This window comes from Pseudomonas sp. LAP_36 (genome assembly GCF_019456785.1).
GTDB classification, from domain to species: Bacteria; Pseudomonadota; Gammaproteobacteria; order Pseudomonadales; family Pseudomonadaceae; genus Aquipseudomonas; species Aquipseudomonas tritici.
Genome location: NZ_JAHZMS010000007.1, coordinates 1 through 57,671, shown reverse-complemented (window position 1 = coordinate 57,671; position 57,671 = coordinate 1). Strand labels below are relative to the sequence as shown.

The 57,671-nt window shown below is 61.0% G+C and carries 48 protein-coding genes (1 of these 48 running past the window's edge); 17 read left to right on the top strand and 31 right to left on the bottom strand.

Features of this window, described 5'->3' with window-relative positions:
- The 12 genes from JBO08_RS21125 to JBO08_RS21070 form a co-directional block, all read right to left on the bottom strand.
- Positions 1-384, bottom strand: the 5' portion of a protein-coding gene (locus tag JBO08_RS21125) for a hypothetical protein (protein ID WP_065876337.1). It extends 15 nt beyond the left edge of the window; only the first 384 of its 399 coding nucleotides appear in the window; the start codon lies at positions 382-384; its stop codon lies beyond the left edge, outside the window.
- A gap of 80 nt (positions 385-464) precedes the next feature.
- On the bottom strand, positions 465-722 hold the full coding sequence (locus JBO08_RS21120) for a DUF2790 domain-containing protein (RefSeq protein ID WP_065876336.1): 258 nt from the start codon (positions 720-722) through the stop codon (positions 465-467).
- A gap of 194 nt (positions 723-916) precedes the next feature.
- Positions 917-1,186 carry a DUF2790 domain-containing protein gene (locus JBO08_RS21115; protein ID WP_065876335.1) on the bottom strand — a complete coding sequence of 90 codons (270 nt, stop codon included), beginning with the start codon at positions 1,184-1,186 and terminating at the stop codon, positions 917-919.
- Positions 1,187-1,273: 87 nt separating this feature from the next.
- Positions 1,274-2,209, bottom strand: coding sequence for a carbohydrate kinase (locus tag JBO08_RS21110; protein ID WP_065876334.1), 936 nt, complete (start codon positions 2,207-2,209; stop codon positions 1,274-1,276).
- Between the two features lie 12 nt (positions 2,210-2,221).
- On the bottom strand, positions 2,222-3,703 hold the full coding sequence (gene xylB / locus JBO08_RS21105) for a xylulokinase (RefSeq protein WP_065881534.1): 1,482 nt from the start codon (positions 3,701-3,703) through the stop codon (positions 2,222-2,224).
- A 139-nt stretch (positions 3,704-3,842) separates the two neighbouring features.
- Positions 3,843-5,324 carry a mannitol dehydrogenase family protein gene (locus tag JBO08_RS21100; protein WP_065889735.1) on the bottom strand — a complete coding sequence of 494 codons (1,482 nt, stop codon included), beginning with the start codon at positions 5,322-5,324 and terminating at the stop codon, positions 3,843-3,845.
- Positions 5,325-5,342: 18 nt separating this feature from the next.
- Positions 5,343-6,446 carry an ABC transporter ATP-binding protein gene (locus JBO08_RS21095; RefSeq protein WP_065876331.1) on the bottom strand — a complete coding sequence of 368 codons (1,104 nt, stop codon included), beginning with the start codon at positions 6,444-6,446 and terminating at the stop codon, positions 5,343-5,345.
- A gap of 38 nt (positions 6,447-6,484) precedes the next feature.
- Entirely contained in the window at positions 6,485-7,315 is an 831-nt protein-coding gene (locus JBO08_RS21090; protein WP_064053806.1) for a carbohydrate ABC transporter permease, read from the bottom strand.
- A gap of 10 nt (positions 7,316-7,325) precedes the next feature.
- On the bottom strand, positions 7,326-8,216 hold the full coding sequence (locus tag JBO08_RS21085; protein ID WP_065946404.1) for a carbohydrate ABC transporter permease: 891 nt from the start codon (positions 8,214-8,216) through the stop codon (positions 7,326-7,328).
- A 181-nt stretch (positions 8,217-8,397) separates the two neighbouring features.
- Positions 8,398-9,669, bottom strand: a complete 1,272-nt coding sequence (locus JBO08_RS21080; protein ID WP_405045940.1) for an ABC transporter substrate-binding protein — start codon at positions 9,667-9,669, stop codon at positions 8,398-8,400.
- A gap of 218 nt (positions 9,670-9,887) precedes the next feature.
- Positions 9,888-10,793 carry an AraC family transcriptional regulator gene (locus JBO08_RS21075; RefSeq protein ID WP_065876328.1) on the bottom strand — a complete coding sequence of 302 codons (906 nt, stop codon included), beginning with the start codon at positions 10,791-10,793 and terminating at the stop codon, positions 9,888-9,890.
- 72 nt (positions 10,794-10,865) lie between these two features.
- The gene (locus JBO08_RS21070; protein WP_220074914.1) at positions 10,866-12,155 is read right to left on the bottom strand and encodes a glycosyltransferase; all 1,290 of its coding nucleotides are present in this window, start codon (positions 12,153-12,155) and stop codon (positions 10,866-10,868) included.
- 158 nt (positions 12,156-12,313) lie between these two features.
- Between JBO08_RS21070 and tpx the strand changes: the two genes are divergently transcribed.
- The 7 genes from tpx to JBO08_RS21035 all read left to right on the top strand — a co-directional run bounded on the left by tpx (position 12,314) and on the right by JBO08_RS21035 (position 25,346).
- The gene (gene tpx, locus JBO08_RS21065; RefSeq protein WP_220074913.1) at positions 12,314-12,814 is read left to right on the top strand and encodes a thiol peroxidase; all 501 of its coding nucleotides are present in this window, start codon (positions 12,314-12,316) and stop codon (positions 12,812-12,814) included.
- Between the two features lie 231 nt (positions 12,815-13,045).
- On the top strand, positions 13,046-14,344 hold the full coding sequence (locus JBO08_RS21060; protein ID WP_065881531.1) for an MdtA/MuxA family multidrug efflux RND transporter periplasmic adaptor subunit: 1,299 nt from the start codon (positions 13,046-13,048) through the stop codon (positions 14,342-14,344).
- The gene (locus tag JBO08_RS21055; protein ID WP_065876324.1) at positions 14,341-17,442 is read left to right on the top strand and encodes an MdtB/MuxB family multidrug efflux RND transporter permease subunit; all 3,102 of its coding nucleotides are present in this window, start codon (positions 14,341-14,343) and stop codon (positions 17,440-17,442) included. The genes JBO08_RS21060 and JBO08_RS21055 overlap by 4 nt, the downstream gene beginning before the upstream one ends.
- Positions 17,439-20,546 (top strand): efflux RND transporter permease subunit, encoded by a 3,108-nt coding sequence (locus tag JBO08_RS21050; RefSeq protein WP_220074912.1) that lies wholly within the window; start codon positions 17,439-17,441, stop codon positions 20,544-20,546. The genes JBO08_RS21055 and JBO08_RS21050 overlap by 4 nt, the downstream gene beginning before the upstream one ends.
- On the top strand, positions 20,543-22,012 hold the full coding sequence (locus JBO08_RS21045) for an efflux transporter outer membrane subunit (RefSeq protein WP_220074911.1): 1,470 nt from the start codon (positions 20,543-20,545) through the stop codon (positions 22,010-22,012). The genes JBO08_RS21050 and JBO08_RS21045 overlap by 4 nt, the downstream gene beginning before the upstream one ends.
- A 436-nt stretch (positions 22,013-22,448) precedes the next feature.
- On the top strand, positions 22,449-24,545 hold the full coding sequence (locus JBO08_RS21040; protein ID WP_065946399.1) for a bifunctional diguanylate cyclase/phosphodiesterase: 2,097 nt from the start codon (positions 22,449-22,451) through the stop codon (positions 24,543-24,545).
- A gap of 54 nt (positions 24,546-24,599) precedes the next feature.
- Positions 24,600-25,346 (top strand): SDR family oxidoreductase, encoded by a 747-nt coding sequence (locus JBO08_RS21035; RefSeq protein WP_065876320.1) that lies wholly within the window; start codon positions 24,600-24,602, stop codon positions 25,344-25,346.
- Positions 25,347-25,428: 82 nt separating this feature from the next.
- Here the strand turns inward: JBO08_RS21035 and mapR are convergent, their stop codons facing one another.
- From mapR to JBO08_RS21020, 3 genes are all read right to left on the bottom strand, one after another.
- On the bottom strand, positions 25,429-26,838 hold the full coding sequence (mapR, locus tag JBO08_RS21030; RefSeq protein WP_049708586.1) for a GntR family transcriptional regulator MpaR: 1,410 nt from the start codon (positions 26,836-26,838) through the stop codon (positions 25,429-25,431).
- 90 nt (positions 26,839-26,928) lie between these two features.
- Positions 26,929-28,338, bottom strand: coding sequence for a cytochrome c oxidase accessory protein CcoG (gene ccoG, locus JBO08_RS21025; RefSeq protein WP_220074910.1), 1,410 nt, complete (start codon positions 28,336-28,338; stop codon positions 26,929-26,931).
- A gap of 184 nt (positions 28,339-28,522) precedes the next feature.
- Positions 28,523-28,762 (bottom strand): DUF3203 family protein, encoded by a 240-nt coding sequence (locus JBO08_RS21020; RefSeq protein WP_065889745.1) that lies wholly within the window; start codon positions 28,760-28,762, stop codon positions 28,523-28,525.
- Positions 28,763-28,883: 121 nt separating this feature from the next.
- Here JBO08_RS21020 and JBO08_RS21015 point away from each other — a divergent pair, with 121 nt between their 5' ends.
- On the top strand, positions 28,884-29,375 hold the full coding sequence (locus tag JBO08_RS21015) for an MgtC/SapB family protein (protein ID WP_065876317.1): 492 nt from the start codon (positions 28,884-28,886) through the stop codon (positions 29,373-29,375).
- On the opposite strand, the gene JBO08_RS21010 is transcribed toward JBO08_RS21015, so the two are convergent.
- Positions 29,353-29,529: a hypothetical protein gene (locus JBO08_RS21010; RefSeq protein ID WP_175403076.1), complete on the bottom strand. Its 177-nt coding sequence runs from the start codon at positions 29,527-29,529 to the stop codon at positions 29,353-29,355. The two genes, JBO08_RS21015 and JBO08_RS21010, sit on opposite strands and share 23 nt — an antisense overlap.
- A gap of 204 nt (positions 29,530-29,733) precedes the next feature.
- Between JBO08_RS21010 and JBO08_RS21005 the strand changes: the two genes are divergently transcribed.
- The 4 genes from JBO08_RS21005 (at position 29,734) to JBO08_RS20990 (ending at position 38,678) form a co-directional block, all read left to right on the top strand.
- A complete protein-coding gene (locus JBO08_RS21005) occupies positions 29,734-31,722 on the top strand; it encodes an alpha-1,4-glucan--maltose-1-phosphate maltosyltransferase (protein ID WP_065876316.1) in 1,989 nt (662 codons plus the stop codon).
- A 156-nt stretch (positions 31,723-31,878) separates the two neighbouring features.
- On the top strand, positions 31,879-35,226 hold the full coding sequence (gene treS / locus JBO08_RS21000; RefSeq protein WP_220074909.1) for a maltose alpha-D-glucosyltransferase: 3,348 nt from the start codon (positions 31,879-31,881) through the stop codon (positions 35,224-35,226).
- The gene (gene glgB / locus JBO08_RS20995) at positions 35,223-37,460 is read left to right on the top strand and encodes a 1,4-alpha-glucan branching protein GlgB (RefSeq protein ID WP_220074908.1); all 2,238 of its coding nucleotides are present in this window, start codon (positions 35,223-35,225) and stop codon (positions 37,458-37,460) included. Before treS ends, glgB begins: the two co-directional genes overlap by 4 nt.
- Before the next feature lie 90 nt (positions 37,461-37,550).
- Positions 37,551-38,678: a diguanylate cyclase gene (locus JBO08_RS20990; RefSeq protein WP_083207214.1), complete on the top strand. Its 1,128-nt coding sequence runs from the start codon at positions 37,551-37,553 to the stop codon at positions 38,676-38,678.
- 73 nt (positions 38,679-38,751) lie between these two features.
- Here the strand turns inward: JBO08_RS20990 and JBO08_RS20985 are convergent, their stop codons facing one another.
- The 6 genes from JBO08_RS20985 to JBO08_RS20960 all read right to left on the bottom strand — a co-directional run bounded on the left by JBO08_RS20985 (position 38,752) and on the right by JBO08_RS20960 (position 46,652).
- Positions 38,752-40,932 (bottom strand): ATP-binding protein, encoded by a 2,181-nt coding sequence (locus tag JBO08_RS20985; RefSeq protein ID WP_065876312.1) that lies wholly within the window; start codon positions 40,930-40,932, stop codon positions 38,752-38,754.
- Between the two features lie 151 nt (positions 40,933-41,083).
- Entirely contained in the window at positions 41,084-41,935 is an 852-nt protein-coding gene (locus tag JBO08_RS20980; RefSeq protein WP_065876311.1) for a CAP domain-containing protein, read from the bottom strand.
- Between the two features lie 81 nt (positions 41,936-42,016).
- Positions 42,017-43,342 carry an MFS transporter gene (locus JBO08_RS20975; RefSeq protein ID WP_065881514.1) on the bottom strand — a complete coding sequence of 442 codons (1,326 nt, stop codon included), beginning with the start codon at positions 43,340-43,342 and terminating at the stop codon, positions 42,017-42,019.
- Positions 43,343-43,400: 58 nt separating this feature from the next.
- Positions 43,401-44,594, bottom strand: a complete 1,194-nt coding sequence (lhgO, locus tag JBO08_RS20970; protein WP_065876309.1) for an L-2-hydroxyglutarate oxidase — start codon at positions 44,592-44,594, stop codon at positions 43,401-43,403.
- 111 nt (positions 44,595-44,705) lie between these two features.
- On the bottom strand, positions 44,706-45,416 hold the full coding sequence (locus JBO08_RS20965; protein ID WP_065876308.1) for a FadR/GntR family transcriptional regulator: 711 nt from the start codon (positions 45,414-45,416) through the stop codon (positions 44,706-44,708).
- A gap of 54 nt (positions 45,417-45,470) precedes the next feature.
- Positions 45,471-46,652 (bottom strand): MFS transporter, encoded by a 1,182-nt coding sequence (locus tag JBO08_RS20960; protein ID WP_220074907.1) that lies wholly within the window; start codon positions 46,650-46,652, stop codon positions 45,471-45,473.
- A gap of 112 nt (positions 46,653-46,764) precedes the next feature.
- On the opposite strand from JBO08_RS20960, the gene JBO08_RS20955 reads away from it, so the two are divergent.
- Together JBO08_RS20955 and JBO08_RS20950 are read left to right on the top strand one after the other, a co-directional pair.
- Entirely contained in the window at positions 46,765-47,673 is a 909-nt protein-coding gene (locus JBO08_RS20955) for a LysR family transcriptional regulator (RefSeq protein ID WP_220074906.1), read from the top strand.
- Positions 47,674-47,693: 20 nt separating this feature from the next.
- Positions 47,694-48,368 carry a GNAT family N-acetyltransferase gene (locus tag JBO08_RS20950; protein ID WP_065889756.1) on the top strand — a complete coding sequence of 225 codons (675 nt, stop codon included), beginning with the start codon at positions 47,694-47,696 and terminating at the stop codon, positions 48,366-48,368.
- 328 nt (positions 48,369-48,696) lie between these two features.
- Here the strand turns inward: JBO08_RS20950 and JBO08_RS20945 are convergent, their stop codons facing one another.
- Positions 48,697-49,290: a TetR/AcrR family transcriptional regulator gene (locus JBO08_RS20945; RefSeq protein ID WP_065876304.1), complete on the bottom strand. Its 594-nt coding sequence runs from the start codon at positions 49,288-49,290 to the stop codon at positions 48,697-48,699.
- 69 nt (positions 49,291-49,359) lie between these two features.
- Here JBO08_RS20945 and JBO08_RS20940 point away from each other — a divergent pair, with 69 nt between their 5' ends.
- The gene (locus JBO08_RS20940; RefSeq protein ID WP_065889758.1) at positions 49,360-49,959 is read left to right on the top strand and encodes an NAD(P)H-dependent oxidoreductase; all 600 of its coding nucleotides are present in this window, start codon (positions 49,360-49,362) and stop codon (positions 49,957-49,959) included.
- Between the two features lies 1 nt (position 49,960).
- On the opposite strand, the gene JBO08_RS20935 is transcribed toward JBO08_RS20940, so the two are convergent.
- From JBO08_RS20935 to JBO08_RS20925, 3 genes are all read right to left on the bottom strand, one after another.
- Complete coding sequence (locus JBO08_RS20935) at positions 49,961-50,350, bottom strand: hypothetical protein (RefSeq protein ID WP_065876302.1); 390 nt, start codon at positions 50,348-50,350, stop codon at positions 49,961-49,963.
- Between the two features lie 32 nt (positions 50,351-50,382).
- Entirely contained in the window at positions 50,383-51,639 is a 1,257-nt protein-coding gene (locus tag JBO08_RS20930; protein WP_065881505.1) for a 3-phosphoshikimate 1-carboxyvinyltransferase, read from the bottom strand.
- Positions 51,640-51,784: 145 nt separating this feature from the next.
- Positions 51,785-52,339 (bottom strand): UPF0149 family protein, encoded by a 555-nt coding sequence (locus tag JBO08_RS20925; RefSeq protein ID WP_220074905.1) that lies wholly within the window; start codon positions 52,337-52,339, stop codon positions 51,785-51,787.
- Positions 52,340-52,524: 185 nt separating this feature from the next.
- Here JBO08_RS20925 and JBO08_RS20920 point away from each other — a divergent pair, with 185 nt between their 5' ends.
- Together JBO08_RS20920 and nudC are read left to right on the top strand one after the other, a co-directional pair.
- Positions 52,525-53,337, top strand: a complete 813-nt coding sequence (locus tag JBO08_RS20920; RefSeq protein WP_065876299.1) for a crotonase/enoyl-CoA hydratase family protein — start codon at positions 52,525-52,527, stop codon at positions 53,335-53,337.
- Between the two features lie 5 nt (positions 53,338-53,342).
- Complete coding sequence (gene nudC, locus JBO08_RS20915; protein WP_065876298.1) at positions 53,343-54,176, top strand: NAD(+) diphosphatase; 834 nt, start codon at positions 53,343-53,345, stop codon at positions 54,174-54,176.
- On the opposite strand, the gene JBO08_RS20910 is transcribed toward nudC, so the two are convergent.
- From JBO08_RS20910 to JBO08_RS28205, 5 genes are all read right to left on the bottom strand, one after another.
- The gene (locus JBO08_RS20910; RefSeq protein WP_049708563.1) at positions 54,144-54,923 is read right to left on the bottom strand and encodes a TSUP family transporter; all 780 of its coding nucleotides are present in this window, start codon (positions 54,921-54,923) and stop codon (positions 54,144-54,146) included. The genes nudC and JBO08_RS20910 overlap by 33 nt on opposite strands.
- A gap of 193 nt (positions 54,924-55,116) precedes the next feature.
- Positions 55,117-55,833 (bottom strand): phosphatidylcholine synthase, encoded by a 717-nt coding sequence (gene pcsA / locus JBO08_RS20905; RefSeq protein WP_049708562.1) that lies wholly within the window; start codon positions 55,831-55,833, stop codon positions 55,117-55,119.
- Positions 55,834-55,982: 149 nt separating this feature from the next.
- Positions 55,983-56,897: a class I SAM-dependent methyltransferase gene (locus tag JBO08_RS20900; protein WP_220074904.1), complete on the bottom strand. Its 915-nt coding sequence runs from the start codon at positions 56,895-56,897 to the stop codon at positions 55,983-55,985.
- A 50-nt stretch (positions 56,898-56,947) separates the two neighbouring features.
- Complete coding sequence (locus JBO08_RS20895; RefSeq protein ID WP_220074903.1) at positions 56,948-57,436, bottom strand: DUF1289 domain-containing protein; 489 nt, start codon at positions 57,434-57,436, stop codon at positions 56,948-56,950.
- A 153-nt stretch (positions 57,437-57,589) separates the two neighbouring features.
- A partial coding sequence (locus JBO08_RS28205; protein WP_223820096.1) for a hypothetical protein occupies positions 57,590-57,671 on the bottom strand: 82 nt, incomplete at its 5' end.

The following is a 57,671-nucleotide window of genomic DNA, read 5'->3' as shown; positions in this document are numbered from 1 at the left end:
AGGTTGGACGACCGAAGACCTGTGGGCCTGGATAAACGCCAGGCCCAATACGGTTTCCGTTGCCACCGCCAGTAGAATGCCGGGTCCGGCATTGCCGTTTATCCATTCACTGAACCCCAATGCCGCCAACACCAGGCATCCGGTGATAAAGCCGGTGGTCATGGCGCGTCGCGTATCGGAGGGCGGTGCATGGCGAGCGCGATAAAATATCACGCCGATGGCCAGGAACAGTGCTGCGTTACGCCGGGCAACCAGGCCCGTGGTGCTGGTGTATTCCACGCTCCACAGCCACAACATCCATTCGGGGCGCAGGCCCCATATTAAGGCCAGGGCGAAGCAGAGCACGGCGGTAAAGAGGGCGAGCGTGTGAAAGCGAAGTTGCATGGCGAATCCTTTCAGCCGTTTGACGAGCGCGCAAGGATATCGCGTGTTGACGCACTACGCCGCCCTTATCTGCAGCCTGTTCAGTTTTGGAACAGGCAAGCCTCGGACATTTTTTTGTAGCTCACATAGTGCAGTTCACCGGCCTTGTCCAAGAACTTGATCTGGGCGTCGATGACCTTGCAGTCATTGGTCTGGGGCTCGGTCATGGCAATCACTTTCTGAATGTCCATGGGCATGCCGTAGTGATACGGCACGGGTTTTGTTTCAGCCTGTGCCATTGCCGATAGAGTGGTGAGCGCCAAGGTGCAGCCGAGCAGGAATACGCTGTGCATGTTCATGAGGATTCTCCATCAGTGGTCCGGTTCATCAACGCGATGAAGCGGTGACCGCCCCTTCAGCCAATAGCCTCGGAAATGCGGTTGGGCTCACTGTTATCTCTCCACCTTAATCATTGATTAAATTAGGGTTTTTGAGAAAAGTCCTACATGTTCATGCGGTGAAAACCGACGGTATAGCCCGATCTTTTAACGGCTCAGTTCTGGAAATCACAGGCTTCGGACATTTTTCGATAGCTCACGTCTTCCACCTTGCCCGCCTTATCCAAAAACTTGATATCGGCCTTGATGACTTTGCATTCGTCGGTCGGGGTTTCGTTCATCGCCAGCACCTTGTCGATATTCATCGGCATGCCGTACCTGTAAGGCACGGGTTTGGCAGTGGCGGGTTGATTGTCGGCCTGGGCCAGGCCTGAGGCTGCGGCCAGCGCCAAGGCGCTGCCGAGCAGTAACGTGCGCAGTTTCATGGTGGTTCTCCGCAAGTGGGTACGACTTGACTGTCGACTTGCGGGATTAACCATCGATTAATTTCTACTTGGCTGACAAAACCTTCATCAGAGCTGCTCGCGATACGGCAGGTCGGGCCCGGTCTTGCCGCAGGTCAGGGCAGCGGCGCGGATGGCGAAACCCAGCATGGCATCAATCTGCGCGCGCGTGAGCTGTTGCAGGCCTTGCACCGAATCCAGCTGCTGTTCGGTCAGCCAGGCAATCAAGGCGGCCTGGAAGGTATCGCCGGCACCCACCGTGTCGGCCATCACCACTTTGACCGCAGGGGCAGACCAGGTGCCATGCTGACGGCTGAATACGCTGGCGCCATCGCCACCGCGCGTCAGGAACACCAACTGACAACGGTGTTGCAGCCAGCCCTGCAGCACGCTTTCAGGCGATTGGTCGGGGTAGAGCAGGTGCAGGTCTTCATCGCTGACTTTGATCAGGTCGGCATGCTTGACCAGCTCGGCCACGCGATCGCGCCACAGTTGGATGTCCGGTTGCGGGTTGAGCCGCACGTTGGGGTCGAGGCTGATCAGGCGCTTGCCGCTTTCGCGTTTGATCAACTCCAGCAGGGTGTCGCCAATCGGCTGCACCACCAGCGAAAAGGAGCCGATATGCAGGCCGCGAATGTCATCGCCCAACTCCGGCAGGTGGGCGATTTCCAACAACCGGTCGGCACAGCCTTCGCCACGGAAGTTGTACTGCGGTGAGCCATTGGCGCCCACGGCGACCATCGACAAGGTGGTCGGCGCGGCAAATTCCACCAGGAACTGCTCGCTCACGCCTTCATCCTTGAGCACCTGCAACAAGCGGCGCCCCAGGAAGTCGCTGGATAAACCGCCAAACAGCCCGGCGTCGATACCCAGGCGACGCAACCCGACCGCGACGTTGAACGGCGAACCGCCGGCAATCGCCTTGTAATTGACCTTGGAAGCCTGCCCGCTGGGATCTTCTTCGCTGAAGAAATCAAACAGCGCTTCGCCACACACCAGATACATAGTCGTTCGCTCTTAAAGGGTTGCCACAAGCTGCTGATAGCGCTCGTAAGCCTGTTGATAGGCGCTGACATTGGCCGTCACCGGTAGGGTCCGGCTGGCCGGGTCGACGCTCACGCATTTGTTGCACAGGCTGGCCAGGGGTTCGCCAGACTGGCTCCATGCCGCCTGAATCGCTGCGCCCAGGGCGGCGGCTTCGCTTTGTTCAGTGCAGATGACTTCGGTGTTCATGATATCGGCGACCATCTGCCGCCACACAGGGCTTTTCGAACCGCCGCCGATCAGGCGGATGCTGTGGCTTTGCAGGCCGGTCTGGCGCAGCAGGTCGAGGCCGTAGCGCAGGCCGAACGTGGTGCCCTCGACCACCGCGCGACACAGGTTAGCGCGGGTCAGGTTGGTCATGGTCAGGCCATGCAGGCTCCCAGTAGCGTGGGGCAGGGCGGGCACGCGTTCGCCGTTGAGGAAGGGCAGCATGCTCACGCCCTCGGCCCCAATAGGCGCGTGTTCGACCAACGCATTGAACGCGGCCAGGTCGAGGTCGAACAGCTCGCGGATCACCCCGGTGGCGTTGGTCAGGTTCATGGTGCAGATCAACGGCAACCAGCCGCCGCTGGATGAGCAGAACGTGGCGACCGACGCCTGCGGGCTCACGTTAGGCTGGTCGGCGAACGCATACACGGTGCCCGACGAACCCAGGCTCATGGTGATAACGCCTGGGGCAATGTTGCCGGTGCCGATGGCGCCCATCATATTATCGCCGCCGCCACTGGAGACGATGGCGTTGGGGTTGATGCCCAGGCGTTCGGCAATCGCCGGAAGCACGCTCCCCACGCTTTGATCCGCTTCAATCAGTTGCGGCAAGGCATGTTCCAGGCGACCGCTTGGGTCGATGTGCTTGAGCAGTGCCACATCCCATTCACGGCTGCGCACGTTGAAATAGCCCGTGCCTGACGCATCGCCGTATTCCGCGACCGCACGGCCGGTGAGCCAGTAATTGAGGTAATCGTGGGGCAGCAGGATGTGCGCGATGCGCGCGAAGATGTCCGGATGCTGCTCGCGGGTCCAGAGCAATTTGGACACGGTGTAGCCCGGCGCAATCGCCACGCCGAGGCGTTCCAGCGAACCGCTTTCACCACCAAGGTGTTGCAGCAGGCGGTCGTTCTCCGGTGCGGTTTCGGTGTCGCACCATAACTTGGCCGGGCGCAGCACCTCACCGTTCTCGTCCAGCAGCACCAGGCCATGTTGCTGGCCGGAAACACCGATGCCGAGGATGTCCTGGCCATCCACGCCGGCCTGTTGCAAAGCGCGGTGGGTAGCTTCGGTGAAAGCGTCCAGCCATTCCTGGGTGTGCTGCTCGCGACGGCCATTGGCGCCGCTGATCAACGTGTGCGCCGCCGCGCCGAGGCCCAGCACCTTACCGCTGGAGGCGTCGAGGACGATGGCTTTGGTGCCCTGGGTGCCGCAGTCGATGCCGAGAAACAGGTTTTGCTGGGTCATGAGGATTTGCTCAGCAGTATTATTGTTGGAGTGCTAATCCGATCAACTGTGGGAGCTGGCTTGCCTGCGATAGCGGTGGTCCAGTCAGCCATGAGGTGACTGATAGATCGCTATCGCAGGCAAGCCAGCTCCCACCTGTTTAATTCGGTTTCTTCAGTAGGTGCTGCAGTGTTGCGGTGACGCCGTTGTCACGCAAGCTGACAAAGCACCGCTCGAAAGCTGCCACAAACGCAGGCGAGTTGGGAATAGCCGTACCAAAAATCTCTTCCACCCCCAACAAGCGTTTGCTGATCAGCGCGTCATCACTCACCAGCTCCTGGCAAAATTCGGCACGCGGATCCGGGATTTTGTAGCTCACCCCATTCTCATCCACGCCCTTCAAATACAAGGCCCAGGCCGCCACCACCAACGCCGCACGCTCGGTCTCGCGCCCATCCGCAATCAATCGGTTAATGGTCGGCACGGTGAACTTGGGAAACTTCGACGAGCCGTCCGAGCACACGCGCTCCAACTGATCGGCAATCGCCTGATTGGAAAAGCGATCCACCAAGGTCTGCTTGTAGTCCGTCAGATCAATACCCGGTACCGGCGCCAGGTTCGGCGTGACATCAAGGTCCATATAGGCACGCATGTAGGCGACAAACACCGGATCGTTCATGGTCTCGTGCACAAACCGATAGCCCTTGAGAAAGCCCAGGTAGGTCAGTGCCAAATGACTGCCATTGAGCAGGCCGATCTTCATTTCTTCATAAGGCGTGACGTCATCGGTGAACTGCACGCCGACCTTTTCCCAGGCCGGGCGCCCGTTGACGAATTTGTCCTCCAGCACCCACTGCACGAAGGGTTCGCACACCACCGGCCAGGCATCGTCGATGCCGTGTTCGTCGTGCAGTTGCAGGCGGTGGGCGGTGCTGGTCATGGGCGTAATGCGGTCGACCATGGCATTCGGGAAACTCACATTGGCCTTGATCCAGTCGTGCAACTCGGCATTGTGCAGGGCGGCGAAGGCCAGCAGCGCTTTGCGCGTGACAGCGCCATTGTGCGGCAGGTTATCGCAGGACATCACGGTAAACGCCGGGGTGCCGGCGGCGCGACGTTTGGTCAGGGCGGCGCAGATAAAGCCAAATACGGTTTTCGGTGACGTGGGGTGCGCCAGGTCGTGCTGGATCTGCGGCAAGTGGGCCATGAACTCGCCATTGCTGTCGTCGATGCAGTAGCCGCCTTCGGTGATGGTCAGCGAGACGATGCGAATCTGCGGGCTGGCCAGTTTGTCGATCAGCGCCTGGGCGCCGTCTTCTGCCAGCAGCATCTCGCTGATCGAGCCGATGACACGCACTTCGGTGTCGTCGGTATCGCCCAGTTCGTACAGGGTGAACAGGTAGTCCTGGCCAGCCAGGTCGTCACGGGCTTTGCGGTCCTCACTGCGCAGGCCGACGCCGCAGATGCTCCAGTCCAGGCTTTCGCCCGTGTTCATCAACGCATCGGTGTAATACGCCTGATGCGCGCGGTGGAAACCGCCGACGCCGATGTGCGCAATGCCTTGGCGGGTGTCGGCGATGGCGTAGGCGGGCAGCTTCACTTCCGGCGCCAGTTGGGTGAGGTTCTGTTTATTCAGCTTCATGACGGAATACTCGCGAAATCAGGCGGCAGCGCGCAGTGGGCGGGCCACGGCAACACCGTCGGTGTCGAACAGATGGCAGTGCGCCGGGTCCAGGTGCAGGTGCAGCGTCTCGCCGTACTGGCTGGCCATATCGCCACGAATCCGCAGGGTCAGCGGCTCGCCGTTGGCGGTGATAACGTGACAGAAGGTGTCGCTCCCCAGGCGTTCGCCGACATCGGCGGTGACGGTCAAGGTGGTTTGGCCCGGCGCGGCGATTTCCAGGTGCTCAGGACGGATGCCCAGGGTCACCGCACTGCCGACGCTCAAGCTGGGACCGCTCAACGGCAGGCTGATGGTTGTGCCGGCGTCCAGCTGCACGTCGCAGCCCTGGCCCTCGACGCGGGTGACCTTGCCCTTGAGGAAGCCCATTTTCGGCGTGCCGAGGAAGCCCGCCACAAACAGGTTGGCCGGCTGGTGGTACAGCTCCAGTGGCGAACCGACTTGCTCGATACGGCCGCTGTTCAACACCACGACCTTGTCGGCCAGGGTCATGGCTTCGACCTGGTCGTGGGTCACGTAGATCATGGTCGCCTGCAACTCTTTATGCAGGCGCGCCAGCTCCAGGCGCATCTGCACGCGCAGGGCGGCGTCGAGGTTGGACAGCGGCTCATCGAACAGGAAGATCTTCGGGTTACGCACAATCGCGCGGCCGATCGCCACACGCTGGCGCTGCCCACCGGACAGCTGCTTGGGCTTACGCTCCAGCAACGGGCCCAGCTCGAGGATGCGCGCCGCTTCGCTGACCTTGCTGTCCACCAGCTTCTTGTCGACACCGGCCAGGTCGAGCGCAAACGACATGTTCTTGCGCACGCTCATGTGCGGGTACAGCGCGTAGGTCTGGAACACCATCGCCAGGTCACGCTTGGCCGGGGTCACTTCGGTGATGTCGCGACCATCCAGCTCGATGGTGCCTTCGCTGACTTCTTCAAGGCCGGCGATCAGGCGCAGCAGCGTGGATTTACCGCAGCCCGAGGGGCCGACGAATACTACGAATTCCTTGTCGTTCACTTCCAGGTCGATGCCCTTGATGATGGAAAAGCCTTCGAAGCCTTTTTGCAGATTCTTGATTTTCAGGTTGGCCATGGGATGGGCCTCCGCTTTGAATTTTTATTAAGCAGCCGTTACTTCACGGCGCCGAAGGACAACCCGCGCACCAGCTGTTTCTGGCTGATCCAGCCAAAAATCAGGATCGGTGCGCAGGCCAGGGTCGAGACGGCGGACAATTTGGCCCAGAACAACCCTTCGGGGCTGGAGTAGGAGGCGATCAATGCGGTCAACGGCGCAGCGGTGGATGAGGTCAAGTTCAGCGACCAGAACGCCTCGTTCCAGCACAGGATCAGCGACAGCAACACGGTGGACGCCAGGCCGCCCTTGGCGATCGGCAGCAGCACGCGGACCATTTCCTGCCACAGCGTGGCGCCATCCAGGCGGGCGGCTTCGAGGATGTCCTTGGGGATGTCCTTGAAGTAGGTGTAAACCATCCACACCACAATCGGCAGGTTGATCAGGGTGTAGATGATGATCAGCGCAATGCGCGTGTCCAGCAGGCCAAAGCTCTTGGCCAGCAGGTAGATCGGCATCAGCACGCCCACCGGCGGCAGCATTTTGGTGGACAGCATCCACAGCAGCGTGCCTTTGGTGCGCTTGGTTTCGTAGAACGCCATGGAGTAGGCGGCCGGTACTGAAATCAGTAGGCATAAGGCGGTGGCGCTGAAGGAAATCAGCACCGAGTTCCACGCATAACTAAAGTAATTGCTGCGCTCGTTGATGTGCAGGTAGTTCTCCAGCGTCGGCGTGAAGATGAACTGCGGCGGCGTAGCGAATGCGTCGATTTCGGTCTTGAAGCTGGTCAGCACCATCCAGAAGATCGGGAAAAAGATCAGGATCGCGATGGCCCAGGCCAACGTGCCGAGCAACAGGCTTTGCAGGCGGCGGGATTGTTGAAGCGTCATGGCGCGGCCCTCAAGGCTTGTCAGTCAGGTTTTTGCCGATCATCCGCACCAGGATGATCGCCGCGATATTGGCGATGACCACGGCAATCAAGCCGCCGGCCGAAGCCATGCCCACGTCGAATTGCACCAGCGCCTGGTTGTAGATCAGGTAGGCGAGGTTGGTCGAGGCGTAGCCGGGGCCACCGTTGGTGGTGGTGAAGATTTCGGCGAATACCGAGAGCAGAAAGATCGTTTCGATCATCACCACCACGGCAATCGGGCGCGCCAGGTGGGGCAGGGTCAGGTGCCAGAAGATCGCGATGGCGCCGGCACCGTCCAGGCGCGCGGCTTCCTTTTGTTCCTGGTCGAGGGACTGCATGGCAGTCATCAGCAGCAGGATCGCGAAGGGCAGCCATTGCCACGACACTATGATGATGATCGACAGCAACGGGTAGTGCGCCAGCCAGTCCACCGGCTCAGCGCCGAAGAACTTCCACACGGCGGCGAGAATCCCCGACACCGGGTGGAAAATCAGGTTCTTCCAGATCAGCGCACCGACCGTGGGCATGATGAAGAAGGGCGAAATCAACAACACCCGCACCAGGCCGCGACCGAAGAACTCACTGGCCTCCAGCAGGGCACTGATCAACACACCGAACACCACGCTGATCAGCAGCACGCTGCCCACCAGCAACAGGGTATTGGTGGCGCCCGGCAGGAAGCCCGAGTCGGTGATGAAGTAGGTGAAGTTCTCCAACCCGACGAATTGGTTTTCGCCGGGGTAGAGCAGGTTGTAGCGGATCAGCGAAAAGTACAGGGTCATGCCCAGGGGCACGATCATCCACAGCAGCAGCAGGGCGACCGAAGGGCTGACAAGGAACCAGCCGGGGTTGGCCAGACGGTTTTTGGGTGTTGTATTCATGGTGATCAGAACCAGTCGATTACAGGCAGAACCAGAGTCGGAGCGCGATCAAATGTGGGAGCTGGCTTGCCTGCGATGGCGGTGTGTCAGGTAACAGAATCATCAACTGACAGGCCGCCATCGCGGGCAAGCCCGGCTCCCACATAAAGCGGGTTCCCACAGTTACAGGGGGGAGTCGGGCCTATTTGGGGTAACCCGCCCGCTTCATTTCCCGCTCGGTAGTGGTTTGCGCAGCAGTCAACGCAGCATCCACCGTCTGCTGACCGGTCAACGCACCCGAGAAGAATTTACCGACCTGTGTCCCAATCGCCTGGAACTCAGGAATGGTCACCAACTGGATACCGATATACGGCACCGGCTTGAGCGTTGGTTTGGTCGGGTCCGCCACTTTCAGCGATTCCAGGGTCACCTTGGCAAACGGCGCGGCCTTCATGTATTCGTCGCTGTAGGTCGACTTGCGCGTGCCTGGCGGTACGTTGGCAACGCCATCGGTCTTGGCGACCAATGCGCCATATTCCTTGGAGGTGGCCCAACTGGTGAACACCTTGGCGGCGTCCTTGGCCTTGGAACTGGTGGGGATTGCCAGGCTCCAGGAGTACAGCCACGAGGTGCCCTTGTCGGTTTTCTCATGGGGGGCAAAGGTGAAGCCGACATGGTCAGCCACTTTGCTTTGGGTCTTGTCGGTGACGAACGAGCCGGCGACGCTGGCGTCGACCCAGATCGCGCACTTGCCGCTGTTGAACAGCGCCAGGTTTTCGTTGAAACCGTTGCTGGAGGCACCCGGCGGGCCGGATTTCTTCATGTTGTCGACGTAGAAGTTCAGCGCCTCCTTCCATTCAGGTCCATTGAATTCCGGTTGCCACTTCTCATCGAACCAGCGCGCACCGTAGCCGTTGGCCAGGGTGGTGATCAGCGCCATGTTCTCACCCCAACCGGCTTTGCCGCGCAGGCACAGGCCGTATTGCTCTTTGGTCTTGTCGGTGAGTTTGCTGGCGAATTCGCCGATCTGGGTCCAGGTCGGATGCTCGGGCATACTCAGCCCAGCGTCCTTGAACAGGTCGGTGCGGTAATAGGTGATCGAGCTTTCAGCGTAAAACGGCAGGGCGTACAGCGAGCCTTTGACAGACAAACCTTCACGTACCGAAGGAAATACGTCATCAAGGTCGTAGGAGGCCGGCAGATCCTTCATCGGCTCCAACCAGCCCTTCGCGCCCCACAGTGCAGCTTCGTACATGCCGATGGTCAGCACATCGAACTGCCCGCCCTGGGTCGCGATGTCGGTGGTCAGGCGTTGGCGCAGCACGTTTTCTTCGAGCACCACCCAATTCAGCTTGATTTCCGGATGCTCGGCCTCGAAGGTTTTCGAGAGCTTTTGCATGCGGATCATGTCGCTGTTGTTGACGGTGGCAATGGTCAGGGTTTGCGCGCCAAGGCTGACGGCGCTGAGGGTCATACAAGAAAAGGCAATTAGAGCTTTTGCTGTGAACTTCATCGCGCACTCCATTTCCGCGCCCAGGGGGCTACAGAAGGACAGTTATTGTTGTTGTGTCTTCCCACAAGGAGTCAGGAAGAGTGTGCGTTGATTACAGCCTTCTAATGGCGCTGTGACAAATCCTTGGGAGCACTGGGACTGATACTTTTTTGCACTCGATAACCCAGCAGCTGAAACCATTAAGCCAGGTTCTGCTCGGTCAAGCGCTGCACCGCCAGGCGTCGGTAGTGGGAAGGGGTCATGCCTTTAAGCTGTTGAAAACGCCGGTTGAAGTTGGAGATGTTGTTGAAGCCCGATTCAAAGCACACATCGGTCACGGCTTTATCACCATCGGCCAACAGCTCGCACGACTTGCTGATGCGCAGCCGATTGACGAATTCGATAAACGTGCGCCCGGTGGCCTGTTTGAACACCCTTGAGAAATAGGTGGGCTTCATCCCCAGGTATTCCGCAACCTCTTCAAGGGACAGCTCACGCGCGTAGTGGGCGAAGATGTAGTCCACCGCGCGGTTGGTACGGTCGATACTGTGCTCGTCGGCCAACTGCGGTGTCGTCACCCCTGAAAGCAACTGGTAGTCCTCACACGCGCTGAGTACTTCCAGCAGGATAAAGAAATGTCCCAGCCGTGCCATGCCCTGTGCGTCCTCAATGCGCTGCATCAAGGTCATCGCTTGGGCAATCGTGCGCTTGCAGCGAAACTCGATGCCGTACTGCGCCCGTTCCAGCAGCGGCGCCAGGGTCTTGAGTTCGGCGAAGATATGGCTGCCGCCTTCAAACAGCTCATCGGTGAAATTCACCAACATGTCGCGCTTGGGCACTACCTCGTCTTCCTCGACCTGGCTGATCCAGTTGTGGGGCAGGTTGGGGCCGGTGAGGAACAGGCTTTCCGGGTAGAAGTTGCCGATATAGTCGCCGATAAACACCTTGCCCGAGCTGGCGACGATCAGGTGCAGCTCGTATTCCTTGTGAAAGTGCCAGCGCACCAGCGGGCAGGGGAAACCGTGCTGGCGATAGATGATGGACAGACCGTTGTGATCGTCCATCAGCTCGTAGGAAGGGTCGGTGATTCGTGTTGCTCGGGTCATACTGCCGTCGCTTTATTGTGGTTGCTGCGTAGGATAATGCCCCCTCGCGCGCAACCTCGCCAGCGTCGCCGTTTAGACGCTGCGGTTTTTTGCCTCGATCCACTGGGACATGTATTGCGTACTTTTATGGGCGTGGTGGCGCAGCATGCTGCCGGTGAAGTTATCGCGGCGATGGGCGGCGAGATGGCTGCGGCACTGTTGCAGACATGCCACCAGCGCGGGGCCATGAATGTTCTGGTCATAGCGGCGCGCTAACAGCTGGCGACCGTTTTCCTGGGCCTGGGTCCAGCGTTCGCGGTCCTGGTAGAGCGCCACGGCGGCGGCGGCCAGTGCAGGTGCGCTGTGTTCGATCAGCCCCGGCCACGGCTGCTCATCACCCATGGCCTCGGCGCCGATGGGCGTGGTGATATTCGGCGTGCCGCAGAGCATCGCATCCGCGAGTTTGCCCTTGATGCCGGCGCCGAAGCGCAGTGGCGCCAGGCAGATACGCGCGGCCGTCATCACCTGCAAGGCATCTTCGGCCCAGTTCATCACATGAAATCCCTGCGCCGGGTTATGCAGCGCAGTGGCCTTGGGCGGCGTGTAGGCGCCATAGATATGCAACTGGGCGTTCGGCAATTGCTGGCGAATCAGCGGCCACAGGCTGTTTTTCATCCATAACACCGCGTCCCAGTTGGGCGCGTGGCGGAAGTTGCCGATGCTGAGGAAGTGCGCCCGGTCTTCAAATGGCGCGAAGGGCTCGGCGGGTGGTTCCAGCATCAGCGGGCACCAGTGGAGCAGGGCAGCCGGCACTTTGAACTGCTCGGTCAGCAGGCGGATTTCCACGTCAGAGATCATCAGGCTGATATCGCAACGGTAGATCGCCGCGATTTCGCGCTTGGCCAGGTCAGTGTCGGCCATCAGCTGGAAATCTTCGTGCAACGCCGGGGAAAACAGCGCGCTGAAGTCGTCGCTGTCGGGGTGGGCCTTGAGGTGCTCCTTGAGGCGCTGATGCCGTGCGTCGCGCAGGCTTTGCAGGTCAGAGGTTTCCAGTACGCGCAGGGCATCGGGGCAACATTTCTCGACGCGCCAACCGAACTGTTCTTCCATCATGAAGCGGTCGAACAGCACGATATCCGGAGCGAGTTCGCAAATAAAATCGTCGAAACTGCTGTTATTCAACTCGATAGCGCATTCGGCTATGCCCAGGGCGGGCAGATCGGCCTTGTGCTCGCCGATGGTTGCGGGGCTGCTGAAGGTAATGTCCCAACCTTGCGCCAGAAAACTCTCAAGAATCTGCATCATATGCCCGCCTGCGGCCGAGGAACGTGGTTCCGGCCAGACATAACCAATGACCAGGACTTTGGTGGCGGGCTGATTCATCGACAACGGTTTCCTTGAGGGGCAGGTGAAAAGCGCGCAATTAAACCACAACCGGTGGCATGACAATTTGTGTCTGGCGGTAGGTCGTCATCGTAGTTTGTGGTTAACTTCGGCCTCTCGAATTCGTTTAACCAAAACCCAGCATAAGGATTCCGTTCATGGCTCAAGTCACTCTCAAAGGCAACCCGGTCCAGGTTGAAGGCGAACCGCCGAAAGTCGGCGCCAAAGCCGCAGACTTCACCCTGACCGCCGGCGATCTGTCCAACGCCACCCTGGCCACCTTTGCGGGCAAGCGTAAGGTGCTGAACATCTTCCCAAGTGTCGACACCCCAACCTGCGCGACTTCGGTGCGCAAGTTCAACGCCCAGGCCAACGATGTGGAAAACACCGTGGTGCTGTGCATCTCCACCGACCTGCCGTTCGCCCAAGCGCGTTTCTGCGGCTCCGAAGGCCTGGAAAACGTGAAGAACCTGTCTGATTTCCGCGATTCGGATTTCGCGGTTGATTACGGTGTGGCGATTGCCGACGGCCCGCTCAAAGGCCTGACTGCTCGTGCCGTCGTAGTGCTGGACGAAAACGACAACGTGCTGCACAGCGAGTTGGTCAAGGAAATCGCTGAAGAGCCAAACTACGAAGCAGCCCTGGCTGTTTTGAAGTAACTGTTTCGGTACGTTACTGTCGTTTGGCAGTAACACGTATGATGCATGCTTGCGGCCTGGCCTAGTCCAGGCCGTTTTTATTTGTCGCTCAGGTGTTTAGCGAAATAGCGAACGGACTAAGCGCAGATGTTTAAAGTTGTAAGCCCAAGGTAAATAGCCGGTAAAGGCGCTTTTCTTAACGCGCTCCAGTGCTTATCTTTCAGCCTCCCAAAGAAGAAGCTCTCGCGCCCAATGGTTGATCACTCCATGCAATCCTCCCCCCGCAACTCCCGCCGCTGGTTGTTCGGCCTGCTCGTGCTGCTGGTTATCGCCGGCCTGTGCTGGAAATTCTGGCCCAGCGGTGCCGCCCATAAAGACGCGCCGGCCGGCCATGCGAGCAAGACCGGCATGGCGCGCCCTGGGTTTGGCGGTTCCACTGGCCCGGTGCCGGTACGCGTGGCGCCTGCGGTGCTTGGCGAGTTCCCGGTGTACTACAAGGCCTTGGGCACGGTTACCGCACTGAACACGATCAATGTGCGCAGCCGGGTGGGTGGCGAGTTGGTGAAGATCGCCTTTGAAGAAGGGCAGATGGTCAAGGCCGGCGACCTGCTGGCCGAGATCGACCCGCGCAGCTACCAGAACGCCTTGCTCCAGGCCCAGGGCACGCTGATGCAGAACCAGGCCCAACTGAAAAACGCCCAGGTCGACGTGCAGCGTTATCGCGACCTGTTCGCCCAGGACAGTATTGCCAAGCAGACCCTGGACACCGCCGAAGCGCTGGTTTTGCAATACCAGGGCACGGTCAAGACCAACCAGGGCGCGGTGGATGACGCCAAGCTCAACCTCGAATTCACCAAGATCCGCGCACCGATCAGTGGCCGCGTGGGCCTGCGCCAGGTGGACGTGGGCAACCTGGTGGCGGCCAACGACACCACCTTCCTGGCCGTGATCACCCAGACCCAACCGATCAGCGTCGCCTTCACCCTGCCGGAAAATACCCTGGAAACCGTGCTTGCTCGCTACCACGCCGGCAACAAACTCCCTGTGGAAGCCTGGGACCGTGGCGATGTGAAAGTACAGGCCACCGGCGTGCTGCAGAGCCTGGACAACCAGATCGACGTCACCACCGGCACCCTGAAATTCAAGGCGCGCTTCGATAACAAGGACCAGGCGCTGTTCCCCAATCAGTTCGTCAATGTGCACCTGTTGGCTGACACCCTGCATAACGTAGTGCTGGCGCCGTCGGCGGCGATCCAGTTCGGCAACACCGGCACCTTCGTCTACGTGCTCGACGGCGACAAGAAGGTCAAGGTGCAGCCGCTGGTGGTCGGCGATACCGATGGCGATAACACCGTGATCAAGCAAGGTCTCAAGGCCGGCGACCGCGTGGTGCTGGAAGGCACTGACCGTCTGAAGGACGGCAGCGAAGTCGAAGTGGTGAATGAGAGCAGCGAAGTGCCGACCACGCCTACCGAACACCTGCAAGGCAAGCCCGCCGCGAAAGGGGAGACCGGCGCTGCCGCCGGCAAGGCGCAAAAGGTCGGTTCATGAACCTGTCGCGACTGTTTATCCTTCGCCCGGTCGCCACCACGCTGAGCATGCTGGCCATTGTGTTGGCCGGCATCATTTCGTACCGCTTGTTGCCGGTTTCGGCGTTGCCCCAAGTGGACTACCCGACCATTCGGGTGATGACCCTGTACCCCGGCGCCAGCCCGGATGTGATGACCAGTGCGGTCACCGCGCCGCTGGAACGCCAGTTCGGGCAAATGCCCGGCCTCACGCAAATGGCCTCCACCAGTTCCGGCGGCGCGTCGGTGCTGACCCTGCGTTTCAACCTCGACATCAATATGGATGTCGCCGAGCAACAGGTGCAGGCCGCGATCAACGCCGCGACCAACCTGTTGCCCAAGGATTTGCCGGCGCCGCCGGTGTACAACAAGGTCAACCCGGCGGACACCCCGGTGCTGACCCTGGCCATTACCTCAAAAACCATGTTGCTGCCCAAGCTCAATGACTTGGTCGACACGCGCATGGCGCAGAAAATCGCGCAGATCAGCGGCGTCGGCATGGTCAGCATCGCCGGTGGCCAGCGCCAGGCCGTGCGCATCAAGGTCAACCCCGAGGCCCTGGCGGCCAACGGCTTGAACCTGTCGGACGTGCGCACCTTGATCGCCGCGTCCAACGTCAACCAGCCCAAGGGTAACTTCGACGGCCCCACCCGCGTGTCGATGCTTGATGCCAACGACCAGTTGGTCTCGCCCGCGCAGTACGCCGAGTTGATCCTGGCCTACAACAATGGCGCGCCGTTGCGTCTAAAAGACGTGGCACAGATCGTCGACGGCGCCGAAAACGAGCGCCTCGCGGCCTGGGCCAATGAAAACCAGGCCGTGCTGCTGAATATCCAGCGCCAGCCGGGGGCCAACGTGATCGAGGTGGTGGACCGCATCAAGGCGCTGCTGCCAAGCATCACCGACAACCTGCCGGCCGGCCTCGACGTGACGGTGCTCACTGACCGCACCCAAACCATCCGGGCGTCGGTGAAAGACGTGCAGCACGAATTGCTCATCGCCATCGCCCTGGTGGTGATGGTGACGTTCCTGTTCCTGCGCAGAGTCAGCGCCACGCTCATTCCGTCCATCGCCGTGCCGCTGTCGTTGGTGGGCACCTTTGGCGTGATGTACCTGGCGGGCTTCTCCATCAACAACCTCACGCTGATGGCCTTGACCATCGCCACCGGTTTCGTGGTGGACGATGCCATCGTGATGCTGGAGAACATCTCGCGCTATATAGAGGAGGGCGAAACGCCGTTGGCCGCGGCGCTTAAGGGCGCCAAGCAAATCGGTTTTACCCTGATTTCCCTGACCCTGTCGCTGATCGCGGTATTGATTCCGCTGCTGTTCATGGCCGACGTCGTGGGGCGTCTGTTCCGTGAGTTCGCCATCACCCTGGCAGTGGCTATCCTGATTTCCCTGGTGGTGTCCCTGACCCTCACGCCGATGATGTGCGCGCGGCTGCTCAAGCGTGAACCCAAGGAAGAGGAGCAAAGCCGATTCTACAAAGCCAGTGGTGCGTGGATCGATTGGTTGATCGCGCGTTATGGAAGCATGTTGCAGTGGGTGCTCCGGCACCAACCGCTGACCCTGCTGGTCGCCATCGCGACCCTGGGCCTGACCGTGGTGCTGTACCTGGTGGTGCCCAAAGGCTTCTTCCCGGTGCAGGATACGGGCGTGATCCAAGGTATTTCCGAAGCGCCGCAGTCGATTTCCTTCGCCGCCATGAGCCAGCGCCAGCAGGACCTGGCGAAGATCATCCTGGCCGATCCAGCGGTGGAAAGCCTGTCGTCCTACATTGGTGTGGACGGTGACAACGCCACCCTCAACAGTGGGCGCTTGTTGATCAACCTCAAGGCTCACGGCCTGCGCGACTTGAGCGCAGCCCAAGTGATCACCCGCTTGCAGCCGCAAATCGACAAGCTGGTGGGCATCCGCCTGTTCATGCAGCCGGTGCAGGACTTGACCATCGAAGACCGTGTCAGCCGCACCCAGTACCAGTTCAGCATGTCTTCGCCGGATTCCGAGTTGCTGGCGTTGTGGAGCGAAAAACTGGTCCACGCGTTGAGCCAGATGCCCGAACTCACCGACGTTGCCAGCGACCTGCAGGACAAGGGCCTGCAGGTGTACCTGGTGATCGACCGCGATGCGGCGTCACGCCTGGGTGTCAGCGTGTCGACCATCACCGACGCGCTTTACGATGCCTTCGGCCAACGGCAGATTTCTACCATCTACACCCAGGCCAGCCAGTACCGCGTGGTATTGCAGGCCCAGTCCGGCGAAACCCTGGGCCCGGATGCGCTGAACCAGATCCATGTGAAAACCACCGATGGCGGCCAGGTGCGCTTGTCCAGCCTGGCCCATGTGGAACAGCGCCAGGCGCAACTGGCGATTGCGCACATCGGCCAGTTCCCGGCGGTGATGATGTCCTTCAACCTGGCGCCTGGTGTCGCGTTGGGCAAAGGCGTGGAGCTGATCAACCAGACCCAGAAAGACATCGGCATGCCGGTGGGCGTGCAGACCCAGTTCCAGGGCGCGGCCCAGGCGTTCGAAGCCTCGCTGTCGAGCACCTTGCTGCTGATCCTGGCGGCCGTGGTCACCATGTACATCGTGCTGGGTGTGCTCTACGAGAGTTATATCCACCCGATCACCATCCTCTCGACCTTGCCGTCGGCGGCCGTGGGCGCGTTGCTGGCGTTGCTGCTCAGTGGCAATGACCTGGGCATGATTGCGATCATCGGCATCATTTTGCTGATCGGTATCGTCAAGAAGAACGCGATCATGATGATCGACTTCGCCCTCGATGCTGAACGCAACCAGGGGCTCGACCCGCAGACCGCGATCTACCAGGCGGCGCTGCTGCGCTTCCGGCCGATCCTGATGACCACCTTGGCCGCATTGTTTGGTGCAGTACCGTTGATGCTCGCCACCGGTTCCGGCGCTGAACTGCGTCAACCTCTGGGCCTGGTGATGGTCGGCGGTTTGTTGGTGAGCCAGGTGCTGACCCTGTTCACCACGCCGGTGATTTACCTGTACTTCGATCGCCTGGGCCGTCGCTGGCGCAAAGAGCCGCAAAGCCTGGAGCCGGTTGAGTCATGAACCTGTCCGGACCTTTCATTCGCCGGCCGGTAGCGACCATGCTGCTGAGCCTGGCGATCATGTTGCTGGGCGGTGTCAGCTTCAATCTGCTGCCGGTGTCGCCGCTGCCGCAGATTGATTTTCCGGTGATCGTGGTGTCGGCCAGCTTGCCTGGCGCAAGCCCCGAGGTGATGGCGTCTACCGTGGCCACGCCGCTGGAGCGCTCGTTTGGCGCGATTGCCGGCATTACCACCATGAGTAGCTCGTCGAGCCAGGGCTCTACCCGGGTGATCCTCGCGTTTGACTCCGACCGGGATATCAACGGCGCGGCGCGGGAAGTGCAGGCGGCAATCAATGCCTCGCGCAACCTGCTGCCCAGCGGCATGCGCAGCATGCCCACCTACAAAAAGATCAACCCGTCCCAGGCGCCGATCATGGTGCTGTCGCTGACCTCGGACGTGCTGCAGAAAGGCCAGTTGTACGACCTGGCCTCGACCATTCTTTCGCAAAGCCTGTCCCAGGTGCCGGGCGTAGGCGAAGTGCAGATCGGCGGCAGCTCCCTGCCGGCGGTGCGCATCGAGCTGGAGCCCAAGGCGCTCGACCAGTACGGCGTGGCCCTCGACGATGTGCGCAACACCATCGCCAACGCCAACCAGCGCCGGCCCAAAGGCTCCCTGGAAGACAGCCAGCGCAACTGGCAGATTCAGGCCAACGACCAACTGGAAAAAGCCAAGGACTACGAGCCGCTGCTGATCCGCTACCAGAACGGCGCCGCCTTGCGCTTGAGTGATGTGGCGAAGATCAGCGACGGCGTTGAAGACCGCTACAACAGCGGCTTCTTCAACAACGAACCGGCGGTGCTGCTGGTGATCAACCGCCAGTCCGGTGCCAATATCATTGAGACGGTCAGGCAGATCAAGGCGCAGTTGCCGGCGTTGCAAGCGGTGCTGCCGTCCAGCGTCAAGCTGAGCCTGGCGATGGACCGCTCGCCGGTGATCACGGCGACCTTGCACGAAGCCGAGATGACCCTGCTGATCGCCGTGGGCCTGGTGATTCTGGTGGTGTACCTGTTCCTCGGTAACTTCCGCGCCTCGCTGATCCCGACCCTGGCGGTGCCGGTGTCGCTGGTGGGCACCTTCGCGGTGATGTACCTGTACGGTTTTTCGTTGAACAATTTTTCCTTGATGGCGTTGATCCTGGCCACCGGCCTGGTGGTGGACGATGCCATTGTGGTGCTGGAGAACATTTCCCGGCATATCGACGAAGGCGTGCCGCCGATGAAGGCGGCGTACCTGGGGGCCGAGGAAGTCGGGTTTACCTTGCTGTCGATGAACGTGTCGCTGGTGGCGGTGTTCCTGTCCATTCTGTTTATGGGCGGGATTGTCACCAACCTGTTCCGCGAGTTTTCTATCACCTTGTCGGCGGCGATCATTGTGTCGCTGATTGTCTCGCTGACCCTGACGCCCATGCTGTGCGCGCGCTGGCTCAAGCCCCACGTCAAAGGCCAGATGACCGGCTTGCAGCGTTGGAGCCAGAAGGTCAACGACCGCATGGTTGCCGGCTACGCGACCAGCCTGGATTGGGTGCTGCGCCATCGTCGCCTGACCCTGCTTAGCCTGTTGCTGACCATTGGTTTGAACGTGGCGTTGTACGTGGTGGTACCGAAAACCTTCATGCCGCAGCAGGACACCGGCCAATTGATCGGTTTTGTGCGGGGCGATGACGGCCTGTCGTTTAGCGTGATGCAACCGAAGATGGAAACCTTCCGCAAAGCCGTGCTCAAGGACCCGGCGGTGCTCAGCGTGGCCGGCTTTATCGGCGGCAACAATGGCACCAACAACGCGGTGATGCTGGTACGCCTCAAACCTATCAGCGAGCGCAAGATTTCCGCCCAGGCGGTGATCGAGCGGCTGCGCAAGGACGTGCCGCTGGTGCCGGGCGGGCGGCTGTTCCTGATGGCCGACCAGGACCTGCAGTTCGGTGGCAGCCGCGACCAGACCAGTGCGCAGTATTCCTACATCCTGCAAAGTGGCGACCTGGCGGCACTGCGCCTGTGGTATCCGAAGGTCGTCGCGGCCTTGCGCGAGCTGCCGGAACTCACCGCCATCGACGCCCGCGAAGGCCGGGGTGCGGCGCAGGTCACGCTGATTGTCGACCGCGACCAGGCCAAACGCCTGGGGATCGACATGAATATGGTCACGGCGGTGCTCAACAACGCCTACAGCCAGCGGCAGATTTCCACCATCTACGACAGCCTCAACCAGTACCAGGTGGTGATGGAGGTCAATCCCAAATACGCGCAGGACCCGATCACCCTGAACCAGATGCAGGTGATCACCGCTGACGGCGCGCGGGTACCGTTATCGACCATTGCCCATTACGAGAACAGTTTGGCGGACGACCGCGTCAGCCACGAAGGCCAGTTCGCTTCGGAAAACATTGCCTTCGACATGGCGCCCGGTGTGACAGTGGAGCAGGGCACGGCCGCTATCGAGCGGGCGATTGCCAAGGTCGGCTTGCCAGAAGATGTGATCGCCAAGATGGCCGGCACCGCCGATGCCTTCGCGGCCACACAGAAGGGTCAGCCGTTCATGATCCTCGGCGCGCTGGTGGCGGTGTACCTGGTGCTGGGCATTCTGTATGAAAGCTACATCCACCCATTGACGATCCTCTCGACCCTGCCGTCGGCCGGTGTTGGCGCGATGCTCGCCATTTACCTGACGGGGGGCGAGTTCAGCCTGATCTCCTTGCTGGGCCTGTTCCTGCTGATTGGTGTGGTGAAGAAGAACGCGATCTTGATGATCGACCTGGCCCTGCAGCTGGAGCGTAAAGACCGCATGGGGCCGATGGAGTCGATTCGCAGCGCCTGCCTGATGCGTTTGCGGCCGATCCTGATGACCACCCTGGCGGCCATCCTCGGTGCGTTGCCTTTGCTGTTGGGCAGTGGTGATGGCGCGGAAATGCGTCGCCCCCTGGGCCTGACCATCATCGGCGGCCTGGTGTTCAGCCAGGTCCTGACCCTTTACACCACCCCGGTGGTTTACCTCTATCTCGACCGCGCGCGCCATCGCTTCAACAAATGGCGCGGTGTGCGTACCGATGCTGCCCTGGACACTGCGCTATGACCGATTCAACCTTTGCCCAATTGGCCATGTTCCGTGGTTGCCGCGTGGCGAGCCTGGTGCTGTGTGGCGTGTTGCTCAGCGCCTGCGCTATTGGCCCCGACTACAAGCGCCCGGAAGTCGTCGAGCCCGCCCAATTCAAAGAAGCCCAAGGCTGGCGCCAGGCAACCCCGAGCGACGCCTTGGCCCGTGGCGCCTGGTGGGAGCTGTACGGCGACCGCCAGCTCAATGACCTGGTGCTGCGCCTCAACAATTCCAACCAAACCGTCGCCCAGGCCGAAGCGCGCTTTCGCCAGGCCCAGGCGCTGGTGCGCAGTTCCCGTGGTGCGTTTTACCCCAGCGTTGACCTCAGCGTCGGTAAAACCCGCGCCAGCCAAGGCACCGGCAGCAGCAGCGCCAGCCTGAGCAGTTCCAGCAGTGGTATCCGTGACACCCTGAATGCACAGTTAGGCGTGAGCTGGGAGGCGGATATCTGGGGCAAATTGCGCCGTGGCCTGGAAGCCAACGAGGCCAGCGCCGAAGCCAGCTCGGCGGACCTGGCGGCGATGCGCCTGAGCCAACAGTCGGAACTGGTGCAAAGCTACCTGCAACTGCGCGTCATGGATGAACAGACGCGTTTGCTGCAAGCCACGCTGGAGGCCTATCAGCGCTCCCTGCAAATGACCCAGAACCAATACCGCGCCGGTGTCTCCGGCAAGGACGCGGTGGCCCAGGCGCAAACCCAGCTCAAGACCACCCAGGCCAGCCTGATCGACCTGATCTGGCAACGTGCCCAATTGGAAAACGCAATTGCCGTGCTGATCGGCGAGGCGCCGGCCAACTTCAACCTGGCGGTGAGCAAAGACATCCCGGCACTGCCGCAGATTCCGCTGAGCCTGCCGTCGCAATTGCTTGAGCGTCGCCCGGATATCGCCTCGGCCGAACGCTCGGTGATCGCCGCCAACGCCAATATCGGCGTGGCCGAGGCCGCTTACTATCCGGACCTGAGCCTGAGCCTGGCCGGCGGCTATTCCAGCAGTACCTATTCCGACTGGATCAGCCTGCCGAACCGCTTCTGGTCGGTAGGCCCCAAGCTCGCCATGACCCTGTTCGACGGCGGCCAGCGTTCGGCGGAAGTCGACCGCACCGTGGCCAGCTATGACGAGACCGTCGCCAAGTACCGCCAGATCGTGCTGGATGGTTTCCGCGAAGTGGAAAACTACATGGTGCAGCTCAAGGTGCTGGAAGACGAGGCGGTGGTCAGCAATGAAGCGCTTGAGGCCGCGCGTGAATCGCTACGGCTGACCCAGAACCAGTACAAGGCCGGGCTGATTGCCTACCTCGACGTGGTCACCGTGCAAGCGACGGCCCTGAGCAACGAACGCACCGTGTTGACCTTGTTGCAGTCCCGCCTGGTGGCCAGTGTGCAATTGATCGCCGCGTTGGGCGGTGGCTGGGATGGGAAGACACCCATTGCCGAGAAAGACTGATCAACACCTGTGGGCGTTGGCTCGTCTGCAATGACCCTAGGTATCTACACATTTTCAATGTGATAGTGCGTAGCAGCTGTCGAGCCCCGGCGAGGCTGCGTTGGCGACCTGCCTGACACACCGCTGACGCAGCCTCGCCGGGGCTCGACAGCTGCTACGCAGAGGGTTCGCTGTAAATGTGTAAATACTTATGCTGCGATGACATCAACTCGGTCTGCCTGATGCACCGAGGCGCCTGTATCGCGGGCAAGCCAGCTCCCACAAAAAAGCCAGCCAGGCACACTGTCCACACCGTTTTCGAGCCATCCGATTGACGTCAAAGTGCCAGTGATAGCTATACGATAATTAATCAACTGTACAAGAATTATTCTCGCTACAATCGCCCGCTTTGCCACTTTGCACGGGCCTCTCAGGCCTGCTGCGCACGAGAAGTCCCATGCTCATCGGTAGTTATTCACCCTCCCTGGTTGCGATCTCACTGCTTGTCGCGATCCTTGCTTCCTACACCGCGTTAGATCTGTCCGGCCGCATTGCCACCGCCAAAGGTCGCGCGGTCTATCTATGGATAGCCGGCGGCGCGATGGCGATGGGGGTCGGGGTGTGGTCGATGCATTTCATCGGCATGCTCGCGCTGCGCCTACCGTTTGCGCTGGGCTTCGATACAGGCATCACCGCGTTGTCGTTGTTGATCGCGGTGCTGTCCAGCGGCTTTGCGTTGTGGCTGGTCAGCCAGCCGCGTTTACCTGCCTGGCAACTGGCGTTTGGTGCGCTGATCATGGGCACCGGCATCGCCTGCATGCACTACACCGGCATGGCCGCGATGCGCATGACGCCGGGTATCGACTACGACCCGGCCTTGTTTGGCGCCTCTTTGTTGATTGCCGTCGGGGCCTGCGGCGCAGCGTTGTGGATCGCCTTCAATCTGCGCCGTAATACCCCGTACGTGCGCCTGGCACGGGGTGGCGCAGCGGTCGTGATGGGTTTTGCCATCGTCGGCATGCATTACACCGGTGTGGCGGCGGCGCAGTTCGCCGATGACAGTTTCTGCGGTGCCGCACTGGACGGCTTGAGCGGCAATGGCCTGGACAATCTGGTACTTGTCACGACCCTGGCGGTGCTCGCCATCGCCTTGCTGACCTCACTGCTCGACGCGCGCCTGGAAGCCCGCACGGCGGTGCTCGCTGACTCCCTGACCCAAGCCAACCAGGAGCTGACCCACCTGGCCCTGCACGACATGCTCACCGGCTTGCCCAATCGCACCTTGCTCGCTGACCGCATTCAACAAGCCATGCAGGCCGTCAAGGAGCAGGGCGGTTGCTTCGCACTGATGTTTATCGATCTGGACGGCTTCAAACCGGTCAACGATGCCTTCGGCCACCACATGGGCGATCAGTTGCTGCGTGAAGTTGGCCAGCGCCTGCGTGAAGATTTGCGCAGCCAGGACACCCTGGCGCGTATCGGCGGGGATGAGTTTGTATTGCTGGTGCAACTGACCCAGCCGGATGACGCACTCGGCCTTGCCGAACGCCAGGTGATCCTCATCAATCGCGCGTTCCAGGTAGCCGAGCATGAGCTGAAGATCTCCGCCAGCGTTGGTATCGCCATGTTCCCGGGCAACGGTAGCAACCCCCAGGAACTGCTGATGAACGCCGACGCCGCGATGTACCACGCCAAGGGCGTGGGCAAAAACGGCTACAGCTTTTTTGATGCATCGATGAACACCAATGCGCGCAAGCAGTTGCAGTTATTGCAAGACCTGCGCAATGCCCTGGAACAGCAGCAGTTGCAGCTCTACTACCAGCCCAAGTTCGACGCGGTCAGTGGTATTCCGGTCGGCGCCGAAGCGCTGTTGCGCTGGGAGCATCCGCAACATGGCCTGCTGCTGCCCGCGATGTTCATCGAACTGGCGGAAAAGTCCGGGCTGATCATTCCCATCGGCGAGTGGGTGCTCAATGAAGCCTGTCGCCAAATGAGTATCTGGTACGCCCAGGGCTACGAAGACTGGCGCATTGCGGTGAACCTTTCGGCCATGCAGTTTTGCCATGCCGGACTGGTCAAGAGCGTGGCTGCGGCCCTTGAACGCCATCAGTTGCCAGCCAACAACCTGACCCTGGAAATCACCGAAACCACCGCCATGAGCGATGCCGATGCCAGCATGACCGTGTTGCAGGCGCTGTCGGACATGGGGGTCGATTTGTCCATCGATGACTTCGGCACGGGTTACTCCAGCCTCATGTACCTCAAGCGCCTGCCGGCCAATGAGCTGAAGATCGACCGTGGGTTTGTCCGTGACCTGGAGCACGACAGCGATGACGCCGCCATCGTCTCGGCCATCGTCGCACTCGGCCAGGCGTTGGGGTTGCGCATTGTTGCCGAAGGCGTGGAAACCAATGTGCAGCAGCGTTTCCTGACTCGGTTGGGGTGTGATTCCCTGCAGGGTTACCTGCTCGGGCACCCGTTGCCGGCGGAGGGGTTCATGGCCGATATACAGCGCGCCGAAATAGGCGTTATGCCTGACAAAAGCCGTGCGTGACGGGTATTCTCGGATACGACCCTAAACATCAGGTTGAATCAGGAGAACGCACGCATGGACAAAGTCGTCATCATCACCGGGGGCAGCCGTGGGATCGGCGCCGAGACGGCCTTGCTGGCCGCTCGCGAGGGCTATCGCATCTGCATCAACTACCAATCCGACGAAGAGGCTGCGCACCGTGTGCTCGAGCAGGTCCGTGCGCTGGGCGTCCAGGCGATTGCCGTGCGCGCCGATGTGAGCAGCGAAGATGAAGTGATCGCCTTGTTCAACCGTGTCGACGTCGAACTGGGCCGCGTCACCGCACTGGTCAACAATGCTGGCACCGTGGGGCATAAGGCGCGGGTTGATGAGATGTCCGAGTTCCGCATCCTCAAAATCATGAAGACTAACGTGCTCGGGCCGATCCTGTGTGCCAAGCACGCGGTGCTGCGCATGTCGCCCAAGCATGGCGGGCAGGGCGGCAGCATCGTCAACGTCTCGTCGGTGGCGGCGCGACTGGGCTCGCCGGGTGAATATGTCGATTATGCGGCCTCCAAAGGCGCGCTCGACACGTTCACCCTGGGCTTGTCGAAGGAAGTCGCGGGCGAGGGCATTCGTGTCAACGCCGTGCGCCCTGGTTACATCTTCACTGACTTCCATGCCCTGAGCGGCGACCCGGACCGCGTCAGCAAACTCGAGTCCGGCATCCCCATGGCCAGGGGCGGGCGCCCGGATGAAGTGGCGGAGGCGATTATCTGGTTGCTGTCGGATAAGGCTTCGTATGCGACGGGCACATTCCTGGACCTGGGTGGCGGCCGCTGACCGGACTGACGCCATCGCGGGCAAGCCCGGCTCCCACATTGGAATGCGTACACCTGTGGGAGTCGGGCTGGCCCGCGATGGCTCAAAATGACCGCACAATCCGCCCCAACGTCTCCATGGCCTTCTCTGACGCTTCGGTCCACGGGCTGCCGTAGTTCAAGCGAATACAGTTCCTGAACCGTTGGGTCGCCGAGAAAATCGGTCCCGGCGCGATGCTGATACCTTGCGCCAACGCCATTTGGAACAACTTCAACGAATCCGTCTGCTCCGGCAATTCCAGCCACAGGAAATAGCCGCCGGCCGGTTGACTGACGCGCGTCTGCGCCGGGAAGTAGCGCGCGATGGCAGCCAGCATGGCGCTTTGCTGCTCTTCCAGGGCATAGCGCAATTTGCGCAGGTGCCGGTCATAGCCGCCGTGTTGCAGGTAATCGGCGATCGCTGCCTGGGCGGGCATCGACGGGCACAGCGAGGTCATCAATTTCAAGCGTTCGACCTTCTGCGCAAAGCGCCCGGCTGCGACCCAGCCCACGCGATAGCCAGGCGCCAGGCTTTTCGCGAAGGAACCGCAATGCATCACCAAGCCTTCGGTATCGAAAGCCTTGGCCGGTTTGGGGGCCTGTTGGCCGTAATACAGCTCGGCGTACACATCGTCTTCGATCAGCGGCACCTGATGGCCGCGCAACAGTTCCACCAGCGCCTGTTTCTTGGCTTCCGGCAAGGTCGCGCCCATCGGGTTCTGGAAGCTGGTCATGGTCCAGCAGGCCTTGATCGGGTAGCGCTCAAGGCTTTGCGCCAGGGCGTTGAGATCAATGCCATCGCGCGGGTGCACGGGGATTTCCACCGCCTTGAGTTTCAAGCGCTCCAGCACTTGCAGGCACGCATAGAACGCGGGGGCTTCGATCGCCACCAGGTCGCCCGGTTCGGTGACGGCTTGCAGGCACAGGTTCAGTGCTTCCAGCGCGCCGTTGGTAATCAGCAGCTCTTCCATGGGCAGCATCAGCCCGCCGACCATATACCGCAGCGCGATTTGCCGACGCAGCTGGGGGTTGCCCGGTGACATGTCGGTGACCACCAGGCGCGGGTCCATCTCGCGGCTGGCGCTGGCCAGGGAGCGGGCCAGGCGCGGCAGCGGGAACAGCATCGGGCTGGGGAAGGCCGAGCCGAAAGGCACGGTGTTCGGGTCCTTGATCGAGTCGAGCACCGAGAACACTAGTTCGCTCACGTCCACTTCGGTGGATTCATGCACCTGTTCACTCACTACCGGCTCGGAGAACGGGCTGGGCGCATGGGTGTTGACGAAGTAGCCAGAGCGCGGCCGCGCGCGGATCAGGCCACGACGCTCCAACAGGTAATAAGCCTGGAACACCGTGGACGGGCTGACGCCGTAGGTCTGGCTGGCATAGCGCACCGATGGCACCCGCTGGCCGGGGCCGAGCACGCCAGAGCGGATCAGTTCTGCAATGTCGTCGGCGAATTTTTCGTAGCGTTTCATGGGGCCTAATCACTTTCTAAAATTGTACGCAGGGCTAAGTGGGAGCTGGCTTGCCAGCTCCCACATTGGATCTTCAGTGCCTGACAGGCCTCAGCGATTCAGCGGCGCCACAAAGCGGCTATCAGCCGCGCTGTAGATCCACGGTTCATCCACATCCGTCACCTTGAAGCGCAGGGTTTGCGAACTGCTCGCCGGTTTATCCGCCAGCAAGGCCACCGACACCGGCACATCGCTGATTTCCCCCGGCGCCAGGCTGATCTCGGTCTTGCCTTGCAGCTGGAAGCCATCGGCGTCCACCAGTGCCAGGCGGTAGTCCTGGCGTTGTTGGGTCTTGTTGATCACCTTGAGGCTGTAGATGTTTTCGATCAGGCCCTGGGCGTTCTCACGGAACATGCCACGGTCCTTGGTCACATCCAGCGACACCATCGGCCGCTCCACCAACGCCACCACCAACGCTGCAATCATCACCAACAGCACGGCACTGTAGCCGATCAGGCGCGGCCGTAGCAGGTGGGTCTTGCCGCCTTGCAGTTGATGTTCGCTGTTGTAGCTCACCAAACCTCGGTCGTAGCCCATCTTGTCCATGATCGAATCGCAGGCGTCGATGCACGCCGCGCAGCCAATGCACTCCATTTGCAGGCCGTCGCGGATGTCGATACCGGTCGGGCAGACCTGCACGCACAGTTGGCAGTCAATGCAATCGCCCAAGCCGACGTCGGCGGGGTTGACCTCACGTTTGCGCGGGCCACGGTGTTCGCCGCGGGCCACGTCGTAGGAAATGGTCAGGGTGTCCTTATCAAACATGACGCTTTGGAAACGCGCATACGGGCACATGTGCATGCACACGGCTTCGCGCAGCCAGCCCGCGTTGAGGTAGGTGGCGCCGGTGAAAAACAGCACCCAGAACAGGCTGACGCCGCCCATTTGCCAGGTCAGCAATTCGGCGGCCAGCGGGCGGATGGGGGTGAAGTAGCCGACAAAGGTCAGCCCGGTCAGCACGCTGATGCCCAGCCACATCGTGTGTTTGGCCGAGCGTCGCGCCAGCTTGTTCAGGCTCCAGGGCGCGGCTTGCAGCTTGATGCGCTGGTTGCGTTCACCTTCGGTGACCTTCTCGCACCACATGAACAGCCAGGTAAACGAGCTTTGCGGGCAGGTATAGCCGCACCACACGCGGCCGGCAAAGACGGTGATCGCAAACAGGCCGAAGGCGCAGATGATCAACAATGCCGACAACAGGATGAAGTCCTGCGGCCAGAACGTGGCGCCAAAAATGTGGAATTTACTTTCCGCCAGGTCCCACAGCACCGCCTGCCTGCCACCCCAGTTCAGCCACACAGTGCCGAAAAAGGCCAGGAACAGAACGCCTGCACCGCACACGCGCAAGGTGCGGAACAGGCCGGTAAAGCTGCGGGTATGAATCAAGGTGTCGCTGGATCTGGCCTTCACCTTCTTTGGGTGTATGGGCTCAAAGGTTTCCACGGTGGGGATTCGTTCGCTCATGGTCGTTCGCTCATCAGCCTCCATCAGGCGGATGAACTATGCGCGTGGCTCTGTTTGCATAACAGACTCAGCTAGGGCGATAAAAAGCGGATCAGATGGGCTATGGGGGAGTCGCTGCGACAATGTGCTGCACCCCGTGGAGCAAGGGGCGCAGCGTTGTCCGGTATGTGCTGATGCAGATCAATTAAATCAACGAACCAGGCTCGTCGGCCTTTACATGTTGACGCCCATCGTGGGCGCCCGCGACCGTCAGCGCGTCTGCCTCGGCTTCGGTGATATAGATCCGCTCGGCCGCCAATTCCACATAAGACATGGCTTTTTCGAGGTCGGTGACAATATTGACCCGGGTCGCTGGCACGCTCTGTTCCTGGCCGTTGTCATCAAGCATGAAGTAGCACAGTTGGTTTTCGATACGAATGGGCATGCCAATCTCCTGTTTTGTGAGCTATAGAAGGTTAGGGGACGGCGGCGCGCAGGGGTTCCAGGCAACTGACTGGCGGTCGCCGCTGTCCATCCTTTACCAACAATGACGAAGGACAGCTGAGATGGACGCTTGGTGGCATGAAGTGTGGCAAACCCTGCAGGCCGAATTTGCCGACATCGGCGACGCCAGGCAGCTCACCCAGATCACTGTGCGCTTGCTGATCGCCGCGATCCTCGGTGGCATTCTCGGTTTTGAGCGAGAGAGCAAGGGCAAGGCCGCCGGGGTGCGCACACACATGCTGGTGGCGTTGGGCGCTGCGCTGTTCGTGATGGTGCCGCAGATGTCTGGCAATCAGGCGGATGCCATGAGCCGGGTGGTACAGGGCGTGATCGCCGGGATCGGTTTCCTCGGCGCTGGCACGATCATCAAGGGCAAGGATGATGAAGAGGGCCATGTCAAAGGCCTGACCACCGCAGCCGGCTTGTGGATGACCGCTGCGATTGGGGTCTCGGCCGGGTTGGGCCGGGAATCGACAGCGGTTCTGAGCACATTGCTGGCCTTGGTGGTGTTCAGCGTGATGCCGAAAATCGTCAAGCGTTTCGAGAAGGACTGACGATCACCGGGGGCATGGTCGTCGGCGGTTCTTCGACCGGCGGCGGCTCATTTTCTGGCGGCTCCTTTTCCGGAATGGGCGCCGGCTCAGTGGGCGGCAGGGTCGGGTTGTCGATATTTGGGTCCGGCGTTTCAGCCGGGATTGGGATATTCATCGGTGTGGCCTCCTTTGTGCTTGACTCCAGCGGTGGACAGCCGCCGGGCCGAATTGATTCCCGCCCAGTGGCGACACATTCACCTGAACTTTTAACAGCGGCGCAGGCTCGGACCTATAAGCGGCCCTGCTCAGGGAGAGCATGGCCGCATCAGAATTCGGATCAAGCAAAGAGCGTCCATAGGGCGTAAGGGGAAGATGCTCGATGACTGCTGAAACACAGGTTCCAGAAAACGCCATATTGCCGCTGTCCCAGGCACTGTTGCTGCCCAGGATCGCTATCGAAAGCACCACCCCCGTGATTGACGGCGGCGAATTCGCCGTCAAGGCGGTGGTGGGTCAAAGGGTCAATGTCACCAGCACCGTGTTCGCCGACGGCCATGACAAGCTCGCCGTACTGATCCGGTGGCGCCCGCTGCAGGAAGAGAGCTGGCACAGCGTGGTGATGACCGATGTCGGCAACAATGGCTGGGAGGGCGCGTTCACCGTCAGCCAGCAAGGCCCCCACGAATATTGCATTGAAGCCTGGATCGATACCTTCGCCAGCTTCTGCTACGAGTTGCGCAAGAAGCATGAAGCCGGCGTACCGGTCAGCCTGGAGTTGCAGGAAGGCCGCAGCCTGGTGCTGCAGGCCGCCGAACGCAGCGACAATGAACTGCGCGACCGCCTGATGCTGCTGCACCACGAACTCTCCGGCCTGCTGGAAACCGAGCAAGTCGCGAAGTTCCTGCACGAAGACAGTGCACACCTGATGACCCAGGCCGATCACCGCGCCTATTTGAGCATCAGCGCTGTGTACCCGATTGATGTGGAGCGCGAGGCCGCGCTGTTCGCCAGTTGGTACGAGCTGTTTCCGCGCTCGATCACTGACGATCCTGCGCGTCATGGCACCTTTAATGATGTGCACTCGCGGCTGTCGATGATCCATGACATGGGGTTTGATGTGCTGTACTTCCCCCCCATCCATCCGATCGGGCGCAGCCACCGCAAAGGCAAGAACAACTCCCTGACGGCTGGCCCTGATGATCCGGGCAGCCCGTATGCGATTGGCAGCGAAGAGGGCGGCCACGAGGCCATTCACCCGCAACTGGGCAGCCGCGATGACTTCCGTCGCCTGGTGCAGGCCGCTGCCGACCATGGCCTGGAAATCGCCCTGGACTTCGCCATCCAGTGCTCCCAGGACCATCCGTGGCTCAAGGAGCACCCGGGTTGGTTCAACTGGCGCCCGGATGGCACGATCAAATACGCGGAAAACCCGCCGAAAAAGTACCAGGACATTGTTAACGTCGATTTTTACGCGGCGGACGCGATCCCAGGCCTGTGGACCGAACTGCGCGACGTGGTGGTGGGTTGGGTGGAAGAGGGCGTGAAAACCTTCCGAGTCGACAACCCGCACACCAAGCCGCTGCCGTTCTGGCAATGGCTGATCAGCGACGTGCGCGCCAAATACCCGGACGTGATTTTCCTCGCGGAAGCGTTCACCACGCCGGCGATGATGGCGCGCCTGGGCAAGGTCGGTTATTCCCAGAGCTACACCTATTTCACCTGGCGCAACACCAAGGCCGAGCTGAGCGAATACCTGACGCAGTTGAACGCGTCGCCATGGCGCGAATGCTACCGGCCGAATTTCTTCGTCAATACGCCGGATATCAATCCGCCGTTTTTGCATGAGTCAGGCCGCCCGGGCTTTTTGATCCGCGCTGCGCTGGCCACCATGGGTTCGGGCCTGTGGGGCATGTATTCGGGCTTTGAATTGTGCGAAGCGGCGCCGGTGCCAGGCAAAGAGGAATACCTGGATTCAGAGAAGTACGAGATCCGCCCGCGAGACTTCACCGCCCCCGGCAACATCATCGCCGAGATCGCTCAGCTCAATCGCATACGCCGGCAAAACCCGGCGCTCCAAACGCACCTGGGCTTGAAGCTTTACAACGCTTGGAACGACAACATCCTGTATTTCGGCAAGCGCAGTGAGGATGGCAGCAACTTCATTCTGGTGGCGGTCAACCTTGACCCTTATAACGCGCAGGAGGCCAGTTTCGAGTTGCCTCTGTGGGAGTTGGGGTTGCCGGATGATGCCGAGACGCAGGGCGAAGACCTGATGAACGGCCATCGCTGGACCTGGTACGGCAAGACCCAGTGGATGCGCCTTGATCCGCAGATGCCGTTTGGAATATGGCGTATCACCACATCCTGAGCCAAGTGAAGATCAACTGTGGGAGCTGGCTTGCCGGCGATAGCGGTACATCAGTCAACACGTGCTGTGCTGACACACCCTTATCGCAGGTAAGCCAGCTCCCACATTAAACCGCGTTCATTCAGCCGGTTTTTTCAGAATTTCCAGGAGTTTCCAATGGCGAAGAAACCCAACGCTGCCACCTTTATCAAAGACCCGCTCTGGTACAAAGACGCGGTGATTTACCAAGTTCATGTCAAATCCTATTTCGACTCCAACAACGACGGCATCGGTGATTTCCCCGGGCTGATCGCCAAGCTCGACTACATCGCCGACCTGGGTGTAAACACCATCTGGCTGCTGCCGTTCTATCCTTCGCCACGCCGTGATGACGGCTACGACATCGCCGAATACCGGGGCGTGCACAGCGATTACGGGACCATGGCCGACGCCAAGCGCTTCATCGCCGAGGCGCACAAGCGCGGGCTGCGAGTGATCACCGAGCTGGTGATCAACCACACCTCCGACCAGCACCCTTGGTTCCAGCGTGCGCGCAAGGCCAAGCCGGGCTCGGCGGCGCGGGACTTCTACGTATGGTCGGATGACGACCAGAAATACGACGGTACGCGCATCATCTTTCTCGACACCGAGAAATCCAACTGGACCTGGGACCCGGTCGCCGGCCAGTACTTCTGGCACCGCTTCTATTCCCACCAGCCGGACCTCAACTTCGACAACCCGCAAGTGATGAAAGCCGTGCTGTCGGTGATGCGTTACTGGCTGGACATGGGCATTGACGGCCTGCGCCTGGATGCCATCCCGTACCTGATCGAACGCGACGGCACCAACAACGAAAACCTTCCCGAAACCCACGATGTGCTCAAACAGATCCGTGCGGAGATCGATGCGCATTACCCGGACCGCATGCTGCTGGCGGAAGCCAACCAGTGGCCGGAAGACACGCAGTTGTACTTCGGTGACAAAAAGGGCGATGACGGCGATGAATGCCATATGGCCTTCCACTTCCCGTTGATGCCGCGCATGTACATGGCGCTGGCCCAGGAAGACCGCTTCCCGATCACCGACATCCTGCGCCAGACGCCGGAGATTCCCGCCAACTGCCAGTGGGCGATCTTCCTGCGCAACCACGATGAGCTGACCCTGGAAATGGTCACCGACAAAGAACGCGATTACCTGTGGAACTACTACGCCGCGGACCGTCGCGCGCGTATCAACCTGGGTATTCGTCGTCGCCTGGCGCCGTTGATGGAGCGTGACCGTCGCCGTGTCGAGCTGCTCAACAGCCTGTTGTTGTCGATGCCCGGCACGCCGACTCTGTATTACGGCGATGAAATCGGCATGGGCGACAACATCTACCTCGGCGACCGCGATGGCGTGCGTACGCCGATGCAATGGTCCATCGACCGCAACGGCGGCTTTTCCCGCGCCGACCCGGCCAGCCTGGTGCTGCCGCCGATCATGGACCCGCAATATGGCTATCAGTCGGTCAACGTCGAGACCCAGGCCCAGGACCCGCATTCGTTGCTCAACTGGACCCGGCGCATGCTGGCGGTGCGCAAGCAGTCCAAGGCGTTTGGCCGTGGCAGTTTGAAAATGCTCTCGCCGAGCAACCGCCGCATCCTCGCGTATACCCGCGAATTCACCGGCGAAGACGGGCGCCACGAGATCATCCTGTGCGTGGCCAACGTGTCGCGCAGTGCCCAGGCGGCTGAGCTGGACCTGTCGGCGTTTGCTGGCATGGTCCCGGTGGAGATGCTCGGCGGCAATGCCTTCCCGCCCATCGGCCAACTGAATTTCCTGCTGACCCTGGCACCTTATGGTTTCTATTGGTTTGTATTGGCGGCCGAGAATCAAATGCCCAGCTGGCATGTGGAGCCTGTTCAAGGCATGCCGGACTTCACCACACTGGTACTGAAAAAGCGTATGGAAGAATTGTTGGAAGAACCCTGCCGCATGTCGCTGGAGCAGACCGCGCTCCCGGCCTGGCTGCCCAAGCGCCGCTGGTTTGCCGGCAAGGACACGGCTATCGACAGCGTGCGCATTGCCTATGGGGTACGTTTTGGCGACCCGCAACACCCGGTACTGCTCAGCGAGCTGGAGGTGACCGCGGGTGGTCAGGTCAGTCGCTATCAATTGCCGTTTGGCTTCCTTGGCGAGGACCAGTTCACCAGCGCATTGCCGCAGCAACTCGCGATGGCCCGTGTGCGTCGGGCACGCGAGGTGGGCCTGGTGACCGACGCGTTCAGCCTTGAGCACTTTATCCGCGCGGTGATCCAGGGCTTGCAGGCCGGCACGGTGCTCAATTCCAGCGAAGGCGACCTGCGGTTTGAGGCCACCAAACATCTGGACGCGCTGCAACTGACGGACGAAGCACAAGTGCGTTATTTGTCCGCCGAGCAGTCCAACAGCTCAGTGGTGGTGGGCGAGGGCCTGGTGCTCAAGCTGATCCGCAAAGTCAGCGCCGGTGTGCACCCGGAGCTGGAAATGAGCGCCTACCTCACCGCAGCCGACTACCCGAATATTTCGCCGTTGCTGGGTTCGGTGATTCGCCGCGACGCCGACGGCCAAGACAACTTGCTGATGATTGCCCAGGGTTACCTGAGCAACCAGGGCGATGCATGGAGCTGGACGCAGAACAATCTGGAACGGGCGATCCGCGACGAGCTTGCCGAAGCCATCTCGGAGCAGGAACAGCACTACAACGCCCTGGGCGAACTGGCCGACTTTGCCGGATTGCTCGGCCAGCGCCTGGGTGAAATGCACGTGGTGCTTGGCGCAAAGACCACAGACAAAGACTTCAAGCCTGAAGTGACTACGGCCAAGGACACCCAGGCCTGGGCCAAGGATGTCGGCGCCCAGCTGGACCGCGCGCTGCAGTTGCTAGAGCTGCATCAAAATCACTTGAACCCTGCGGATCAAGCGTTGGTCAGTGAGTTACTGGCGCAGAAAAAGGCCATCGCCAGTCATGTTCAAACCCTGGCGAAAGCCACGGCGGGCGGGCTGCGCATTCGCGTCCATGGTGATTTGCACCTGGGCCAAGTGTTGGTGGTGAAGGGCGATGCCTACCTGATCGACTTTGAAGGTGAACCGGCACGGCCGCTGCACGAACGACGCGGCAAGCACAGCCCGTATAAAGATGTGAGCGGCGTGTTGCGTTCCTTCGATTACGCGGCGGCCATGGCGTTGAATGTACAAGGGGTGGATCACTCGCCCGAAGCGGACATATCGCGCAAGCGTGTGACCGATCGTTACCTGAAAGAAGCGCGCCAGGCCTTTATCCAGGCCTATCAGTCAGCGACGTCTACACTGGCGCATGACTGGCAGGATGCCAAAGGCCAGGACGCAGCGCTGACCTTGTTCAGCCTGGAGAAGGCCGCGTATGAAGTGGCTTACGAAGCGGAAAACCGCCCGACCTGGTTGCCGGTGCCCTTGCAAGGGTTACACGGCCTGTTGAGTGGGCTGACACCAATATCGAAAACTGCACGCGGTGGGGAATCGTCATGAGCTTTACACATAAAGAACCGCTGCAACCGAAGTTGACTGCACTGCCGGCGTCCAAGGACGTCGACGCACTGGTACGCGCCGAACACCATGACCCGTTCTCGGTTCTCGGGCCACATGATGATGAGCACGGCGGCCAGTTTATCCGCGCCTTCCTGCCGGAGGCCTTGAGCGTCCAGGTACTGGCGCGTGACAGTGGCGAGCAGATCGGCAGCCTGGACGCGAGCCAGGTGCCGGGGTTGTTTGTCGGGCACTTCGCTACACGCCAGGCGTACCTGTTGAAAATCCAGTGGGCCGGGGGTGAACAGATCACCGAAGACCCCTACAGCTTCCAGCAACTGTTGCTCGGTGAAATGGACCTTTACCTGTTTGCCGAAGGCAATCACCGCGACCTCAGCAGTTGCCTTGGTGCCCAAGTGACCACGGTCGACGGCGTGCAAGGTGTGCGCTTTGCCGTATGGGCACCGAATGCGCGGCGCGTATCGGTGGTGGGCGACTTCAATGTCTGGGACGGTCGCCGTCACCCGATGCGCCTGCGCCATCCTTCCGGCGTGTGGGAGATCTTTATCCCACGCCTGCAACCGGGGGCGGCCTACAAATATGAAGTACTTGGCGCCAATGGGATCCTGCCGCTCAAGGCCGACCCGATGGCTCTGGCCACTCAACTGCCACCCGACACCGCCTCCAAGGTTGCCGAACCCTTGCAGGTCGATTGGCAGGATCACGAGTGGATGCAGTCACGCCTTGAAAAGCAAAAATCCACGGCGCCACTGTCGATCTACGAGTTGCACGTGGGCTCATGGCAGTGCGAACTGGACGAGGCGGGCGAAGTCGCCCGCCAATACAACTGGCGCGAGCTGGCTGAGCGGTTGATTCCCTACGTGCAGCAACTGGGCTTCACCCACATCGAGCTGATGCCGATCGTGGAGCATCCGTTCGGCGGCTCCTGGGGTTACCAGGCGTTGTCACAATTCGCGCCGACGGCGCGGTTCGGTTCGCCGGAAGATTTCGCCTATTTCGTCAATGCGCTGCATCAGGCCGATATTGGCGTGATTCTCGACTGGGTGCCGGCGCATTTCCCGACGGATACCCACGGCCTTGCGCAATTCGACGGCACCGCGCTGTACGAGTATGCCAACCCGCTGGAAGGCTTCCACCAGGATTGGGACACGCTGATCTACAACCTGGGTCGCACCGAAGTGCATGGCTTCATGCTGGCCTCGGCCCTGCATTGGCTCAAGCATTTCCATATCGACGGCCTGCGCGTTGATGCCGTAGCGTCGATGCTCTACCGCGATTATTCACGCAAGGCCGGCGAATGGGTGCCCAACCGCCATGGTGGACGCGAGAACCTCGAAGCCATCGACTTCCTGCGTCACCTCAACGATGTGGTGGCCCTGGAAGCGCCGGGCGCCTTGGTGATTGCCGAGGAATCCACCGCCTGGCCGGGGGTGAGCCAGCCGACCCAACAGGGCGGCCTGGGCTTCAACTACAAATGGAACATGGGTTGGATGCACGATTCCCTGCATTACATCCAGCAGGACCCGGTGTACCGCGCCCATCACCACAACGAACTGAGTTTTGGCCTGGTGTATGCCTGGTCCGAGCGTTTTATCCTGCCGATCTCCCATGATGAAGTGGTACACGGCAAGCACTCGCTGATCGACAAGATGCCCGGCGACCGCTGGCAGAAGTTTGCCAACTTGCGCGCCTACCTGGCATTCATGTGGATGCACCCCGGTAAGAAACTGCTGTTCATGGGCTGCGAATTCGGCCAGTGGCGCGAGTGGAACCACGATCAGCAACTGGACTGGTACCTGCTGCAGTACGCGGAACACAAGGGCGTGCAGAAGCTGGTCGGCGATTTGAATCGCTTGTATCGGGAGGAGCCGGCCCTGCATGAGCAGGACGACGCGCCGCAGGGCTTCCAGTGGCTGATTGGCGACGATGCGATCAACAGCGTCTATGCCTGGCTGCGCTGGAGCAAGGACGGCAAGCCGGTGCTGGTGGTGGCCAACTTCACCCCGGTGCCGCGTGAGGGCTATCAAGTTGGTGTGCCGTTTGGCGGGCGTTGGAGTGAGGTGATCAACAGCGACGCCGACATGTACGCAGGTTCCAATTATGGGAACGGTGGCGAGGTGTTTACCCAAGATGAACCACTTCATGGTCAACCGCTGTCGCTGAGGTTGAACGTGCCGCCACTTGGGGTGCTGATTCTGCGGCCAGAAACGCTTTAAAGGCTCTACCGTGCTGGATTCTGTTGTCCATGGTAGTGGCAGGGTGCCACAATAGCGCCATTGTCGAGGGCAGCAGATCAGGCGGATTTCATGAATGGCCTTGGGCGTGGGCAGGACCAGGATTGCGTTATAGAGGAGCAGGTGCGAACTGACCGTTTGCACCAGCTGTTTCGGCAGTCATTTGCCGCCATTCTCGGCAGTTTCCTGGCAGCGGTCATGCTCTGCTGGCTCTGCTGGGACCGGTTTGACCATCAGGTCATCCTGGTCTGGCTGGTGGTGTTGGCGGGCTCATCGCTGTTGCGCGTCAAGATGTTTGTAGAGTGGTTTCGCTGCCCCAACGCCGAGCGCACGCCGGATCGGTGGGAGCGCCGTTATTGGATGACGCTGGTGTTTTCCGCCGGGATCTGGGGCCTCGGCGCCTTGGCGGTGATGCCGACGGATGATCGCCTGTCCCAGGTGCTGGTCATGTTGTTTACCGTGGGCATGTCGGTCAGCGCGGTATCCTGTTACTCGGCTTATCGTTACATGACCCTGGCCTCCATGGGCCTGGTGCTGCTGCCCTGTACGCTGTGGCTGCTGTTCCAGCCGTCTTCGATGCAAGTGGGCGTGGCCATCGCCGTATTGGTGTTCTCCACCTTTGTCGTCAGCGCCACGCGCAAGTTGTCCGACGCATTGGAAAAGGCGTTTCGCCTGACCCGGCAGATGGAACGCGCCCACAATATCTCCACGCGCGCCGCACAGACCGATGAACTCACCGGCCTGATGAATCGTCGCGCGTTTTTCGAACATGCCCAGCGGTTGTATGAACAATGCCGCCATCACCAGCAGCCGCTGTGTGCGCTGATGATGGACATGGACCACTTCAAGGAAATCAACGACACCTACGGCCACCAGACCGGTGACCAGGTGTTGCGACAGATTGGCGGGGTGATCAGCGCGTCCTTTCGCAAAGCTGACGTATATGGGCGCGTGGGTGGCGAGGAGTTTGCGGTATTGCTGCCCAATACTTCGCTGGAAACGGCGCGGGGTATTGCCGAGCAACTGATCAAGGCCATTTCCAGCCTGGCCTCTGAACCCGTGCAAGGGTTGACCGCCAGCCTGGGCGTGGCGTCCACCCATGCCCAGGACCAAGACCTGCACGGCCTGATGCATACCGCCGACAAGGCGCTGTACCGCGCCAAGGCGCAAGGTCGCAATCAGGTGGCGGTGGCGGAGTAGACGCAGGGCGCAAAGCAAACTGTGGCCAGGGAGCAAGCTCCCTCGCCACAGAAGCGCACGATGTTATCCGCTTCTAGAGCATTGCCTTGCTCAGCGCCCGCGCAACCTGGTCGGCGGAGTAGGGCTTGGCCAGGAACTCGACGCCTTCATAGCCACTTTCGGCCAGCTCTTCGCTGTAGCCGGAGGTGAGCACCACCGGCAAGTCCGGGCGCCGTTGACGCAGGACTTTGACCATTGCCACACCGGTCATGCCAGGCATCACGACATCCGAAAATACCCCATCGAATGCCAGGGCATCCGCACCGGCCAGCGCAAGTGCCTGTTCGGCATCGGTGGCCCAGGTGGTCTGGTAACCCAGGTCCTGCAGGATCTGGTTGGCAAAGCGGCCCACTTCCAGGTTGTCTTCCACGATCAGGATATGGCGCTGGGTCGTATCTTGGGGCAGTGGCTGGCCTGTCGGTGTCGGTGTGTGGGGCGTCACCTGCGGCGCGACTTCGGGCAGGTACAGGGTAAACACCGTGCCCCGGTCTGGGTGGCTGGCCACGTCAACGTTACCGCCGGACTGCTTGGCAAACCCGAATACCTGGGACAACCCCAGCCCAGTGCCTTTGCCTACAGCCTTGGTGGTAAAGAACGGCTCGAAAATGCGCTCGAAGGTGTCAGCCGGAATACCGCTGCCTGTGTCAGCCAAGGAGACGGTTACAAAGGGTTGGCGTACTTGCTCATCGCCGCGGATGCGCGGCATCGCGTCCACATTGGCCACGTGCAAGGTCAGGGTGCCTTGGCCGTCCATCGCATCCCGGGCATTCAGGGCGATATTGATCAGTGCGGTCTCGAATTGGCTGGTGTCGACACGCGCATAGCAAGGCTGCTCTGGCAGTTGCACCTGTACATGGATACGCGCGCCGGTGACGCTTTCGAGCATTTCGCCGATGTTCTTGACCCGTTGCCCGACATCGAAGACTTCCGGGTTAAGGGGTTGGCGCCGGGCGAAGGCGAGCAGTTGGCTAGTGAGCTTGCTGGCGCGCTCGACGGTGTCGGAAACCGCGCCCATATAGCGTTGGCGTCGCGCCTCGGAGAGCCCGGGCTGACGCAGGAAATCCACGGACGAACGAATGATGGTCAACAAATTGTTGAAGTCATGGGCCACGCCACCGGTCAATTGGCCGATGGCTTCCAGCTTCTGCGACTGGCGCAGCGCGGCTTCGGCTTGGGTGAGGGCGGCGGTGCGCTCTTGCACGCGTTGTTCCAGGGTAGCGTTCAGCTCGGTGAACGCGGCCAGGCCTTCGCGTACGGCGGCGTCGGCACGCACCCGCTCGATATGCGCCCAGGAACGCTCGGTGACTTCGCCGACCAATGCCAGGTCATAAGGCGACCAGGCCCGGGCGGTTTTGTGGTGCACGGCCATCAAGGCGGTCAGGCGGCCGTTCTTGATGAGTGGGAAGCACGCCGTCGCCAGCACACCCAGGGCCTGATAGCTGGCGGCAACCTCGGGGGCGAACTCAATGCGATTGTCTTCGACCACCAACGGTTCACCGCCGCGCAGTTGTTGCACCGCCCTTGCGCCGAACGAGGCCAGGCTGTAGCGCCCCACGATGCTTGGCGAGCCGGGCGCGGCCCAATTGCCACGAATGGTAAAGCCGTCTTCATCGTCGTCCATATCGGCGTAGGCGCAATTGGAAACTTGCAGGTGCTCGGCAAGCAGGCGCGTAGTGATCGACATGATGCTTTGCGCATCGGTGGCATTGGCCACGGCGCTGCCCACGGCGTCCAACACGGCCAGGCGGCGGTTCAGGAATACGGTGGCGGTGGTTTCGGTGACGGTATCGAGCATGCCCACCACATTGCCCTTGGGATCACGGATGGGGCTGTAGCAAAAGGTAAAGTACGCTTGTTCGACACCCATGCCGCGCTCGATCTGCAGCGGGAAGTTCTCGATGTAAGTGGCACGGCCTTCGAATGCCGCGTTGGCGATAGGGCTGACATCGGCCCAGACCTCACGCCAGACTTCGCTGAACGGGCGGCCCAATGCATCGGGTTTATCGCCGAGGATCGGAATGAAGGCGTCGTTATACAGCATGGTCAGTTGAGGCCCCCACACGATGGATTGGGGGAAACTCGAGGCAAGGCATAACGCGACAGTGGTCTTGAGCACGTCCGGCCACTGCTCCGGCGGCCCCAGGGGCGTTTTCGCCCAATCATGCTGGCGAACCCGCTCAGCCATGTCGCTGCTGCTTTGCAGCCATTTCATCATTGCACGAGCACCTTGTTTGCCTCGGTCTATTCATTTGCCCCAGACATCAGGCTGCCAAGCTACAGACCGGAACGGCCGCTGCCAGTTCAGCGGGATTATCCATGAGATGGCAATTTGATGCTCCCTGCATTTCAATCTGCCAGTACCGCCTTTACTGCGCGCCGAAAACCCCCGTCCAATAGATGCCTGCGTCACTCTTCGGGTCCATCGCATAGGCCGCACCCAGCTCGCGGAATTGCGGGTTCATGAGGTTGGCGCAATGGCCCGGGCTGGCAAGCCAGCCGTCCACGACCTTGCGCGGGGTGTCCAGGCCGGCCGCGATATTTTCGCCAATGGTCTTCGCGGTGTACCCGGCCAGTTCGGCGCGGTCGCCGGGGGTACGGCCGTCGTGGTCGAGGTGGTCGAAGAAGTTACCGTTGGCCATGTTGCGCGTATGGCTGTTGGCGGCGCCGGCCAGGTCTTCATTCCAGGACAATGGCGTGGTCGCGGTAAACGCCTGGGTACCGCATTGGCGCGGTTGGGCGCGGGCGGTATTGATCAGGTTGAGCAATTGCTTACCTTCGGTCTGCCAATCGCCGAGGCCGCTGGTCAGCAGCGGGCGGGCGAGCACGATGCGCCAGTCCTGGCCGCTGTTGCTCACGCCGATGTCGACAAATTGCGGGTCCAGCACCACACGGCAGAAGCTTTCGCGCACGGCCTTCATGGCTGACTGCGCATCCTTGGGCCCCGACAGGCTGATGGCCTGTACGTTGACCATCGGGTACGCGGCCCGCGCCAGCGCTTGCTGCAAGTCGCCCACATTGTTGGCGGGCAGCACCAATCGCGTGTCGCTGGCCAGCGGTGGCAGTTCCTGGGAACCCTGGTCACCGCAGCGTTGCACCTGGCTGCGGTATTGGTTGATCTGTTGGACTAGCTGACTTTCTTCATTCGCCATCGCGCTGGCGCAGAACACCGTAGTGGCGGCCAGCGTCGTAAGACCCATCATCAATGACAGAACGCGCATGGACGTTACCCTTGAGCTTGAAAGTGCCCATGATGCGCGATCCGGGTGCATCCATGCACCCGTTAGTCCGAACTTTTTCCTTTAGTTTTTGAATGCCGAGTGTTTACGGCCCTGATCGCACAAAGCGAACACCACCACCAGCGCTGCAGAAATGGCGAGGATGATCACAACGCCATCAGTGGAATGCGTGGCCGAGGCCGCCACCATCGACAAGGCACCCAGCGGCGCCAGGCCTCCCGCGATGGCCGTGCCGATTTCGCGGCCAGTGCCAAAGCCTGATGAACGGGTCTGGGTGGGGAACTGTCGGCTCAGGAACGAACCCTGGGGGGCAAACATCATCGGCGCAAGAATGCCGGTGCCCACGCCAATGGCGATGTAGATCATCAGGCTTTCGCCCGTGTTGAGCAGGGCCAGGAACGGGTAGGCGAACAGCAACGAAAACACCCCGCCGAGCACCAGCACGGTTTTGCTGCTCCACGTGTCGCACAGCCAGCCGAAGCAAGGCACGGCGACGATAGCAATCAAGCTGGCGATGGTCACCGACAGCGAGGTGACGTGCACATCCACGCCTTTGAACTGGGTCAGGTACGCCAGCGAGAAGGTCTTGAAGATGTAACTCAACGCGTTGTAGCCGATGGCCACGAAGAACACCACGGCCAGGCCCTTCAGGTCGTTCTTGAACAAGGCCTTGAGGGGCGAGGCTTTTTCCTGAGTCGCTGCTTTGCTCAGCTCATTGAATTGCGGGGTTTCCGGAATGCTGTTGCGCACCCACAGGCCGACACCCACCAGAACGATGCTGCAGATAAACGGAATGCGCCAACCGCCGGCCAGCAGGAATTCGTTGCCGTTGATGGTCAGCAGGTACACGGTGAGCGATGACAGCAACAGGCCCAGGTTCAGGCCCAGCGCCGGCCATGCACCCTGGCTGCCGCGCTTGCCCTGGGAGGCGTGTTCATAGGAGGTCACCGCCGCCCCGGACAGCTCGGCACCGGCGCCCAGGCCCTGGATGATGCGGATAAACACCAGCACGATCGGCGCCCAGATGCCGATAGAGGCGTAGCTGGGGATCAGGCCGATCAGCGTGGTGCACACGCCCATCAGGCAGAAAGTCAGCACCAGCACTTGCTTGCGGCCGAACTTGTCACCCAGGTAGCCAAACAGAATGCCGCCGAATGGACGCGCGATGAAGCCGATGGCAAAGGTGGAAAAGGCCATCAACGTGGCGGTCTTCGGGTCGCTGTTATCAAAGAAGATCTTCGAGAACACAATGGCCGCCATGGTGGCGTACAGGTAAAAGTCATACCACTCCAGCATTGAGCCAAAGATCGTGGCAGCGGCGACTTTGCGCAGGCGCTTGCGGGTCTGTTCGGGCGTTTCCGTGGTGGGGATGGAGGTTGATGCCGTCATGCTGTACTTCCTTCTGGGTCTTTATAGTTATTGTCAAATGGACGCGTATTGGCGGGTGTTACTCGGGCTTGAACAGGCGGTCGGCGATCATCGCGCCGATGGGCATGGCTGAGGTGGCGGCGGGTGAGGGCGCGTTGCATACGTGGAGCATTCGCGGGGTCTGGGCGAACAGGAAATCGTGCACCAGGCTGCCGTCGCGCATCACTGCCTGGGCGCGGATACCGGCCTCGTAGGGCAGCAAATCGTCAAGGGTCAGCGACGGGCAGTACTTGCGGCATTGCGCGAGGTAGCCGGACTTGAACAGCGAGTTCTTCATCTCGGTGGTGCCGGAGCCGAGGTTCTGCCAGAGGGTTTTCCAGAAACCGGGAAAGCGGGCGTATTGCGCCACGTCGCGCCAGTTCACCGAGAACTTGCGGTAGTTCTCGCGGCCCAGGCCCAGCACGGCGTTGGGGCCGACGGTCACACTGCCGTCGATCATGCGGGTCAGGTGCACGCCGAGGAACGGCAGCTCCGGGTCGGGAATCGGGTAGATCAGGTGATTGACGATGTTGTTTTTCGACGCCGGCAGACGAAAGTATTCGCCGCGAAACGGGATGATCTGGTGGTCGATCTTTACCCCGGCCAGGGTCGCCAGGCGGTCGGACTGGAGCCCGGCACACACCACCAAGTGGCGCGCCTGCCAGGTTTCACCACGGGTGCTGACGGTGACTTTGTCGGTGTCTTCGTGGATGGCGGTGACGGTGCGTTCCAGGCAGATCTCGCCGCCGCTGCGACGGATCACTTGGGCCATGGTCTCGCACACCTGGCGGTAATCGACGATGCCGGTGGCATCCAGAAACAGCCCGCCCAGGCCGACGATGTTCGGTTCACGCTGACGCAACTGCTCGGCGTCCAGGCGCTCGACCTTCATGCCATTGAGCTGGGCGCGCGCGTACAGGGCTTCCATGCGCTGCATTTCCAGCGGGCTTGAGGCGACCAGCAGCTTGCCGCACACCTCGAACTTGATGCCGTGTTCGGTGCAGAACTGTTTGGTGGCTTCGGCGCCGCGCTTGCACAAGTCGGCCTTGAGGCTGCCGGGTGCGTAGTAAATGCCGGCGTGGATCACACCGCTGTTGTGGCCGGTCTGGTGCTTGGCCAACACCGATTCTTTTTCCACGATCACCAACGAGGCACCGGGCTGGCGTTTGAGCAGCTCCATTGCGGTGGCCAGGCCAATGATGCCGCCGCCGATAATGCAAAAGTCATGAATCATTGTGTGAAGTCCCCAAGCGTGCACATTTCGGTCTGCTTATCAGGTTGTCAGACTAATGGTTTTGTTAAAAAAATGGCGTGTCAGGGACACGCTGTAAAAAGGGTTAATCGGTCAATGGGTGGCAGGCAATTCCAGTTGCAGGCGCCGCGCCGCCGCACGCAAGTGGGCTTCGGCGCTGGCCGCGGCGCGTTGGGCGTCGCCGTCTGCAATAGCCTGGTACAACAATTGGTGTTCCTCAGTGGCGTCGGCAGAACCGTTGGCAAAGCGCGATGCCGAGTTTTCCCAAGCGGTTTTGCGCGCACTGGCCAATTGGCTTCTTAGGAAGTCATGGAAGGCCACGAAGTAGTCATTCTTGCTGGCGTCGGCGATGGCGCGGTGGAATTCCACATCGGCCAGCGCCGCTGCTTCAAAGTTGTCGCGGTTGTCTTGCATGTCCTGCAAGGCGCTCTTCATGCGTTGCAGGTCGGCGTCGTCGCGGCGTTGGGCGGCAATCGAGGCGGCCGTGGTTTCGATCCACAGGCGAACTTCGAACATTTGCGCCAAGTCAGCGCGACGTCCGTTCTGCTGAGGAAAACGGAACACCGTGCCGGCGGGCGTCTGCGAGATAAATGAACCCAGGCCACGGCGGGCGGTGATCACGCCGTCGGCTTTGAGTTGAGCAATGGCTTCACGCACCACGGAGCGACTGACGTTGAGTTGTTCGGCCAGTTGCTGTTCGGTGGGCAGGCGCGACTCAGGCGGCAATTGGCCGGATTCGATTTCTGCGCGAATCGCGCTGACAACCCGTACGACAAGCGAATCGGGGCGCTGGAGCTCAAGCATGGGACAACCTTGTTGATCAGGTTGTCAGACAATAGTCGTTACGATTTTATCTTGTCAATGTCTGTGTCGTATCGCACCTGCGAGCAGGATCACACCCAGCGCCACGCCGAAGGTGACGTGCAGGCCGTTGGCCACTGATTGCGCGGTGGCGTGAGTCACCTCCGGCGTGGCCCAGGCGAACACCGCGCCGAGGACCGACGCGCCGACAATCAAGCCGAGATTGCGCGACAGGTTCAGCAGGCCGGAGACAGTGCCTCGGTTCGCTGGCTGCACATCCTTCATTACAGCGGTGTTGTTCGCGGCTTGGAACAGGCTGTAGCCGGTGGTCAGAATGACCAGCGCACCCAGGTACATGAACAGCCCCGAGGTGAATGACAGCAGCAGTGCGCCACAGGCCAGCACGCCCAGCCCGGCGAGTGTCATGCGTCGGCTTCCGAGGCGGTCGGTCAGGCGGCCGGCGGGTACGCCGGTCACGGCCGCGATGCACGGCCCGACCGCCATGGCCAGGCCCATCCACTCAGGCGCAAGCCCCAGGCCACGGGACAAATAAAACGGCCCCACCACAAAGGTGGCCATGATCACGGCGGCCACCAAGGCACTCATGGCCAGACCGGCGCGCAACGAGGCGTCCTGCAATGCCGACCAGAAGTTTGAGCCGGTGGACGATGGCTCATGCTGCCGATCGACCGGTAAATAACGATAGGCGAGGGCGACTGCCACCAACCCCAGCGGTACGCCGACCAGGAAAATCGAGCGCCAGCCCCAGACACTCAGTAACACACCACCGACGCTGGGTCCCATGGCGGTACCGACGGCCGACATCGTGCCCAGCAAGCCCATCACTCGCCCCGTACGTTGCTTAGTCACCGTGTCACCCACCATCCCCAACGCCATCGCCATCATGACTGCCGCGCCCAACCCTTGCAGGACGCGCGCGACAATCAGCCATTCAAGCGCAGGTGCCATGCCGCACAGCCCACACGCCACGGCGAACAGCAGCAGCCCCGCAAGCAGCAACCTTCGACGGCCCAGTCGGTCGCCCAGGCGTCCGGCACTCACAATCACCGCCGTGATCGCCAGCAGGTAGGCCAGCACCACCCACTGCACGGCGTGGAAAGACGCATCGAACGCCCGCGCCAGGCTGGGCAGGCCGACGTTGGCAATGCTGGTGCCGAGGGAGGCCAGCAACATGGAAAGCGACAGGCTGACGAGGCTACCGCGTGAGGCGTTATGCATGGGGAATCCTTGAATGAAGGCAACTGTCGCAAATCTACGGCGTGGCCTAACATGGCGGAAGGCGCATGGGTTGCAGTTAATACCTGCGCGTAACGCCTGATAAGGAACGCCGATGCCCGATCTCAATCTGCTGGTCACTCTGGATGTATTGCTTGCCGAAGGCAGCGTCGCCGCCGCGGCCAGGCGCTTGTGCCTGAGCCCTTCGGCCATGAGCCGTGCGTTGGCACGCTTGCGCGAAACCACCGGCGACCCGTTGTTGGTGCGCGCCGGGCGCGGCTTGGTGCCGACGCCAAGGGCAGTGGAGCTGCGCGAACAGGTCAGCCGCCTGGTGCAGGAGGCCACTGCGGTGCTGCGCCCTGTGCAATCGGTGGACATGGCTCAGGTCGAACGCACGTTTACCTTGCGTACCAGCGAAGAGTTCGTCGAAAACTTCGGCCCGGCGTTGCTCGCCCGCATCGCTCAGGATGCACCCGGCGTGCGCCTGCGGTTCATCAACAAGACCGATAAAGCCAGCGCGTTGCTGCGTGAAGGCAGTGTCGACCTGGAAACCGGCGTGGTCGACCCCGCCGCCAGCCCGGAAGTGCTGACCCAGGCATTGTTTCGTGACCGTCTGGTTGGCGTAGTGCGCAGCGGCCATCCGCTCAGCCAGGGCGAGGTGACTGTCGAACGCTATGTCAGTGGCCAGCATGTCTACGTATCGCGCCGTGGCCAGGCGCGGGGGCAGATCGATGACGTACTTGAAGCCATGGGCCTCACGCGGCAGATCAGTACCCTCGTCGCCGGTTTCGCCACCGCCATTGCCCTGGCTGGCGACACCGACCTGATCGCCAGCGTGCCCGAGCGCTACACCGTCCATCAACGTGAAGGCCTGCACAGCTTTGTGCTGCCGCTGGCGTTACCCACGTTTACCGTGGCGATGCTCTGGCACCCCAGGCTGGATGCCGACCTTGCCCATCGCTGGTTGCGCGGATGTTTGCGTGAGGTGTGCAGGCTGCAACGGGTACAATCGCCGCTGCCTTGATGCTAAACCCAGGAATTTGCATGTTCAGCCTTACCCGCTACACCACACCGTGCCCCGAGCCTGTAAATGGCCAGATCCTGCAGATGGTGGTGGACAACCTCACCGACATCAGCAGCGTGGGGCTGCCGCCGAGCAACCTGCTGTACAACATCTACCAGTACGCCACCGGCTTTGAGGTGCACCTGTACCTGGAAGCACTGAACGGTTCAAAGGGCATTGCCGTCGAGTTGGTCGTGGCGACCGATGCGCAGGACCCGGAAAAGGTCATTGGCTTTGTGCTGTCTCTGCCAGTGAAGGATGACCCCGAGGCCTGTGGCGTCGCGTTCATGGCGGTGCAAGTCGGTTACCGGCGCCAGGGTGTGGCACGCGCGATGATGCGCGACGTGCTGAGTCGTTATCCCCATGCGGAGCTGGCGTGCTCAGTGGAAAAGGTGCCGGCGTTTGAAGGCATGGGCTTTCAAGTGCGCGGCGCGCGCGGCACCCAAGTGCTGATGAACACGCGGGACTACGGCACCGATGGCTTGATGGGTGTGTTGGATGTGGCGGCGATCTACAACTCGCTGGAAGTGCGGCAGATTCATACGTACCTGCTACAAAAACACGGCAAGCGAGCGATGGTGGATGCGGAAAAGCAGCGCGATCGGCACCTTGATCAGTTGGCGCGCAAGGTTCAGTTGTTTGTGGCTGGGCACTGACTCGCTTGTTGTCGTGGCCCAAGTGCACTTGTAGTGAGCGGGCTTGCCCCGCGCTGGGCTGCGAAGCGGCCCTAAATCCTGATATCGCGTTCAACCTGAAAAAACGCGGCGGCCTTATTGGGGCCGCTTCGCAGCCCAGCGCGGGGCAAGCCCGCTCACTACAGTGCGATGTGGCCTTGTCAGTCACCCTTTCAGTGGCAGAATCACCGCGATCGCAGGCAAGCCAGCTCCCACATTTGAACCTCATTTACACCTGATAGGGCTCGAGCGACTATCAGGCCGCCACGGGAGCAAGCTCCCTCGCCACAACATCCCAAGTAGCAATGACCTAAACGCGGCCGCGATTAACCATCGCCAGTATGGTCGCCAACAACTCCTGCTGCGCCTCTTCACGACTGATCTCGCCACTGGCTGCCGCCTGGGACAGCGCCTCTGCAGCCCCCAGCATCGCCCGCAAACCGGCCTGGGATAAGCGCCCAAAGGGCGACAGCGCAGCGCGGCACTTGTCGAGGAAGATCGCCTCGTACTGGCGCTTCAGGGCTTCCAGCTCCGGCGAGCTGCTGAGTGCCGCAATCACCCCCGGAATTTCCCGGCCCTGCAATAACACACAATCCACATAGGACTCGGCGATCACCCAGGCCCGATCCTCAAGGGTGGCGCTGCTGGCCGCTATGGCGTTGGCAAATACCCGATCCTGGCGCGCATCAAAATCCTCATACAACGCAACCAGCAACCCGGCACGGGTAACGAAATGGTCGTAGACCACCGGCTTGGTCACCCCTGCCAGTTCTGCCAGGCGGCCAAGGGTCAGGGCTTCGGTGCCTTCATCGCGCACCAGTTGCCAGGCCACATCCAGCAATTGGCGCAGGCGGTCTTCGCGGGACAGGCGACGACGTGGGGTAGGGGATTCACTGCTTGACATGCTTATGTACCAAAAGTAACTTACTAATCGTAACTTAAGCCCAGCGTAACCCCAAAGGGAGTCAATGTCATGCACGCACTCATCGTTGTTGCTCATCACGACCCGCAATCCCTCACCCATGGCGTGGCTGCCCAAGTCGCCGTTGGCCTGACAGCCGCGGGTCACACCTACGAAATCGCCGACATTGCCGCAGAAGGTTTTGACCCGCGCTACACCGCTGCCGACCATCTGGTCCATCGCAGCCGCGCCACGCCACCGGCCGACGTACTGGCCGAACAGGCGCGCATCGACCGCGCCGATGCCTTGGTGCTGGCGTTTCCGATTTACTGGTGGTCGTTGCCGGGCCTGCTCAAGGGCTGGATCGACCGCGTCTTCATCAATGGGTGGGCGATCGACTACAGCCCCGATACGCCGGTGGTGAAGAAACTGCGGCACTTACAGGTGCACCTGCTGGCCTTGGGCGCCGCCGATGACGATGCGTTTGACCGACACGGCTATGCGAAGGCAATGCGCACGCAGATCGACTACGGGATCTTCGACTATTGTGGCGCGCAGGTGGTGACGTCGCAGCTGATGCTGGAATCGGAAAGCGGCGGGGCGCAGGTGCATCTGCAAAAGGCCAAGACCGTGGGCCAGGGGCTGTTCGAGAGCGAGACGGTCGCCGGTTGATTCAACCTTCGCGAAACAGGTCGTGGGCATCCAGCAGGCGGTAGGCGATCTCTGGTCGTTTCTCCAGGCCTCGGCGGATCGCGGCCGGGATCGATTGGCGGGTTTTGCGGCACATGCCCGGCAGTTCGTCGATCACGATCTGGATCCCGCGCATGCTCTTGACCTCGGTGTGGCCCGGTGCGATATGCACGCGAATGCCCAATTGCTGGTACATCAGCTGTTGCAGGCGTTCCAGGTCTTGCAAGCTCTTGAGGTCTTCAAGGCGGTCGAGCAGTTTCTTCTCTTCCTGACGCGTCAGGTTGAGGATGCGCAAGTCGGCACCTGGCGCTTGCAGCAGGTCGTCGCGGTCGCAGACGCAAGCGCCGGGTGGGCAGGGTTGGCGAATCGTCATGTGCACTGCCTCCCCATTCCGACGCTGATCGCTCAGTAGGTCAGCACGACCCCAAGACTGCCCAAAGCCTTCCAGTACTCAGGATAGGTCTTGGCTACGCAGTCCGGGTCCTGAATACGGATGCCCGACACTTTCAGCCCGGCCAGGGCAAAGCACATGGCGATGCGGTGGTCGGCGTGGGTGTCGATCAGCGCGTTGCACGACGTGCCGGCCAGCGCAGGATCACTGGCGACCAGCAGGTCGTCGCCCTCGATGGTCGCCAGGCCCGGGCGGATCTCGTTCAGGCCGTCATGCAGCGCTTGTACGCGGTCACATTCCTTGACCCGCAGGTTGGCGAGCTCAGTGAAACGCACCGGGGTGTTGTTGAACGCAGCGAGCACCGCCAGGGTCGGGATGGCGTCCTGCATCTGCGAGCCGACCACGGTCGCCTGCATGTCTGGGAATTGCGCGATCACGGCCTGCGCCTTGGCGTCCGGCTGGGTAAAGTCTTGCGCGGCTACGCCGATGTCGATGCGGCCACCGGTCAACACTTCAGCGGCCCACAGGTAAGTGGCGGCGGAGGCGTCGGGTTCGATCAGATAATCATGGGCGCTGTAACCGGTAGGGGCGACGCGCCAGGTGGTGTCGTTGACTTCTTCAACCTGGGCACCGAAGGCACGCATGCAGTCCAGGGTCAGGTCCACATAGCCACGCGCACCGATGTCCTTGCCGGTCAGCGCCACTTCAATCGGCGCTTCACCGCAGGCGGCGAGCATCAGCAGGGCCGATACGTATTGGCTGGACAGGCCGCCGTCGATCTCGAAGCGCTTGGCCTTGATCTTGCCAACGCCGTGCACGGTAACCGGTGGGCAGCCGGTGGGGCTGTCGACTTGGATACCGTTCTGGCCGAGGGTCGCCAGCAGCGGGCCGATCGGGCGTTTTTGCATGTAGTCATCGCCGTCCAGCACAACGGTGCCGTCAACCGTGGCAACGGCAGCGGTGAGAAAGCGCATCGCGGTGCCTGCGTTGCCGAGGAACAGCGGTTGACCCGGCAGTTGCAGTTTGCCCTGGCCGGTGACGACGAAGGTGGTGTCGTCCGGCTCGTCGATGGTTACGCCCATTTGGCGCAGGGCCACTGACATATGGCGGGTGTCATCGCTTTTGAGCGCGCCGCTGAGGCGGCTGGTGCCCTTGGCCAGGGCGGCCAGCAGGAGGGCGCGGTTGGTAATGGATTTGGAGCCGGGGGGCGCGACCTTGCCATTGAGGGGGAAGTTGGGCGGTGTAACGGTCACGGTTTTCTGCGAACTCAAGGTACAGGGCTCCTGATTCAAGGCAAGGTGGCACGGAGTGGCCGACAGGCGGATTCGAATAATCGGGTATAGATGCTGTGCTTGTCGAGCCTGCGTTCGGCCAGCGTGTTTGACGGGGCGCCTGAGATCAAGATCAAAAGCCAAATTATCGTTTTGTCAGCCAGTAATCATGCAGCGCCCGCGCTGCCGGTTCGATTTGGCTGACACGCTGCTGGTGCGCCTGCACATCCAGGTCTGCCGGCAGTTCGAAATTGTCCTGCTCGGCGCACCAGGAAATTTTCTCCAGTGCTGCGGCTTGCACGGCTGGCAGTTCCGGCCAGTTGCCGATGGCGGCGCCGCGGATGTAGCCAAAGCACCATTCTTCGGCGAGGGTCACGGTTTGGCCCTGGTGTTCGGTTTCATCAAAGCGGGCCTTGAAACCCTTGGCATCAATCGCCAGTTGTTCGGCCAGGGTGTTGATATGGCGAACGCACAGTTCAAGGAAGCTTTGCGCTTCGTCCATGTTGTCCCATTCCGTGTTCTGGCCACCCCAGATGGCCGGGAACCACTCCGCCACATCCACCTGGACCGGGCTGGATACGAGCGCGGTGAAGTAGCCGTCGAGTTCGGCCAGGTTCAATACGGAATGGTCGTCGCCGTATTTGAGCAGGGCATCTTCGATCGATTCGAATTCGGCGGGGGCGAGGGGTTGGGCGTGCATGGGCATATCCTTTAAACGTCGAGCGCCGCGCGTGGGGCGGCTTAAAGCGCGAAGGATGGCGTGTACGCAGGGTTTTATCCAGCGTCTTTTCCTTCACGGTGTACAGTCCCGCTTTTGGCCGATGCGTCCTTGTGCACCCTTGTTATAGTTCGGGCCTAATTACTCGCCAGCCAGGGATTACTGCCATGTCCGAATACCAAGCTTTCGTCGTCGAACTCACCGGCAACGTTGCCCATGTGCAGATCAACCGCCCGGAAAAGATCAACGCGATGAACGCGGCGTTCTGGACCGAAATCATCGACATCTTCCAATGGGTCGAAGACACCGACGCCGTGCGCGCCGTGGTGCTCAGTGGCGCCGGCAAGCACTTCTCCTCAGGGATAGACCTGATGATGCTGGCCTCGGTCGCCAACGACTTCGGCAAGGACGTGGGCCGCAACGCGCGCCTGCTGCGACGCAAGATTCTCGAACTGCAGGCTTCGTTCAACGCCGTCGACAACTGCCGCAAGCCAGTACTGGCGGCAATCCAGGGTTACTGCATCGGCGGCGCCATCGACCTGATCAGCGCTTGTGATATGCGCTACGCCGCCGAGGGTGCGCAATTCTCGATCAAGGAAATCGATATCGGCATGGCCGCTGACGTTGGCACCCTGCAACGCCTGCCGCGCATTATTGGCGACGGCATGCTGCGTGAGCTGGCCTACACCGGCCGCCAGTTTGGCGCCGAGGAAGCGCGCAGCATCGGCTTGGTCAACCGTGTGTACCCCGATCAGGACAGCCTGCTGGCCGGCGTCATGGAAATCGCCCATGAAATCGCCGCCAAGTCACCGATTGCGGTCACTGGCACCAAGGCTATGATCAGCTACATGCGTGACCACACCGTCCATGATGGCTTGGAATACGTTGCCACCTGGAACTCGGCTATGTTGCAATCCAACGACCTGCGTGTGGCCATCGCGGCCCACATGAGTAAGCAGAAACCCGAATTCGTGGATTGACTGACATGACCCCAGGCTGGATTACCACAACGCTGCTGGACAACGACACCCCGGGTGGCTGGGCGGTTGCCCGTAGCCGCGAGGGCTTTTTGCACGACACCAATGGCCCGCTGTTTCCCCGTGAATGGCTCAAGCGCCAGGACCTTTCGGTGTTTGCCGAACATGGCATCGGCCACCTCGACGGCGAGCCGGTGTACCTGCTGGAGCTCAACGCGGCGGCTGAAGTGCCGGGCTGCAGCTGGCAGGGCCTGCGCGGTTTCATGCTGCAAGGGGATCACACCCTGTACAAAGTACTGGGCTACGCCGCACAGATCGGCACGTGGGCACGGGAGCATCGGTTTTGCGGCAGTTGCGGCCAAGCCATGGTCCAGGTGCCACGCGAACGCGCGATGTTTTGCCAGGCCTGTGACCTGCGCAGTTACCCGCGAATCTCCCCGAGCATGATCGTGCTGGTGACCCGTGGCGACGAGATCCTGCTGGCACGTTCGCCGCGTTTTGTCACCGGCGTGTACAGCACGTTGGCGGGGTTTGCCGAACCGGGCGAATCGGCCGAAGACTGCCTGATCCGCGAGGTCCGCGAAGAGGTGCAGGTGGAGGTCAAGAACATCCAGTACATGGGCAGCCAGTGCTGGCCGTTCCCGCATTCGATGATGCTGGGTTTCCACGCTGAATACGCGGGTGGCGACATCGTGCCCCAGGCTGACGAGATTGAGGACGCGCAGTGGTTCAATATCCACGACCTGCCGCCGTTGCCGGCGTCACGTTCGATTGCGCGTTACCTGATCGACCTCTACCTGGCCCGTCGTCTAGGCCACGCTGAACCAGTGCTGCCAGGCTAGGCGCACGGTCAGGCCGAGGACCACGGTGATAAACACTGGGCGAATGAATTTGGCGCCGCCGCTGATCGCGCTGCGTGCGCCAAAGAACGCGCCACCCATTACCGAAATGCCCATCGCCAGGCCGACGATCCAATCCACCGAGCCGTTGAAGATAAACACCGACAGCGCCGCCGCGTTGCTGACGAAATTCATGCTGCGCGCCACGCCGCTGGCTTTGACCAGGTCGATGGGGTGGAGCAGCATCGTGCTCACCGTCCAGAACGCCCCGGTGCCGGGGCCCGCTACGCCATCGTAGAAGCCCAGGCCAAAGCCCTGGGTGGCTTGCCATTTCTTCTTGATCGGCGCGTCGGCGTCCAGCGGCGCCTTGGGCGTACCACCGAACAGCAGGTACACACCACAGGCAAATACGATCACCGGCAGCATTTTGTTCAGGGTTTCAGCAGGCAGGTAGTGGGCGACTACTGCGCCAGCGAGTGCACCCACCAGCGTACCGACGATGGCGTGCACCCACTGGCGCGGGTGGAACAGCTTGCGGCGGTAGAAGGTAAAACTGGCGGTGGCCGAGCCGAACGTGGAGCTGAGCTTGTTGGTGCCCAGTACCAGATGGGGCGGCATGCCTGCGGTGAGCAGGGCCGGCGTGGTGAGTAAGCCGCCGCCGCCGGCGATGGCGTCGATGAAACCGGCGATAAACGCAACGACGGCCAGGATGGCGAGGGTGGTGAGGTCTACGCTGAGTTCGAAGGGCATGGGCAGGACTTAGAATGGCGGGGCGCAGAAAGGTGCTGCGCCGAAGTGTGCCATCTTACCCGCCGGATGTACGCAGATCCAAATGTGGGAGCTGGCTTGCCTGCGATGGCAGTGTGTCAGTTGACGTATCTGGGGCTGACTCACCGCTATCGCAGGCAAGCCAGCTCCCACATTTTAAACCGTGCCCGCTTGACTAGCGGCGTGCCTCGATCCACTCCAGGGCGGTGCGCCAGACACAAATCCCCAGGAAATACGCCGACATCACCGACCACAACCCAAACGTCCACGGGTTGGTGTTCGGATAATCCACCACCATCAAAAAGCTGCACAGCAACCAAATCGTGGTCACCGCGATATTGATCGGCATGAATCGTTTAACCCGGAACGGGTGCAAGAACTTCATTGGCGTTACGGTCAGCAGCGCCAGGCCAATCACTGTGAGCAAGGTGACCCAGGCTTCCGGCTGGATGATATAGACACACAGTGCAACCACGTTCCACGCGGCGGGGAAGCCGACGAAGTAGTTGTCCTTGCTCTTCATGTTCACGTTGCAGAAGCAGAACAGCGACGAGACCAGGATCACCGACACCGTAAACAGGTGGGTAAACTCCGGCAGGTCGATATAACGGTAGATAAACAGCGCCGGAATAAACACATACGTCAGGTAATCAATCACCAGGTCCAGCACCGAGCCGTCGAAACTCGGCAAGACGGTGCTCACGTTGACCCGTCGCGCCAATGAACCGTCGACGCCGTCCACCACCAGCGCCAGGCCGAGCCACAGCAGGCAAGCCTTGGGTGAGTTTTCCAGCAGCGCCAGGGTGGCCAGGAAGGCCAATACCACACCGGTGGCGGTAAAGCCGTGGGCGCCCCAGGCTTTGAGTCTGGCTACATGCAGGGTCGATATCACGGGCGGTTCTCCAAAAGGTGAAACGGGGCAGCCGACAACGTGACGCTGTCGAGTCTGGCCGGGGAATGCAGGTATCGACCGGGAAGGAGGTCAGAAGGTTCACCAACCCGGTGTATCACTTAGCGTAGCAAGCGTAAGACGTTTCGGCATCAGCCCTGGCGAAACACCAAGGCCTTTAAGCCGCTTTGCGCGTCAATATCAGGAAATTCCGGCGGGTTTTGCAGCCGTTCCACGAATCGTAACCCGGGGGCTTCTCGTGTCACACCATCGATCAGGAAGTCCTCGCCGAAGGCCGGGTCGTTCATGCACGCCAACACGGTGCCCTGTGGGGTCAGCAAGTCCGGTAGGCGCCGCAATACGCGCTGGTAGTCCTTGGTCAGCAGGAAACTGCCTTTCTGGAACGACGGCGGGTCGATGATCACCAGGTCATACGGGCCGCTGTTGGTGACCTTGGCCCAGGACTTGAACAGGTCGTGGCCCAAAAAGCTGACCTTGCTCAGGTCATGACCGTTCAGGCGATGGTTGTCGCGGCCACGGCTCAGGGCACCGCGCGCCATGTCCAGATTGACTACGTGGTCGGCGCCGCCTTCGATGGCGGCCACGGAAAACCCACAGGTGTAGGCAAACAGGTTGAGCACACGCTGGCCATTGGCCTGTTCGCGGACCCAGTTGCGGCCGTAGCGCATGTCGAGGAACAGCCCGCTGTTCTGTTTTTTACCCAGGTCGATCAGGTAACGCAGGCCGCCTTCGGTGATGGTCAGCTCGTCGACAGGGGTGCCTGCCAGCCATTCGGTGGTGCTTTGCGGCAGGTAACGGTGTTGCAGGGCGACGGTGTAGGCCCCGAACTGCGTCTGCAGCAGCTGTTTCAGGGCGTGCAGGTGTTCTGCCTCCGGCTCCTTGAACAACGACACCAGCAGAACGCCTTGTAGCCAGTCCACCGTCAATTGCTCAAGGCCCGGCCAGCAGCGACCACGGCCGTGGAACAGGCGCCGGGTTTCCGTCGGTGGGCTGGCCAGGGCGGTGAGCAAGTGAGTGTGCAGGGTGGCGAGTGCGTCTGGGTTCATCGTTAAACGTCGGTCGTTGAGCGGGCGGCATTTTAAACACAATTGCGTCGTTAGAATGCAGCGATCAATGGTGGGCCGAACACGTCCCGAATAAACCCCGGCGCGATATACCGTTCGTAATGCGCTTCGGACAGCAGGAAAAACTCCCGGTCAATCGCGTCGCGCAGGTCCGCCAAATGGCGCTCACGAAACTCCGGCAACAACGCCAGCCCATACGCATCCAACTTGGAAATCACCCGCGCACCCCGGGCTATCAGTTGGTACGCCCAGCAATACGGCGATTGGTGCGGCATAAAGCGGATCTTGCGACTTTCAAGCTGCTGGCGCAGCAGGTGCGCATCAAACACTTCCAGTTTGCTGGCCATCACCTGCACCAGCAATTGCTCCAGGCGCAGCCACACGGCCTGTTTCTCGTCGGCGTTGTAGCCGTTCCACTGGATCACTTCGTGGTGATAACGCTTGCAGCCCCGGCACACCAGGTCGCCGTAAACGGTGGAACACAGGCCGATGCAAGGGGTCTTGATGGTTTGATTGGGCATAAGTGGCAATTTGCAAAGTCTGTAAAACACCGCAGACCTAACTGTGGGAGCGGGCTTGCTCGCGAATGCGGAGTGTCAGTTGATAAATCTGGTAACTGATACACCGCTTTCGCGAGCAAGCCCGCTCCCACATTTTTAGATCCGCGTCGTAGGTTAGTCCCAGCTCAACGCGCCGCCTGTTTGGTACTCGATCACACGGGTTTCGAAGAAGTTCTTCTCTTTCTTCAAGTCCATG

Coding starts and splice junctions, on each gene's coding strand:
- JBO08_RS21120 (WP_065876336.1), bottom strand. CDS start 722: ATGAACATGCACAGCGTATTCCTGCTCGGCTGCACCTTGGCGCTCACC.
- JBO08_RS21115 (WP_065876335.1), bottom strand. CDS start 1,186: ATGAAACTGCGCACGTTACTGCTCGGCAGCGCCTTGGCGCTGGCCGCA.
- JBO08_RS21110 (WP_065876334.1), bottom strand. CDS start 2,209: ATGTATCTGGTGTGTGGCGAAGCGCTGTTTGATTTCTTCAGCGAAGAA.
- xylB (WP_065881534.1), bottom strand. CDS start 3,703: ATGACCCAGCAAAACCTGTTTCTCGGCATCGACTGCGGCACCCAGGGC.
- JBO08_RS21100 (WP_065889735.1), bottom strand. CDS start 5,324: ATGAAGCTGAATAAACAGAACCTCACCCAACTGGCGCCGGAAGTGAAG.
- JBO08_RS21095 (WP_065876331.1), bottom strand. CDS start 6,446: ATGGCCAACCTGAAAATCAAGAATCTGCAAAAAGGCTTCGAAGGCTTT.
- JBO08_RS21090 (WP_064053806.1), bottom strand. CDS start 7,315: ATGACGCTTCAACAATCCCGCCGCCTGCAAAGCCTGTTGCTCGGCACG.
- JBO08_RS21085 (WP_065946404.1), bottom strand. CDS start 8,216: ATGAATACAACACCCAAAAACCGTCTGGCCAACCCCGGCTGGTTCCTT.
- JBO08_RS21080 (WP_405045940.1), bottom strand. CDS start 9,669: ATGACCCTCAGCGCCGTCAGCCTTGGCGCGCAAACCCTGACCATTGCC.
- JBO08_RS21075 (WP_065876328.1), bottom strand. CDS start 10,793: ATGACCCGAGCAACACGAATCACCGACCCTTCCTACGAGCTGATGGAC.
- JBO08_RS21070 (WP_220074914.1), bottom strand. CDS start 12,155: ATGAATCAGCCCGCCACCAAAGTCCTGGTCATTGGTTATGTCTGGCCG.
- tpx (WP_220074913.1), top strand. CDS start 12,314: ATGGCTCAAGTCACTCTCAAAGGCAACCCGGTCCAGGTTGAAGGCGAA.
- JBO08_RS21060 (WP_065881531.1), top strand. CDS start 13,046: ATGGTTGATCACTCCATGCAATCCTCCCCCCGCAACTCCCGCCGCTGG.
- JBO08_RS21055 (WP_065876324.1), top strand. CDS start 14,341: ATGAACCTGTCGCGACTGTTTATCCTTCGCCCGGTCGCCACCACGCTG.
- JBO08_RS21050 (WP_220074912.1), top strand. CDS start 17,439: ATGAACCTGTCCGGACCTTTCATTCGCCGGCCGGTAGCGACCATGCTG.
- JBO08_RS21045 (WP_220074911.1), top strand. CDS start 20,543: ATGACCGATTCAACCTTTGCCCAATTGGCCATGTTCCGTGGTTGCCGC.
- JBO08_RS21040 (WP_065946399.1), top strand. CDS start 22,449: ATGCTCATCGGTAGTTATTCACCCTCCCTGGTTGCGATCTCACTGCTT.
- JBO08_RS21035 (WP_065876320.1), top strand. CDS start 24,600: ATGGACAAAGTCGTCATCATCACCGGGGGCAGCCGTGGGATCGGCGCC.
- mapR (WP_049708586.1), bottom strand. CDS start 26,838: ATGAAACGCTACGAAAAATTCGCCGACGACATTGCAGAACTGATCCGC.
- ccoG (WP_220074910.1), bottom strand. CDS start 28,338: ATGAGCGAACGAATCCCCACCGTGGAAACCTTTGAGCCCATACACCCA.
- JBO08_RS21020 (WP_065889745.1), bottom strand. CDS start 28,762: ATGCCCATTCGTATCGAAAACCAACTGTGCTACTTCATGCTTGATGAC.
- JBO08_RS21015 (WP_065876317.1), top strand. CDS start 28,884: ATGGACGCTTGGTGGCATGAAGTGTGGCAAACCCTGCAGGCCGAATTT.
- JBO08_RS21010 (WP_175403076.1), bottom strand. CDS start 29,529: ATGAATATCCCAATCCCGGCTGAAACGCCGGACCCAAATATCGACAAC.
- JBO08_RS21005 (WP_065876316.1), top strand. CDS start 29,734: ATGACTGCTGAAACACAGGTTCCAGAAAACGCCATATTGCCGCTGTCC.
- treS (WP_220074909.1), top strand. CDS start 31,879: ATGGCGAAGAAACCCAACGCTGCCACCTTTATCAAAGACCCGCTCTGG.
- glgB (WP_220074908.1), top strand. CDS start 35,223: ATGAGCTTTACACATAAAGAACCGCTGCAACCGAAGTTGACTGCACTG.
- JBO08_RS20990 (WP_083207214.1), top strand. CDS start 37,551: ATGAATGGCCTTGGGCGTGGGCAGGACCAGGATTGCGTTATAGAGGAG.
- JBO08_RS20985 (WP_065876312.1), bottom strand. CDS start 40,932: ATGATGAAATGGCTGCAAAGCAGCAGCGACATGGCTGAGCGGGTTCGC.
- JBO08_RS20980 (WP_065876311.1), bottom strand. CDS start 41,935: ATGCGCGTTCTGTCATTGATGATGGGTCTTACGACGCTGGCCGCCACT.
- JBO08_RS20975 (WP_065881514.1), bottom strand. CDS start 43,342: ATGACGGCATCAACCTCCATCCCCACCACGGAAACGCCCGAACAGACC.
- lhgO (WP_065876309.1), bottom strand. CDS start 44,594: ATGATTCATGACTTTTGCATTATCGGCGGCGGCATCATTGGCCTGGCC.
- JBO08_RS20965 (WP_065876308.1), bottom strand. CDS start 45,416: ATGCTTGAGCTCCAGCGCCCCGATTCGCTTGTCGTACGGGTTGTCAGC.
- JBO08_RS20960 (WP_220074907.1), bottom strand. CDS start 46,652: ATGCATAACGCCTCACGCGGTAGCCTCGTCAGCCTGTCGCTTTCCATG.
- JBO08_RS20955 (WP_220074906.1), top strand. CDS start 46,765: ATGCCCGATCTCAATCTGCTGGTCACTCTGGATGTATTGCTTGCCGAA.
- JBO08_RS20950 (WP_065889756.1), top strand. CDS start 47,694: ATGTTCAGCCTTACCCGCTACACCACACCGTGCCCCGAGCCTGTAAAT.
- JBO08_RS20945 (WP_065876304.1), bottom strand. CDS start 49,290: ATGTCAAGCAGTGAATCCCCTACCCCACGTCGTCGCCTGTCCCGCGAA.
- JBO08_RS20940 (WP_065889758.1), top strand. CDS start 49,360: ATGCACGCACTCATCGTTGTTGCTCATCACGACCCGCAATCCCTCACC.
- JBO08_RS20935 (WP_065876302.1), bottom strand. CDS start 50,350: ATGACGATTCGCCAACCCTGCCCACCCGGCGCTTGCGTCTGCGACCGC.
- JBO08_RS20925 (WP_220074905.1), bottom strand. CDS start 52,339: ATGCACGCCCAACCCCTCGCCCCCGCCGAATTCGAATCGATCGAAGAT.
- JBO08_RS20920 (WP_065876299.1), top strand. CDS start 52,525: ATGTCCGAATACCAAGCTTTCGTCGTCGAACTCACCGGCAACGTTGCC.
- nudC (WP_065876298.1), top strand. CDS start 53,343: ATGACCCCAGGCTGGATTACCACAACGCTGCTGGACAACGACACCCCG.
- JBO08_RS20910 (WP_049708563.1), bottom strand. CDS start 54,923: ATGCCCTTCGAACTCAGCGTAGACCTCACCACCCTCGCCATCCTGGCC.
- JBO08_RS20900 (WP_220074904.1), bottom strand. CDS start 56,897: ATGAACCCAGACGCACTCGCCACCCTGCACACTCACTTGCTCACCGCC.
- JBO08_RS20895 (WP_220074903.1), bottom strand. CDS start 57,436: ATGCCCAATCAAACCATCAAGACCCCTTGCATCGGCCTGTGTTCCACC.